The organism is Homoserinimonas sedimenticola (genome assembly GCF_026094475.1).
Taxonomy (GTDB): domain Bacteria; phylum Actinomycetota; class Actinomycetes; order Actinomycetales; family Microbacteriaceae; genus Homoserinimonas; species Homoserinimonas sedimenticola.
Genome location: NZ_JAPELL010000001.1, coordinates 343,202 through 400,457 on the forward strand (window position 1 = coordinate 343,202; position 57,256 = coordinate 400,457).

General features: G+C 65.2%; 51 protein-coding genes and 1 tRNA gene (2 of these 52 cut by a window edge). 27 read left to right on the forward strand and 25 right to left on the reverse strand.

The window, feature by feature from the left end; translation table 11 throughout:
• Window positions 1-865 carry the start of an alpha/beta hydrolase family protein gene (locus OH146_RS01570; RefSeq protein ID WP_265156708.1) on the reverse strand. Its footprint begins 944 nt before the window's first position, so only the first 865 of its 1,809 coding nucleotides appear in the window; its start codon is at window positions 863-865; its stop codon lies off the left edge, out of view.
• A gap of 290 nt (window positions 866-1,155) precedes the next feature.
• On the opposite strand from OH146_RS01570, the gene OH146_RS01575 reads away from it, so the two are divergent.
• Entirely contained in the window at window positions 1,156-2,040 is an 885-nt protein-coding gene (locus OH146_RS01575) for a restriction endonuclease (RefSeq protein ID WP_265156710.1), read from the forward strand.
• Window positions 2,041-2,327: 287 nt separating this feature from the next.
• Window positions 2,328-2,786: a transposase gene (locus OH146_RS01580; protein WP_265156712.1), complete on the forward strand. Its 459-nt coding sequence runs from the start codon at window positions 2,328-2,330 to the stop codon at window positions 2,784-2,786.
• 47 nt (window positions 2,787-2,833) lie between these two features.
• Here OH146_RS01580 and OH146_RS01585 read toward each other — a convergent pair whose 3' ends face one another.
• The 8 genes from OH146_RS01585 to OH146_RS01620 form a co-directional block, all read right to left on the reverse strand.
• On the reverse strand, window positions 2,834-3,619 hold the full coding sequence (locus OH146_RS01585) for a hypothetical protein (protein WP_265156714.1): 786 nt from the start codon (window positions 3,617-3,619) through the stop codon (window positions 2,834-2,836).
• A gap of 174 nt (window positions 3,620-3,793) precedes the next feature.
• The gene (locus tag OH146_RS01590; protein ID WP_265156715.1) at window positions 3,794-6,868 is read right to left on the reverse strand and encodes a type I restriction endonuclease subunit R; all 3,075 of its coding nucleotides are present in this window, start codon (window positions 6,866-6,868) and stop codon (window positions 3,794-3,796) included.
• Between the two features lie 16 nt (window positions 6,869-6,884).
• Entirely contained in the window at window positions 6,885-7,262 is a 378-nt protein-coding gene (locus OH146_RS01595; RefSeq protein WP_265156717.1) for a hypothetical protein, read from the reverse strand.
• Between the two features lie 29 nt (window positions 7,263-7,291).
• Window positions 7,292-7,927: a nucleotidyltransferase domain-containing protein gene (locus tag OH146_RS01600; RefSeq protein WP_265156719.1), complete on the reverse strand. Its 636-nt coding sequence runs from the start codon at window positions 7,925-7,927 to the stop codon at window positions 7,292-7,294.
• A 47-nt stretch (window positions 7,928-7,974) separates the two neighbouring features.
• Window positions 7,975-8,838, reverse strand: a complete 864-nt coding sequence (locus OH146_RS01605; RefSeq protein WP_265156721.1) for a GIY-YIG nuclease family protein — start codon at window positions 8,836-8,838, stop codon at window positions 7,975-7,977.
• Window positions 8,835-10,091, reverse strand: a complete 1,257-nt coding sequence (locus OH146_RS01610; protein WP_265156723.1) for a restriction endonuclease subunit S — start codon at window positions 10,089-10,091, stop codon at window positions 8,835-8,837. The genes OH146_RS01605 and OH146_RS01610 overlap by 4 nt, the downstream gene beginning before the upstream one ends.
• Window positions 10,088-12,040: a type I restriction-modification system subunit M gene (locus OH146_RS01615; protein ID WP_265156725.1), complete on the reverse strand. Its 1,953-nt coding sequence runs from the start codon at window positions 12,038-12,040 to the stop codon at window positions 10,088-10,090. The genes OH146_RS01610 and OH146_RS01615 overlap by 4 nt, the downstream gene beginning before the upstream one ends.
• A gap of 157 nt (window positions 12,041-12,197) precedes the next feature.
• Window positions 12,198-12,282 (reverse strand) — tRNA-Leu (locus tag OH146_RS01620).
• A gap of 102 nt (window positions 12,283-12,384) precedes the next feature.
• On the opposite strand from OH146_RS01620, the gene OH146_RS01625 reads away from it, so the two are divergent.
• Genes OH146_RS01625 through mshC form a run of 3 tightly spaced genes read left to right on the forward strand, consistent with a single transcriptional unit; the run spans window position 12,385 to window position 15,835 of the window.
• Complete coding sequence (locus OH146_RS01625; protein ID WP_265156727.1) at window positions 12,385-13,689, forward strand: M20/M25/M40 family metallo-hydrolase; 1,305 nt, start codon at window positions 12,385-12,387, stop codon at window positions 13,687-13,689.
• A gap of 43 nt (window positions 13,690-13,732) precedes the next feature.
• Window positions 13,733-14,587: an undecaprenyl-diphosphate phosphatase gene (locus OH146_RS01630; protein ID WP_265156729.1), complete on the forward strand. Its 855-nt coding sequence runs from the start codon at window positions 13,733-13,735 to the stop codon at window positions 14,585-14,587.
• Window positions 14,588-14,596: 9 nt separating this feature from the next.
• Entirely contained in the window at window positions 14,597-15,835 is a 1,239-nt protein-coding gene (gene mshC, locus OH146_RS01635) for a cysteine--1-D-myo-inosityl 2-amino-2-deoxy-alpha-D-glucopyranoside ligase (RefSeq protein ID WP_265156730.1), read from the forward strand.
• Window positions 15,836-15,863: 28 nt separating this feature from the next.
• Here mshC and OH146_RS01640 read toward each other — a convergent pair whose 3' ends face one another.
• Complete coding sequence (locus OH146_RS01640; protein ID WP_265156732.1) at window positions 15,864-16,721, reverse strand: PAC2 family protein; 858 nt, start codon at window positions 16,719-16,721, stop codon at window positions 15,864-15,866.
• A gap of 119 nt (window positions 16,722-16,840) precedes the next feature.
• On the opposite strand from OH146_RS01640, the gene OH146_RS01645 reads away from it, so the two are divergent.
• Genes OH146_RS01645 through OH146_RS01690 form a run of 10 tightly spaced genes read left to right on the forward strand, consistent with a single transcriptional unit; the run spans window position 16,841 to window position 27,383 of the window.
• Window positions 16,841-17,521, forward strand: coding sequence for an HAD family hydrolase (locus OH146_RS01645; RefSeq protein ID WP_265156734.1), 681 nt, complete (start codon window positions 16,841-16,843; stop codon window positions 17,519-17,521).
• Complete coding sequence (locus OH146_RS01650; RefSeq protein WP_265156735.1) at window positions 17,518-18,534, forward strand: tRNA (adenine-N1)-methyltransferase; 1,017 nt, start codon at window positions 17,518-17,520, stop codon at window positions 18,532-18,534. Before OH146_RS01645 ends, OH146_RS01650 begins: the two co-directional genes overlap by 4 nt.
• A 31-nt stretch (window positions 18,535-18,565) precedes the next feature.
• Window positions 18,566-19,495 carry an FKBP-type peptidyl-prolyl cis-trans isomerase gene (locus OH146_RS01655; protein WP_265156736.1) on the forward strand — a complete coding sequence of 310 codons (930 nt, stop codon included), beginning with the start codon at window positions 18,566-18,568 and terminating at the stop codon, window positions 19,493-19,495.
• Window positions 19,496-19,500: 5 nt separating this feature from the next.
• Entirely contained in the window at window positions 19,501-20,517 is a 1,017-nt protein-coding gene (locus OH146_RS01660) for a helix-turn-helix transcriptional regulator (RefSeq protein WP_265156737.1), read from the forward strand.
• Window positions 20,510-21,499 (forward strand): helix-turn-helix transcriptional regulator, encoded by a 990-nt coding sequence (locus OH146_RS01665; protein ID WP_265156738.1) that lies wholly within the window; start codon window positions 20,510-20,512, stop codon window positions 21,497-21,499. The genes OH146_RS01660 and OH146_RS01665 overlap by 8 nt, the downstream gene beginning before the upstream one ends.
• Before the next feature lie 53 nt (window positions 21,500-21,552).
• Window positions 21,553-21,756: a twin-arginine translocase TatA/TatE family subunit gene (locus OH146_RS01670; RefSeq protein WP_265156739.1), complete on the forward strand. Its 204-nt coding sequence runs from the start codon at window positions 21,553-21,555 to the stop codon at window positions 21,754-21,756.
• A gap of 47 nt (window positions 21,757-21,803) precedes the next feature.
• Window positions 21,804-22,559 carry a twin-arginine translocase subunit TatC gene (gene tatC, locus OH146_RS01675; protein WP_265156741.1) on the forward strand — a complete coding sequence of 252 codons (756 nt, stop codon included), beginning with the start codon at window positions 21,804-21,806 and terminating at the stop codon, window positions 22,557-22,559.
• Window positions 22,556-25,012, forward strand: coding sequence for a DEAD/DEAH box helicase (locus OH146_RS01680; protein WP_265156745.1), 2,457 nt, complete (start codon window positions 22,556-22,558; stop codon window positions 25,010-25,012). The genes tatC and OH146_RS01680 overlap by 4 nt, the downstream gene beginning before the upstream one ends.
• A 3-nt stretch (window positions 25,013-25,015) precedes the next feature.
• On the forward strand, window positions 25,016-26,626 hold the full coding sequence (gene lnt, locus OH146_RS01685; protein WP_265156748.1) for an apolipoprotein N-acyltransferase: 1,611 nt from the start codon (window positions 25,016-25,018) through the stop codon (window positions 26,624-26,626).
• On the forward strand, window positions 26,619-27,383 hold the full coding sequence (locus tag OH146_RS01690; protein ID WP_265156750.1) for a polyprenol monophosphomannose synthase: 765 nt from the start codon (window positions 26,619-26,621) through the stop codon (window positions 27,381-27,383). Before lnt ends, OH146_RS01690 begins: the two co-directional genes overlap by 8 nt.
• A 10-nt stretch (window positions 27,384-27,393) precedes the next feature.
• On the opposite strand, the gene OH146_RS01695 is transcribed toward OH146_RS01690, so the two are convergent.
• From OH146_RS01695 to OH146_RS01710, 4 genes are all read right to left on the reverse strand, one after another.
• On the reverse strand, window positions 27,394-27,759 hold the full coding sequence (locus OH146_RS01695; RefSeq protein ID WP_265156752.1) for an RNA polymerase-binding protein RbpA: 366 nt from the start codon (window positions 27,757-27,759) through the stop codon (window positions 27,394-27,396).
• Between the two features lie 110 nt (window positions 27,760-27,869).
• A complete protein-coding gene (locus tag OH146_RS01700) occupies window positions 27,870-28,634 on the reverse strand; it encodes a glycerophosphodiester phosphodiesterase family protein (RefSeq protein ID WP_265156754.1) in 765 nt (254 codons plus the stop codon).
• Window positions 28,627-29,556, reverse strand: a complete 930-nt coding sequence (locus tag OH146_RS01705) for an SPFH domain-containing protein (RefSeq protein ID WP_265156756.1) — start codon at window positions 29,554-29,556, stop codon at window positions 28,627-28,629. Before OH146_RS01705 ends, OH146_RS01700 begins: the two co-directional genes overlap by 8 nt.
• Window positions 29,549-30,037, reverse strand: a complete 489-nt coding sequence (locus tag OH146_RS01710) for an NfeD family protein (protein WP_265156758.1) — start codon at window positions 30,035-30,037, stop codon at window positions 29,549-29,551. The genes OH146_RS01705 and OH146_RS01710 overlap by 8 nt, the downstream gene beginning before the upstream one ends.
• Before the next feature lie 133 nt (window positions 30,038-30,170).
• Here OH146_RS01710 and OH146_RS01715 point away from each other — a divergent pair, with 133 nt between their 5' ends.
• The 4 genes from OH146_RS01715 to OH146_RS01730 are packed head-to-tail and all read left to right on the forward strand — an operon-like array spanning window position 30,171 to window position 34,236.
• Window positions 30,171-30,932, forward strand: coding sequence for an SDR family oxidoreductase (locus tag OH146_RS01715; RefSeq protein WP_265156760.1), 762 nt, complete (start codon window positions 30,171-30,173; stop codon window positions 30,930-30,932).
• A 56-nt stretch (window positions 30,933-30,988) separates the two neighbouring features.
• A complete protein-coding gene (locus tag OH146_RS01720) occupies window positions 30,989-31,435 on the forward strand; it encodes a helix-turn-helix transcriptional regulator (protein ID WP_265156763.1) in 447 nt (148 codons plus the stop codon).
• Between the two features lie 5 nt (window positions 31,436-31,440).
• A complete protein-coding gene (locus tag OH146_RS01725) occupies window positions 31,441-31,851 on the forward strand; it encodes a VOC family protein (RefSeq protein WP_265156765.1) in 411 nt (136 codons plus the stop codon).
• Window positions 31,852-34,236, forward strand: a complete 2,385-nt coding sequence (locus OH146_RS01730) for an excinuclease ABC subunit UvrA (protein WP_265156767.1) — start codon at window positions 31,852-31,854, stop codon at window positions 34,234-34,236.
• Window positions 34,237-34,831: 595 nt separating this feature from the next.
• On the opposite strand, the gene trpD is transcribed toward OH146_RS01730, so the two are convergent.
• A complete protein-coding gene (gene trpD / locus OH146_RS01735; protein WP_265156769.1) occupies window positions 34,832-35,884 on the reverse strand; it encodes an anthranilate phosphoribosyltransferase in 1,053 nt (350 codons plus the stop codon).
• A gap of 71 nt (window positions 35,885-35,955) precedes the next feature.
• Here trpD and ctaE point away from each other — a divergent pair, with 71 nt between their 5' ends.
• The 4 genes from ctaE (at window position 35,956) to qcrB (ending at window position 40,248) form a co-directional block, all read left to right on the forward strand.
• Entirely contained in the window at window positions 35,956-36,600 is a 645-nt protein-coding gene (gene ctaE, locus OH146_RS01740) for an aa3-type cytochrome oxidase subunit III (RefSeq protein WP_265156771.1), read from the forward strand.
• 77 nt (window positions 36,601-36,677) lie between these two features.
• Entirely contained in the window at window positions 36,678-37,496 is an 819-nt protein-coding gene (gene qcrC / locus OH146_RS01745; protein WP_265156773.1) for a cytochrome bc1 complex diheme cytochrome c subunit, read from the forward strand.
• A gap of 62 nt (window positions 37,497-37,558) precedes the next feature.
• Complete coding sequence (gene qcrA / locus OH146_RS01750; RefSeq protein WP_265156774.1) at window positions 37,559-38,632, forward strand: cytochrome bc1 complex Rieske iron-sulfur subunit; 1,074 nt, start codon at window positions 37,559-37,561, stop codon at window positions 38,630-38,632.
• Window positions 38,629-40,248, forward strand: coding sequence for a cytochrome bc1 complex cytochrome b subunit (gene qcrB / locus OH146_RS01755; RefSeq protein WP_265156776.1), 1,620 nt, complete (start codon window positions 38,629-38,631; stop codon window positions 40,246-40,248). The genes qcrA and qcrB overlap by 4 nt, the downstream gene beginning before the upstream one ends.
• Before the next feature lie 192 nt (window positions 40,249-40,440).
• Here qcrB and dxs read toward each other — a convergent pair whose 3' ends face one another.
• From dxs to dut, 5 genes are all read right to left on the reverse strand, one after another.
• On the reverse strand, window positions 40,441-42,369 hold the full coding sequence (gene dxs, locus OH146_RS01760) for a 1-deoxy-D-xylulose-5-phosphate synthase (RefSeq protein ID WP_265156778.1): 1,929 nt from the start codon (window positions 42,367-42,369) through the stop codon (window positions 40,441-40,443).
• Window positions 42,370-42,378: 9 nt separating this feature from the next.
• On the reverse strand, window positions 42,379-45,222 hold the full coding sequence (locus tag OH146_RS01765) for an aconitate hydratase (RefSeq protein ID WP_265160599.1): 2,844 nt from the start codon (window positions 45,220-45,222) through the stop codon (window positions 42,379-42,381).
• A 218-nt stretch (window positions 45,223-45,440) separates the two neighbouring features.
• Window positions 45,441-46,235: a DUF3159 domain-containing protein gene (locus OH146_RS01770; protein WP_265156780.1), complete on the reverse strand. Its 795-nt coding sequence runs from the start codon at window positions 46,233-46,235 to the stop codon at window positions 45,441-45,443.
• Window positions 46,235-46,864 carry a DUF3710 domain-containing protein gene (locus OH146_RS01775; RefSeq protein WP_265156782.1) on the reverse strand — a complete coding sequence of 210 codons (630 nt, stop codon included), beginning with the start codon at window positions 46,862-46,864 and terminating at the stop codon, window positions 46,235-46,237. Before OH146_RS01775 ends, OH146_RS01770 begins: the two co-directional genes overlap by 1 nt.
• Window positions 46,861-47,319, reverse strand: coding sequence for a dUTP diphosphatase (gene dut, locus OH146_RS01780; protein WP_265156784.1), 459 nt, complete (start codon window positions 47,317-47,319; stop codon window positions 46,861-46,863). The genes OH146_RS01775 and dut overlap by 4 nt, the downstream gene beginning before the upstream one ends.
• Before the next feature lie 55 nt (window positions 47,320-47,374).
• Here dut and OH146_RS01785 point away from each other — a divergent pair, with 55 nt between their 5' ends.
• On the forward strand, window positions 47,375-47,830 hold the full coding sequence (locus OH146_RS01785; RefSeq protein WP_265156786.1) for a DUF3093 domain-containing protein: 456 nt from the start codon (window positions 47,375-47,377) through the stop codon (window positions 47,828-47,830).
• Here OH146_RS01785 and OH146_RS01790 read toward each other — a convergent pair.
• Entirely contained in the window at window positions 47,805-48,098 is a 294-nt protein-coding gene (locus OH146_RS01790; RefSeq protein ID WP_265156788.1) for a DUF4193 domain-containing protein, read from the reverse strand. The genes OH146_RS01785 and OH146_RS01790 overlap by 26 nt on opposite strands.
• 201 nt (window positions 48,099-48,299) lie before the next feature.
• Between OH146_RS01790 and sepH the strand changes: the two genes are divergently transcribed.
• The gene (gene sepH / locus OH146_RS01795) at window positions 48,300-49,427 is read left to right on the forward strand and encodes a septation protein SepH (RefSeq protein ID WP_265156790.1); all 1,128 of its coding nucleotides are present in this window, start codon (window positions 48,300-48,302) and stop codon (window positions 49,425-49,427) included.
• A gap of 13 nt (window positions 49,428-49,440) precedes the next feature.
• On the opposite strand, the gene OH146_RS01800 is transcribed toward sepH, so the two are convergent.
• Window positions 49,441-50,469, reverse strand: a complete 1,029-nt coding sequence (locus tag OH146_RS01800) for an alkaline phosphatase family protein (protein WP_308214932.1) — start codon at window positions 50,467-50,469, stop codon at window positions 49,441-49,443.
• A 114-nt stretch (window positions 50,470-50,583) separates the two neighbouring features.
• Between OH146_RS01800 and OH146_RS01805 the strand changes: the two genes are divergently transcribed.
• Window positions 50,584-53,046, forward strand: coding sequence for a DNA gyrase/topoisomerase IV subunit A (locus OH146_RS01805; RefSeq protein WP_265156794.1), 2,463 nt, complete (start codon window positions 50,584-50,586; stop codon window positions 53,044-53,046).
• 34 nt (window positions 53,047-53,080) lie between these two features.
• Here the strand turns inward: OH146_RS01805 and OH146_RS01810 are convergent, their stop codons facing one another.
• Window positions 53,081-55,162 (reverse strand): DNA gyrase/topoisomerase IV subunit B, encoded by a 2,082-nt coding sequence (locus OH146_RS01810; protein WP_265156796.1) that lies wholly within the window; start codon window positions 55,160-55,162, stop codon window positions 53,081-53,083.
• Between the two features lie 217 nt (window positions 55,163-55,379).
• On the opposite strand from OH146_RS01810, the gene OH146_RS01815 reads away from it, so the two are divergent.
• Entirely contained in the window at window positions 55,380-55,604 is a 225-nt protein-coding gene (locus OH146_RS01815) for a DUF7455 domain-containing protein (protein ID WP_265156798.1), read from the forward strand.
• On the opposite strand, the gene OH146_RS01820 is transcribed toward OH146_RS01815, so the two are convergent.
• Together OH146_RS01820 and OH146_RS01825 are read right to left on the reverse strand one after the other, a co-directional pair.
• Window positions 55,601-56,662, reverse strand: a complete 1,062-nt coding sequence (locus OH146_RS01820) for an alanine racemase (RefSeq protein WP_265156800.1) — start codon at window positions 56,660-56,662, stop codon at window positions 55,601-55,603. The two genes, OH146_RS01815 and OH146_RS01820, sit on opposite strands and share 4 nt — an antisense overlap.
• Window positions 56,659-57,256: the 3' portion of an alanine racemase C-terminal domain-containing protein gene (locus tag OH146_RS01825; protein WP_265156802.1), read on the reverse strand. It continues 95 nt past the right edge of the window; 598 of the gene's 693 nt are visible here — the last part of the coding sequence; its start codon lies off the right edge, out of view; it ends in the stop codon at window positions 56,659-56,661. The genes OH146_RS01820 and OH146_RS01825 overlap by 4 nt, the downstream gene beginning before the upstream one ends.

Consider the following 57,256-nt stretch of genomic DNA (forward strand, 5'->3'; position numbering starts at 1 on the left):
CATCCAAGGGGATGTCGAGACCCTGCTCGACGCGGGCGACCTCCTTGGATTTCGACCCGAACAGCGCGAAGCCGATAGCTTCGGCAACGGCGTCGTCTGCCAGATACTCCGCCGCGTCATGGGCGTGGTGGAGCTGCTTCGTAGAGTTGATCCGAAAGTCAACGAGCCATGGAAAGACTGACGAAAGACCCCGGTGAGCGGCCACGGGGTCGAGCGCGTTCCAGAAATTCACCCACCATGCCAAATTTGCAGGCGGTTCTTCTAGTGAATTCCGCAGCTTGTCGACATCGAAGTTCCCGTTCGCTAGCGGGCTGCCCATCGTTATCATGCCGACGACTTCGAGACCGATCGGGAGACGCCGGAGCAGGTCGGCAGCGATCACTGATCCGAGGCTGTGGGCTACGACTACGAGTCGTCCGGTCTCAGGCAAAAGTCCAAGGATGCGCGTCAACACCTGGGCCCGAACCTCGGGCTCTTTAATATACTTCTGCGCCTGAACGAACTGAGGCAGGAACATCGCCCCGTCGATCAAAGCGTCGCCAGCAGCGTGGCCGCTGCCATGATCGTGCCGACCAAGCCTGAACTCGACGGCGCCCATTCGCCGCTCGAACTCCCGGCGGTTCCTCCTTGCTTCCTCACGTGAAGGCCGCTTGATCGTCACCTCTGGCAGCGGGACCTTGTCATCCCAGCCCTTTAGAGCATGCGCGTACTTTGGGGCCACGACCGACACCGAATCCAGACTCGCGTAGCCCAGACGGTTCAGAGCATCGGCAAGATGGCGCTTCCATGTGTCGTTCTGATCGCCGTCCCCAACCCCGTGTAGGAACAGAAGGACCGTCGGTTCATTCAACAATTGAAGCTCCATATTCCGCGATCCCCTCGAATCGGCGCACTTCTAAGACTCCGCGGTCAGAATACAGATTCAGCGAGTGCGGAGCCCCTGTCGATGCCTCGGTAGACGTTTGTGACCTGCACCGGCTTGAGGACCGTGGTACTGCCAAAACTGAACGGTGTGAGTCAGAGAAGCCCGGATGCGCGTTTATCCATAGCTGGCCGAAGGCTGAGGCCATCCCCTTGTCACCGCCGACACCACTTGCACGACCAAGGTGAGCCTCGGCACCGATTAATCGAAGACGCCCCCGCTAGCATTGCCCCGTGGCCAATCGACTTTCGGTTCTCTCGAAGCAAATCCGCGATGCGGATCCCACGCTCACCACAGACGAGCTGCACTCTTTCGTAGCGGGAGTTGCTAAGCTTGCCGGCTCGATAGGGGAGGAAGCTGGGGACGCATTCGAGACCCTGCATGAGAATCTCGTCGCCGCGATCTTGCTTCTTCTTGACCTTGCAGATGACGAGCTACTCGGCATCCAGCTGCGAATAACGTGGGCGAGTGAGTACTCGAAGTCGCTCATCAAGGTGATGTCGGCACAGAATGACCGTCTTCCGGCCGAGCTCGACGAACGAAAAGCAGAGATCGCGCGACGCGATGCGGCCCGCGAGACATTAGCTGTAAAGTCTGCGCCGAAAATCAGCTCGCTGCTTGAACCGATACTCAATGCCGCTCGCGACCTCGCGGAGAACAGTCCTTCGGTAAGCACGTCGCTCATTGCCTCCGAACATCCAGCGCCGAAACCCCAGCTGTATGGCGTCTCAGCGCGAGGAGCAGAGCTGTGGGTGGCCGACGCGCTCCGCTGGCTAGGTGTGCACGGAGTTGAAGTCACTCAGCAGACTTCAGATGGCGGCGTCGACGTTCTCACGAAAGACTTTGCGGTCAGCGTGAAGCACTATTCCGGCGCTGTTCCCGTGGAGGAAGTGCGCGAGATCTTCGGTGTTGCCACCGTCCTCAAGAAGGTCCCCATGCTGTGGACCAGTGGCACCTTGACGGGTTCGGGATCCGAGTTTGCTGAGATAGCTCCGGTTGCTGTTTTCCAGTATGAGGTCGAAACCGCGACGATCTTTCCTGCGAATCTGCCCGCCCAGGAGCTCTTCGATGGCGGCTTTGTGCCCCACGGAGATGCAGTAGAAGCTCTCGAAGCCTGACCGATCCACGTTCCGCTCGTCGGGATCTGAAACCTTTGCGGAGTTTCCGACCGGTGCAATAGTCCCTCCCGGTTGCTCTGCTTTGCTGAACTTGGGCGCACCACTGGTCTCCACTTCACGCGCAATCAACTACGACCGCCAGCGAAGGACAATGCCTAGGCGCGAGCACGCGTAATGAGGCCGGTTTAGGAAAATGACCAACCCCGGAAGAGGAGCCTGACCGGAGCCTGATCCGCTTTTCCGTACACCTGACTTGAGGTGGTGATTGCCTCAGAGAGGAGTCCGTGATGCCTGCTGCTCACCCGCCGGAGTTCCGGCGTCGGGCCCTGGATTTTGTTGCGCAGGGCAACCCGGTCGTGCAGACCGTTCGTGACCTTGGGATCAGCAAGTCGTGCTTACGGAACTGGATGAACCGCGACGCGGTCGACTCCGGCCGCAAAGCCGGGATCACGACCGACGAGCACAAGGAACTCGTCGAATTGCGCCGCCGCAATCGCGCGCTGGAAATGGCGAAACCGTCCGGGAAACCGGGTCAGGTTCCCATTGTCGAGTGGCGAGTTCCTTCCGGGAGCATTGCGTCCACAAACGATGAATCGTCGCCGATTCCTCCTTCATCCTCGATCGGCATCTATGGGCGGCACGATGCGAGGCACAGTCGCGTTTTGAAGCGTCTGCGTCCAAGCGTTGCGATAGACGCGAGGATGCGCAGCGGTGAGGACGTAAGTGCTGTTGTCAGGGCGCCGTAGACGCGATTGCTGAGTACCTGACCGGGAACATTGGTAGCTTCGTGGCTTCAGAAATCGAACGGCCCCAGCTCGCTGCGCCAGAAAGCTTCCTCGGCTCTTGACCGCGCGGATTCGAGCTCCTCATGGCTCACGGGAAGCTTGGACAGGTCGAGGGAGAAAAGGGGGAAAGGCCAGTGCTCGGCAACTTCTTGAAAGTCTTCCTGGGCCGCGTTCTTCCCATATAGTCCTCTATCGATGATCTGACCGGTGACCCTGCTATTGATCTCAAACAGTTCAGCGAACGTCATCTCATTGGTGACCACGACACCATTCCACTCGGCGCTGGCGATAGAAAGCCCAGCTTCTGTCAGCAGGCCAATGCGAGAAATCGCGCACACTAGGTCAGCAGTAATTGTTGCAGGCCAATGCAGTGAGGAGTAGGTGTCGCGTGGTGTAACCCAGGCGTAGTGGTTCTCCTCTTTCACGTAGTCGACGTACACGGCTAGCTCCCGTGAAGTCTCTATCTCATTGCGAAAGATCCAGTCAGCATCGTTCGGTCCGTCGAGGTACATCTCAGGTCGCAGCAGCTGCACGTAATTGTTTGTCTCGCCGAAGGTCCCTGGGTTTGTCGCGGTAACGCGCTGATAGATACCCCGCGCGAAGTGACTACTGAAGTAATTCAAGCGGCGTCTCACTTCAGCTTGCTCCGTCCAGCCTCCTCTAACAACATCTAGGATGATGAGCACCTTCGCCGCTTCTTCCCCCATTACAGATTCGAGAATGGGACGGCCGCGATGGCCAGCCTCGTCTAGCCCATCTATCGAGGTCTGCAGTGCTTCGACATGCTCGACCAAGAGATGTAGGCCCTCAGCCAGAACGTGAATCCGTTCCTGCAGCGGTCGCGCTAGGAGGTCGGCAATGGCGCGAGGCCGAACGGGTTTTGACCGTGCCATAAGGTGCTAGTCCAATCGTTCGTAGCCCATCTCCACTGGGGGAGCGTCATCGACGCAGCGCATGAATTGTCGTCACTATGCACCAGCGGCTCGCTCCGCCTCATCCCGTGACTTCTCGTACAGCCCCATCGCGACCAGCACCTTCACGAGCGGCCCGAGATTCTCCATCTGCAGCAGCGCCTTGATGCCGTCGTTATGGCCGACGGCGGAGGCGTAGATGACGTCTTCGAGTTCGCTCTCGATGGTGGGGGAGGTTTCGAAGTCGACCGGGGTATTGGCCATCGCCTCGGCCTGGATCTTCTCGTTCTCCACCACGTGGCGCATGATCGTCTCGGTGACGGCGATGCCGTCGACTTCGCTGACGCCGGTGCCGGAGAAGAGGTCGTTGATCTTGTCGATCACGTCCTGCAGCAGCCCGTACTTCACCTCGCGCGGCTGACCCGACCCGGCTTCGGTGATGCCGGTCAGCTCACCGGACTTGCCCGGGGTGAGGCCGAGGTTGCGTGCGTCGAGCTTGCGCAGCCGGTAGTGGGTGAGCACCACCTCGTCCGTGTTGATCACCCGCGGGTCAGCATCCTGACGCTCGATCACGCGGCGGTAGACGCGCAGGAAGATCGCCCACTTCTCGATGTCTGTGTCGCCGTAGTCGAGGATCTGCGACAGGAAGTCATACGCCCTCACGAACGCATTAACGGTGCCGCGGAACTCCTCCAGGCGACCGATCTCCAGGTCGTCGGATGCCTCGACGGCGTCGTTCCACCGCGTCCAGAACACGTCGCGAGAGGCCTTGATGTGGGAGTAGAGGGCGTTGTGGCTGGTCTTATTCAGCCACGCGTCCACGACCCCGTCGACGTCGTGGCTGTCGATGATGTTCATGCTGCGCAGCTTCGACCGCATGGTGTGGATGATGTTCGGGTCTGACGGCTTCGTCAGGTCCGCATCCTCGTAGTAGGTCTGGAACGCGGTGAGGATCTCGTCGGGGTCGTTGACGAAGTCGAGGATGTAGGTGTTCTCCTTGCCGGGGATGACTCGGTTCAGGCGGGAGAGGGTCTGCACGGCGGTGATGCCGGAGAGCTTCTTGTCCACATACATGCCCACCAGCAGCGGCTGGTCGAAGCCCGTCTGAAATTTGCTGGCGACGATCAGCACCTGGAACTCATCCCCGCCGAACGCCGCCTCCAGCGAGCGTCCCTTCAGTCCCGGGTTCATGCTCATCTCGGTGTGCTCCTCCGCACCGGATTCCGGGTCGGTGACGGTGCCAGAGAACGCGACGAGAGCGCCCAGCTGTCCGTCGAGCTTGTTGTCCTTCAGGTACTTGTCGATAGCGACCTTGTACCGCACGGCCTCCTTACGAGACCCGGTGACCACCATGGCTTTGGCGCGGCCGCCGAGCTCGGTGCGCACGTTCGCGCGGAAGTGCTCCACGATCACCGCAACCTTCTGCGCGATGTTGGTCGGGTGCAGCCGCACCCACCGCATCAACTCAGTGTTCGCCTTCGTGGTGTCAACTTCGACGTCTGCGCCGCCAGCGGTGTGGGCGATGGTGAAGGCGAGGTCGTAGGTGATGTAGTTCTTCAGCACGTCCAGGATGAAGCCCTCCTCAATGGCTTGCTTCATCGAGTACAGGTCGAACTCCTTCTTCACCCCCTGCTCGTCCTCCCGCCCGAACAGCTCCACCGTCTTGCCCTTCGGGGTGGCGGTGAAGGCGAAGAACGACACCGTGCCGACCCCAACCTTGCGGGCCATCATGTCGGCCAGCACATCCTCGGCATCCACCGTCTCGTCGCCCTCGCCAGCACCTGCAGTGAGCACCTGCTTGAGGGATGCCGCAGCCTCACCCGTCTGGGACGAGTGCGCTTCGTCGGCGATGACGGCATACTTGCGCCCCGCCAGACCGGCGTTGTTCTCGATCTCGGTGAGCGCGTGCGGGAAGGTCTGCAGGGTCACGCCGATGATCTGCCGCCCGGCCAGGAGAGCGGATGCGAGCTGCTTCGACTTTGACGCATCCCCACCCCGCGTGATCGGCTCAAACACGCCGGAGGTGGTTTCCAGCTGCTCGACGGCGCGCTGCAGTTGCCCGTCGAGGACCTGCCGGTCGGAGACGACGATGACACCGTCGAACATCTTGGTGCCATCGGGTTTGTGGAGCTGCGCCATCCGGTGCGCAGTCCACGCGATCGAGTCGGTCTTCCCTGATCCAGCGGAGTGCTGGATCAGGTAGTTGTGCCCGGGGCCTTCGTCGAGGACGGCACTTTCGAGCTTTGTGACGGCCCGCCACTGGTGGTAGCGAGGGAACCGCAGCGACCGCGTGTAGGTCTTCTTCCCGTCGATCGGGTCGGTCTTCTCCTCGAACCGGTAGTGCAAGAACCGGCCGACGATGTCCAACCAGGTCTCCCGCTCCAGGATCTCCTGCCAGAAGTACGCCGTCGGGCTCGTGCCGGGGATCGGGTCGTTGCCAGCACCGTTGCCCTTGCCCCGGTTGAACGGCAGGAAGCGGGTGTTCGCACCGTCGAGCTTCGTGGTCATATGCACTTCTTCGTTGGTGACAACGAAGTGCACCAGCGCCCCACGCCCAAGCGAGAGCAGGGGTTCACCCTCGGGGCGACGGTCCGTCGCGTACTGCTTAAGCCCGGCCTGCAGGTTCTGGGTGAGGTCGGTCTTCAGCTCGATGGTGGCGACGGGGATGCCGTTGACGAACAGGGCCAGGTCGAGCCGGTTGCCGTTCTTGGTCGAGTACTCGACCTGCCGCATCACCCGCACACGGTTCATCCGGAACCGCTCCACCGTCATTGCATTCAACGTCGTCGCCGGGCGCGCCTGGAACAGCGAGAACTTCGCATTCAGCACGCCGATGGGAGCTTTGAGGGCGGCGAGGGTGCCGCCGCCGTTCATGGTGTCGGTGGCGAGCACCTGCACGATCCGGTCGAGGACCTGCTTACGGCCTTGAGCTTGGGAGACTTCGGATGCCTCGGGCTTGACGATCTTCGCCAGCTGCTCCGGCTGCGTGTCTTGGAGCCAGCCGATGATGTCGTCCTCGAACAGGCCCCGCTCGCGGTCGTAGCCGAGGTCGTCGGGGGAGTACTCCCACCCGTGCGCCGCCAGATGCTCACACAGCTCAACCTCGAACGCGTCCTCATGATGAATCGCCATTGATTGTTCCCCCTGGTTAGCTTGCTACGACGGTGACCGCGGCGTCGACAAGTCGGCGCGCGTGAAGGACGAGTCGGGATGCCTCCGCGTGAGTCGGGAGGCGATCGCCGTATGACTGTGCTGATTTCTCCGCCAGCAGCGCATCAAGATGCTTGGCAGTCGACGCGTTACTGGCGGATCGCAGCGCGTCGAGCGCATCGCGGTGTGCGTCGGATGAGACTTTGTAGCCGAGCACGTGGCCGCAGATTGCGTCGCTCGCGGCGATGCCAGCGCTGACCGCGATCTCGCCAGCGTGCTTCCATTCGTGTGGACTTGAGCCACCGAGTTGGAGCTCTGCGGAATCCAGACGAGTCTGCGCGTCTCGCAGACGGATGCGGACCGAAGCAGCTTCCATCGGCTGTCGCCGCGGGCTGATCCGCGGGTTCATGCGGCGCTCGCCCGCATCCCGGGGAGCGCGGGGCCACAGATATGGATGCCGTCGGTGAGCACGTTCGCTACGAACGGATCGCGTTCGGTGACCCTCTGCTCGAACTCTGATCGCTCCAGCGAATAGATCTGTGCTTCGTTCCCGGTCAGGCGTTCTACATGCTCGCCGAGCCTGTAGCTGAAGTCTGCACGAGCTTCCGGGTCGAAGTAGTTCGGGAAGACGAGGAGCAGGTCGATGTCGGATTCCGCGTCCGACTCGCGGCGAGCGACCGAGCCGTAGAGGAGAAGCGTCATCCGCGCTTCCTCTGGTACTTCGCTTGGCACTTCTTCGAGACAGAACTCGCGGATGCCGTCGAGGGCGCGTGAGCGCGACTCAAGCCCCAGTTCCACGACGGGCCAGAGTACGTGCTGGCGATTCGGGCGGTAGATGATGGCGGGCGGTCTGGATTCGGCCGTAACGAGTCCGACCCTGGCGAGATTGTTGACGGCACGGTGCACGCTGGACGTCGAGCCGATGCCAGCGAGGGCGTGGATCTGTCTCCCCGAGAAGCCAGCGTCGGCCCGAGAGAGCACTCGCAGCACGGCGGCCTCGACTGGGCTCGTCAGCCCGTCCAGCGGTTCACTCAGGTTCATGTGACGATTCTGGCACGAATGTCTCGAAAATGGAACGCACCACAGGCTTAGGGAACTGCACCGACGACGGGTGGTCGTTCTATGGCGTCGAGGGTGACGCCGTTGACGTCTTTCCACTCTGTCCAGCCGTTCGCGGACCGGCCTAGGACTGCCCCTGCTGCGCCAGATGGGGACCGGAAGACGTGGTCTCGTGTGAACGCGTAGCCGTCTCCTTGTGGCGCGAGCACGCCCTGGGTGAGGAGCTGGTTTCGTCGTTCAGTGATCTTGGGCAGCCCGCTCACGACGGGGCGTGCTGCGGAGCCGGAGAACACGGTGAAGCCGGCGGAAGAGTAGTTTCCTGTCGCACGGCCGCCTTCGTGGTCGATGAGAAGAAGGCTGGTGGTGGGGGTTTCTTCGGATGAGGCGGGGACTTCAAGGAATGAGGCTCCGAGGGTTGCGAGCAGGATTTCGATGGTCTCGAAGAACTCGCGGCAATCCGCCATCACAGGGGCGGGAAGCGACCGTGCGAAGCCTACGGTGCCGTTCGTCAGTCGGTGACTGGCAGCCAGCTTGGCCTTCTCGAGCGCATCCAGTTCGAACTGCCTGGTGTGGGCTTTCGTCCAACTGTTCGTGAGAGACACAGCGACGTATGCGCGGTCCCAGAACGACTTATTCACGTCGTGCTGCGTGAGACGCTTCGCCACCTCGTCAGACTCGCCGACATAGAGCGCCGGACGTTCATCATCGCTTTCGGCGTCTTCTCCGACCAGGAAATACACACCGGGCTGCCCCGCGAAAGGGTCGGCCACGAACTCCTTCAGGTCTGACCGGGGGACCTCGTACACTCTCACCGTTCGAGTGGTGATCTCGGCGTGCCGGAGACCCTTCGGGTTGCCGGTCGGAAGAAAGATCTGAATCGTTTGCGCTCTCATGCTTGTCCGTCTCTGACGTCGATCTTCCCGGTCACCGCCGCCGAGATCAGGGCAGCCCGCCGCTCCCGCGACAACGCGATCGCCTCGCGCCCATCTGCGACCGCCGCGTCGAGCTCTCCCACCTCTTCCTCGAGCTCGTCCGAGATGCGCTTGCGCTCAGCCGTGTCGGGCCAAGGGATCTCCATGTTGTCGAGAGTGGATCTCGTTAACTGATTAACCGTCGACGTGGAAAAAAGGCCCATTTGGGAAGAGAAGAGCGAAGAGTTGAGAACCCAACTCATGAATCGATAGTCGCGGGTGCGAAGCACGCTCATAAATGCGCCGAAGGTCTCTCCTACAGTGACATCGGTGATGATTGCGTTTTTCCCAACCAGTGCTCGGCTTCCATTTCGAGCGCAAATCAGAATGTCACCTTCTCTGGTTCGAAGCTCTGCAGGGATCAGCGAACTCACCCGAACCACATCCGTGCTGATGTCGATCAAACCGCGCTTGATGTTGCCAGAACGAAGCACGATCGTTCCGTCGTCGCTTTCCGTGAGGTCATCGGGCGAGTAGGTGAGCCCAATGAGCGACCTCCCGACTTGCTTTATCCGCCGCACTTCCCAGTGTCGAGGGATCGATCCGAGCCACTCAATACCGCTGTCTCTCGTCGGGGCGGTCGGGTCGAGGCCCTTGGTGACGGCGTGGCTGATCGTCGCGGCACGCCGCTCGGTGAGCAGCCTGATGAGTTCTTCCTGGTTCGCGATGAACGCGTCGATCTCCGCGGTCTCCCGATCCAGGAACTTCACTATCGCCGCCTGATCTGCAAGCGACATGTACGGGATCTTCGCCGTTGCCAGGTCCGACTGAGTCATGCTGGGAAGGGCGGTGCTGGTCACCCAGTAGGCGTAGGGCAACTGAGCCGCCCAGTAGTAAACGAAACGAGGCAGCAAGTGGTTCGTCGAAATATCGGTGTAGTACATCGTGTCGACAGTCCAGAAGCGCCCGTTGACATGCAACGGCTTGTCTACAGTGCCCTTCCGTCCGAAGAGCACGGATTCACCCTCGAACAAATAGGACGAGGCCCGGCGAAACTCACCCCCAGATCCGTAGACAGGGTAGCCACCCTCCTCAACCTCTACAGATGCGTAGTCAGCACCGTTCCTAAAGTGAACGAATCGACCGACGGCGCAAATGTCCCAGTCGACGGGCAGTCTGCCGAGCCATTCGACACCGCTGTCCTTGTACTCCGGGTATGGCTTGAGCTCCGTCACGCTTTCACCGCTTCGAGTCGTGCGCGGATTCGGCCGAGGACGGCGTCGAGGTCGGCGTCGATCTCTTCGAGTGAGCGCGGGGGGACGTACTTGTAGAAGTGGCGGGTGAAGGGGATTTCGCACCCTTCCTTCGTCTTCGACTCGTCGATCCAGGCATCCGGTGCGAAGGGCTTCACCTCGCGCTCGAAGTACTCGTGGATGTCCTCACTCCACGGGACGTTCTCGGTATCGCGCAGGCTCGGGTCCGGCTCCGGCTTGCCCTTCGCACCCGTCACGATCGGGGCATTCTCGTCGCGCGCCGACAGGCCCGCGATGAACGCCTTCAGCTGGGAAGCGTTGAGGGTCACACCCGTCTCTGCCAACACATGAGTGACTGCCTTGCGGAAGGCTGCGGCATCCGTCGTCGGCTCGACCGGGTTGGTTTCGACAAGCTCGACCAGCCGAGTCCAGTCGGCCGCAACCCTGGCGAGAGCCTTCGCTTCCCGCGCGACAGCGAGCCGCTCCGCGGTGAGCGCCCAGTTCAGGCGCAGCGGCCGCTCGACCGTGATCGTGCGGTAGAAAAAGTCCTCGACCGCGAACACCTTCGACTGTTCCGCCTCACCGAACTGCTCGTAGAGCTTCACAATGCCGGCGATGTTCTCGTCGCTGAGCTCGTTGCGCTTCGAGCCGAGGCCCTTGCGCATCTTGCGGAAGAACTTCGACCCGTCGATGAGCTGCACCTTGCCCTTGCGCTCCGGGCTCTTTTTCGTCGAGAGCACCCAGATGTAGGTGGCGATGCCGGTGTTGTAGAACATGTCCGTCGGCAGGGCGATGATCGCCTCCAGCAGGTCACGCTCCAACACCCACTTGCGGATGTTCGACTCACCCGACCCCGCACCACCCGTGAATAGCGGACTGCCATTCAGCACGATCGCCGCCCGGCCGCCACCGTCCTCGGCGGGGCGCATCTTCGAGATCAGGTGCAGGAGGAACAGCATCGACCCATCGGAGACGCGGGGGAGACCCGGGCCGAAGCGGCCGGCGTAGCCGCGGAGGGTGTGCTCCTCGGTGACGGCCTTCTGCTGCTTCTTCCAGTCCACGCCGAACGGCGGATTCGACAGGCAATACGAGAACGTCTGGCCGGCGTGGCCGTCGTTGAGGAGGGTGTCGCCGAACACGATCGCGTCAACCGACTGGCCCTTCACCGTCATGTCCGCCTTGCAGATGGCGTAGGACTGCGGGTTGATCTCCTGCCCCGCCAGTGTGAGCGTTGCCGACGGGTTGGCGCTGCGGATGTGGTCCTCCGCCACTGACAGCATCCCGCCTGTGCCGGCGGTGGGGTCGTAGACGGAGCGCACCACGTTCGCCTTCGCGAGGGTGTCGGATTCGGGGGCCAAGAGGATGTCGACCATCAGTTCGATGACGTCCCTCGGGGTGAAGTGCTCACCGGCGGTCTCATTGGAAGCTTCCGCGAACTTGCGGATCAGCTCCTCGAAGATGTGGCCCATCTCCTCGTTCGGCACCTTCGTCGGCGACAGGTCCACCTCGGCAAAGCGCTGAGTGACGAGGAAGAGAAGGTTGTGCTCGTCGAGTTCTGCGATGCGGTCGGAGATCTTGTACTTGTCGAAGATGTCCTTCACGTTCTCCGAGAAGCCGTTGACGTAGTCGAGCAGGTTCGCCGCAAGGTTCTCCGAGTCGCCGAGCGCGGTCTTCAGGTCGAAGCGTGACTCGTTCCAGAACGAGTATTGGTGACCTGCCTTGTTGCGCAGCAGCGACGCCCGCACCGGCAGCCCGTCACCCTTCGCCTGCTCGACCGCCTCGAATACGGCCTTCTGTGTTGGCGCGAGGACCGCATCCAGACGGCGCAGCACCGTGAACGGCAGGATGATGTCGCCGTACTGGTGGGCTTTGAAGCTGCCGCGCAGCAGATCGGCGATCGACCAGATGAAGGTGGCGTGGTTGTTACTCAAGACGTGACTCTCCCCAGTGCCGCGGGTACGCAAGAGCGCGGCATGACGAGTCTGCCGGTTTCCGCCGACATCCGCAGCCAGACGCTCCGCAGCGAGAAGCTCTGAGAGCACGAAAAAACCGGCTATCAGAGAGATCTGATCGCCGGTTCGATTTCCGTGTCCGAGGGGGGACTTGAACCCCCACGCCCTATACGGGCACTAGCACCTCAAGCTAGCGCGTCTACCTATTCCGCCACCCGGACTGGGTGTGTTGCTCACCGCAACGAGGTATGACTTTAGCATGCTCTGAGGCACCCAAATGCACACGCCCGACGCTGCCGCCGCGCGCCCGGTACCGTGGAGGCATGACGACGCACGCCGAGCTCGACGAGACCGCCATCATCGCGCGCGACCTCATCCGCTTCGACACCACCAACTACGGGGAGGGCCGGTCGAACGGCGAGGCGGATGCTGCGGAGTACGTCGCCCAGAAGCTCATCGAGCTCGGCCTCGAGCCCCAGATGTTCGAGGGCGCACCCGGCCGGGTGAGCGTGGTCGCGCACGTGAAGGGCCGCGACAGCAGCAAGGGCAAACTCGTCGTGCACGGGCACCTCGACGTTGTCCCCGCAATCGCCGACAACTGGACGGTGGACCCCTTCGAGGGCGTCATCAAAGACGGCATGTTGTGGGGGCGCGGCGCCGTCGACATGAAGAACATGGACGCCATGATCCTCACCGCCCTCGGCGACATCCTGAAGTCGGGGGAGCGCCCCGCGCGCGACCTCGTCGTCGCCTTCTTTGCGGACGAGGAGGCGGGCGGAGTTTTCGGCTCCGGATACCTCGTGCGCGAGCATCCGGAGCTCTTCGCGGGTGCGACCGAGGCGATCAGCGAGGTCGGCGGGTACTCCATCACGGTGGGCGACACCCGCGCCTATCTGCTTCAGACGGGGGAGAAGGCACTCATCTGGGCCAAGCTGGTCGCCCGCGGCCGCGCCGGCCACGGCTCCCGCATTCACCCCGACAACGCGATCACGCGCCTCGCGGAAGCCGTCGCCAAAGCCGGAAAGCTCGAGTGGCCCGTGCGACTCACCGACACGACGGAGGAGTTGCTCGGCGAGATCGCCCGCATCCTCGGCGTGGACCCACAGCAGGTAGGCCCCGACGAGCTAGCCCTCGCGACGGGCACCGCCTCCACCTGGATCCAGGCATCCCTCCGCAACACCGTCAACCCGACCATGCTCGCCTCCGGCTACAAGCACAACGTCATCCCCGACATTGCCGAGGCAGCCCTCGACATCCGCGCCTTCCCAGGCGAGGAGGATGCCGTGATCGCCGCGATCCAGGATGCTGTCGGTCCCGACATCGAGGTCGTCACCTCCTTCCGCGACGTGGGCACCGAGACGAGCTTCGACGGCTCGCTCGTCGACGCCGTCAAGGCCACGCTCGAACGGCACGACCCCGGGGCCCCCGTGCTGCCCTACCTGCTCGCCGCCGGCACCGACAACAAGGCGCTCACCAAGCTCGGCATTCGCGGCTACGGTTTCGCACCCCTCAAACTGCCGCCCGAGCTCGACTTCACGGGAATGTTCCACGGGGTCGACGAGCGCGTGCCGCTCGACGCGCTCGTGTTCGGCAGGCGCGTTCTCAGGGACCTGCTGCTGGAATACTGAATCAGCGAGCCCCGCGCGTGGGCGCCGACACGACGGGAGTTCCATGGGATTCATCGAGGCGATCATCCTCGGCCTTGTGCAGGGCCTCACAGAGTTTCTGCCGATCTCGTCCAGCGCCCACCTGCGCATCGTGGGCGAGTTCCTCCCCTCCGCGACCGACCCCGGCGCAACCTTCACCGCCATCACGCAGCTCGGCACCGAGGCGGCGGTCGTCATCTACTTCTGGAAGGACATCACCCGCATCATCGGGAGGTGGTTCCGTCACTGGCGGCCCAGTGAGGGCATCCCCAAGAATGACCCCGACGTGCGACTCGGATGGCTCGTCATCATCGGCACCATTCCGATCGTGCTCGTGGGCTTCTTCGCGCAGGAATACATTCGCTCCGTCTTCCGCAACCTCTGGTTGGTCGCGATCGTGCTCATCTTCTTCGGTGTGCTCCTATGGCTCGCCGACTGGCTCGGCAAGCGCACACGCGACATGCGGGAGATGAGCTACCGCGACGGCATCCTCGTCGGTCTGGCCCAGGTGCTCGCCCTCATCCCCGGCGTCTCCCGCTCCGGCGCGACCACCAGCATGGGTCTCGCCCTCGGCTACACCCGGCCCGCCGCCGCCCGCTTTGCCTTCCTCCTCGCCATCCCCGCTGTCTTCGGCAGCGGGCTCTACGAGCTCTATCACGGCATCACCTGCGACCCTGCGACGGATGTCTGTGTCGAGGTCTACGGCCCCTTGGAGACTCTCATCGCGACCATCGTCGCCTTCGGCGTCGGCCTCGGGGTCATCGCATTCCTGATGGCGTACATCTCGAAGCGCTCGTTCCTGCCCTTCGTGATCTACCGACTGGCGCTCGGCGGCGCCCTCATCGTCCTGCTGTCCGTGGGGGCGATCTCGGCGCTCTAGGCTTGACGGGTGAAGTCCTGGAGCCACCCCGCAGTACCGTCCATCCCCGGCACGGGACCGATCCCGCAACTATTCGACACCGCGACGGGCGGCCTCAAGCGCGCCTGCTCCAACAGCCACGCGTCCCTCTACGTCTGCGGCATCACCCCCTACGACGCCACACACCTCGGCCATGCCGCCACCTACCTCGCCTACGACACCCTCGTGCGAGTGTGGCTCGATGCGGGGATGGATGTCCGCTACGTGCAGAACATCACCGACATCGACGACCCTTTGCTCGAGCGCGCCAACGCCACCGGCGTGGACTGGCGTGAGCTCGCGGAATCCCAGGTGCAGCTCTTTCGCTCCGACATGGAGCGCCTCCGCATCATCCCGCCGCAGCACTATGTGGGCGTGACGGAGGTCATCGACGATGTCGCGGATGCCGTGGCGCAGCTCCTGCAGAGCGGCATCGGCTACCGGGTCCCCAGCGACGACGCCGACGACGACATCTACTTCGACAGCGCCGCCGCGGCAGGCGTCGCCTGGTCGCTCGGGAGCGAGAGCGGACTCGACCGCGACACCATGCTCACCCTCTCCGCCGAGCGTGGGGGAGACCCTGAGCGCCCCGGCAAGCGCGACCCGCTCGACCCGCTCCTCTGGCGCGCCGAACGCGCGGGCGAACCCGCGTGGGATTCCGTGCTGGGGCGCGGCCGTCCCGGCTGGCACATCGAATGTGCGGTGATTGCCCTTGACCGCCACGAGGAGACCATCACCGTCAACGGCGGCGGCTCCGACCTCGTCTTCCCACACCACGAGTACAGCGCCGGTCACGTCGCGGCTCTCACGGGCGAACCCCTCGCCGAGATCTACTCCCACGCGGGAATGGTCGCCTACCAGGGCGAGAAGATGAGCAAATCCCTCGGCAACCTCGTGCTCGTCTCGCGCCTGGCGCAGGAGGGCGCAGACCCCCGCGCCATCCGTCTCGCCCTGCTTTCGGAGCACTACCGCAGCGACTGGGAATGGACGGATGCCCATCTCTCGCGCGCACAGGCCCGGCTCGAGGCGTGGTCGCGGTGGGCCGCCGCGGTCGAAGCCTCCGATGCGGCCGTGGATCCGCTCGTGACGGTGCTTCGGGAGACGCTCAGTCACGACCTCGAGACGCCGCGGGCGCTCGAGCGCGTCGACGCCCACATCGCCGCGGGCGCTCCCGCGTCTGCCGAGGCCGTCACGGCGATCGACGCGCTTCTCGGCGTGCGCCTGGTCTAAGCGGGCTCGAGCTCGTCGACCACGACGGTTAGGGGCCGTTGCCGCCGCGGCCGTCCGCCCGGCCACCGTCGCCGCGGTGCCGCAGGTACTTCTCAAACTCCTCGGCAATCGCATCGCCGCTCGCCTCGGGGGAGTCGACCGTGTCGCGCGCCTGCTCGAGCTGGTGGATGTACGACGCCATCTCATCGTCCTCGCCCGCCAGCGTGTCGATGTTGTCCTCCCATGCGGCCGCCTCGGCCTCGAGGTCGCTGCGGGGAACGTTCACCCCGATGAGCTCCTCCAGCTTGTCGAGCAGGGCAAGCGTGGCCTTGGGTGAGGGGACGCTGTGCACGTAATGGGGAACGGATGCCCACACCGAGAGGGTGCGCACATCCGCTCTCTCGCACGCATCGGCGAGGATGCTGAGGATGCCGACGGGCCCCTCATAGGCGCTGCGTTCGAGTTCGAGGGCACCGCGGACATCCGAGTTCTCGCTCGTCACGAAGACCGAGATCGGGCGGGTGTGGGGTACGTCGGCGAGCATCGCGCCGAGGAACACGACCGTGTCGATCTCCCGATCCTCGATCGTCTCGAGCACCTCGGAGGCGAAGGTCTTCCAGTTGCGGGAGGGCTCGGTGCCGAGGAGCAGGTACACGTCACCTTCCGTGCGGGGGCCGAAGATCGTGACCCCCGGCCACTCGATCAGCCGGGACCCGTCCTCGTTGCTGCGCACGGTCGGCCGGTTGAACTGGTAGTCGAAATAGTCCTCGGGGTCGACCGCGGCGATGGGGTCGACGTCGAGCAGGTCGCGCAGGGCGACGACAGCACTGCTCGCGGCGTCTCCCGCATCGTTCCAGCCGGAGAACGCGACGATGAGCAGTCGCTGGCCGAGTATCCCGTCCCGCACGCGTATCCCTTCCCCCGCCGCCTTACTGAAGGCCGTCGAGTGCTTGTTAAAGGATAGGCCGCTTGCTGGGAGAGCGCGCATCGCGCAGGTCGGCGATGTGTGGCGTCTAGACTCTTCCGGTGCATTCTTCTCTTCCCTCCGGCGTCTTCTGGGACATGGACGGCACCATCGTCGATACCGAGCCGTACTGGATGAAGGCCGAGGAGGACCTCGTCGCCGAGTTCGGGGTGCCCTGGACTCACGAGGATTCCCTCGAGATCGTGGGGGCAGCGCTCGAGCACTCTGCCCGCGTCTTTCAGAACCGCGGGGTGGACCTTCCGAGCGACGTCATCATCCAGCGGCTCAGCGGCAGCGTCATCGAGCAGATCCGCGTCGCGGTGCCGTGGCGTCCCGGTGCGCGCGACCTGCTGCTCGCTCTGCGTGAGCGCGGCATCCCGACCGCCCTCGTGACGATGTCCTACGGCGAGATGGCGCATCTCGTGGCGGACTCGATCGGCTTCGACGCCTTCGACGCCGTCATCTCGGGCGACGTCGTCTCCCACGGCAAGCCGCATCCGGAACCGTACCTCCACGCGGCGCGCACCCTCAGCCTCGACCCCGCGGACTGCGTCGCGATCGAGGACTCGCCCGCCGGCGTGGCCTCCGCCGTCGCCTCGGGTATGGCCACGATCGGCGTGCCCGCCCACGTGAGCCTGCCCGAGAGCGAGGAGTACACGCTCTGGACCACCCTCGACGGGCGCACCGTCGACGACCTCGGTGCCGTCCTCGCGGCATCCCGCCGCAAGGAGAACCACCGATGAGCTTCAGCGGCCCCTTCCGCCTCGGCGACAAGGTGCAGCTCACGGGTCCCAAGGCCCGGCTGCACACGATCATCCTCGAGTCGGGCAAGGTGTTCCACTCGCACCGCGGCACGATCGATCACGACGCGCTCGTCGGCCTACCCGACGGTTCCGTCGTCACCAATTCCACGGGTGACGAATACCTCGCGCTGCGGCCCCTGCTGAACGACTTCGTCATGTCGATGCCGCGCGGTGCCGCCATCATCTATCCCAAGGATGCTGCGCAGATCCTTGCGGTCGGCGATATTTTCCCCGGCGCGACCGTCGTGGAGGCGGGTGTCGGATCGGGCGCGCTCAGCCTCTGGCTCCTGCGCGCGCTGGGCGACACGGGCGAGCTCAAGTCCTTTGAGCGCCGCGAGGAGTTCGCCGAGATCGCGCAGGCGAACGTGACGAACTTCTTCGGGCGTCGGCCCGAGAACTGGTCGGTCACGGTGGGCGACCTCGTGGAGGCTCTGCCGCAGACGACGGAGGCGGCATCCGTCGACCGGATCATCCTCGACATGCTCGCGCCGTGGGAGTGCCTCGACGAGTGCGCTGACGCGCTCAAGTCTGGGGGCGTGCTCGTCTGCTACATCGCAACCGTGACTCAACTCTCGCGGGTTGCCGAGGCAATCCGGGCCACCGGCCGCTTCACCGACCCGCAGTCCGCAGAGACCATGGTGCGCGGATGGCACGTGGAAGGGCTCGCGGTGCGCCCCGACCACCGCATGGTCGCGCACACGGGGTTCCTGCTGACCGCGCGCAAGCTCGCCGACGGCACGGTCCTTCCGCAGCTCAAGCGGCGCGTCTCCAAGACCGAATTCAGCGACGCCGACGTCGAATTGTGGACGCCCGGCGCCCTCGGTGACCGCACGGGCAGCGACAAGAAGCTCCGCAAGACGGCGCGCGCCGCCCGGGCGGCCGCCGCGCACTCGGTCGCCGCGAATGCCGAGGCCGAGGCACCCGACCCCGAGTCGGATGCTCCGGCCAACTAGAATTGCCAGACCCGCAACGAAAAGAGGATCCGTGCGCACACTTCCCGCGCTGCTGACCGTCGCCGTCGTCCTTCCGGCGCTCGCCGCGTGCTCGGCACAGCCCGACGCCTGCGAGCTCCCGTCCGGCGACGCATCCTCTGTCGTCACCGCCGAGGGCGCGTTCGGTTCCGCCCCCGAGATCGACATGCCCACGCCCGTCATCACGCAGGAGTCGCAGGCGAGCGTGCTCGTGGAGGGGGAGGGCGACCTACTGGCGCCCGGCCAGCCGGCCCTCGTTCAGCTTTCGCTGCTCAACGGCGGCACGGGCGAGTTGCTGCAGGACACCTACCAGGACGCCCCCATCCTGCAGGTTGCGGGCACCGAGACCCTTCCGCCCGTGGGCGCCGCGCTCGAGTGCGCCCGTGAGGGCTCGCGCATCGTCGCCGTCGGCTCCCCGCAAGCAACGCACGGGGGAGAGGCGATCCCCGAGCTGGGTGTCGCCGCCGACGACTCCTTCGTCTTCGTGATCGACGTGCTCCAGACCTTCCTCCCTAAGGCCGACGGCGTGACTCGCGCGGGCAACAACGGCGACCCTGCGGTCGCTCTCGCTCCCAACGGTCGTCCCGGCATCACGGTGCCCAACACGGAGGCGCCCGAGGATGCCGTCATCTCCGTCCTCAAGGAGGGCGACGGAGCAGAATTGGAGGAGGGCGACCAGGCCGTTCTCCACTACACGGGCATCACGTGGGCTGAGGAGGAGGTCTTCGACAGCTCCTGGGAGGCGGGAGCCCCCCGCATCTTCGACCTCAGCGAGGGCAGCCTGATCGAGGGCTTCTACGACGGCATCGTCGGCCAGAAGGTCGGCTCGCAGGTGCTGCTCGTGATCCCGCCGGAGCTCGGCTACGGCGACCAGGCGAGCGCGAGCATCCCCGCCGGCTCGACCCTGATCTTCGTCGTCGACATCCTGGGCATCGTCGAATAGCCGCGATGGCAGCAGCCCGCATCCCCGTCGAGGAGAGGCTCTTCAGCCTGGTCCTCGCGCTGCTCGCGACCGACGCGGGTCTGACGAAGCAGGAGATCCTGTCAACCGTCCAGGGATACCGGCAGCGCTACGTCGCGGGCGGTGACAACGGCAACCTCGAGCGACAGTTCGAGCGCGACAAGGACGACATCCGGGAGCTCGGCGTTCCGCTGGAGACCGTCGAGCCTCTCGGCGAAGCGGGCAACAACCAGAACCTTCGCTACCGCATCCCCAAGGGGGCCTACGACCTGCCCGCGGACGTGCGCTTCACGCCTGAGGAGGAGACTCTCCTGCACCTCGCCTCCATGGTGTGGCGCGAGGGGAGCCTCTCGGCCGAGTCGGGCCGGGCCCTCCTCAAGCTGCGCTCGCTAGGGCTAGACGCGGCCGAGCCCGTACTCGGTTACACGCCCCGGCTGAGGGCCCGCGATGAAGCATTCGAGCCTCTCTCGGGCGCCCTGCAGAAGAGCGCCGTCGTGACCTTCTCCTACCTGAAGCCCGGCATGTTGTCGCCCGCGAGCCGCACGGTCGAGCCGCTCGCACTCTTCCAGCACGAGGGCCGCTGGCACCTGTACTCGCGTATCCCCGGCAGCGACGAGACGCGCACCTATCTGCTACGCCGCATCATCGGTCCCGTCGCCGTCACCTCTCGCCGCTTCACGCCGCCCGCGGGCGACCAGGCGTCGATAGGCCTGGCAGAGCTCGCAGCGGTATGGAACGCGAACACCGCCGTCGTGCGTGTCGTGCCCGGTTCGGATGCCGCGACGAGGCTCCTGCGCAGGCGCGGCACCGAGGCATCCGGCGACGACGAACTCACGCTTCACTACGCCGACGCCGCGATCCTCGCAGACGAGCTCGCCGAGCTGGGACCCGAGGTGCTCGTGGTCTCGCCCGAGCACCTACGCGACGCGGTACGGGAGCGTCTCGCCGCCGTCATCGCCGCCCACGGAGGGCCTTCCCACGGGGGAGGAAGCACGAATGGCTGAGGTGAAGGGCAGGCAGAAGGCCCCGCAGGCTGGCGACAAGCTAGCCTTCCTGCTGGTGCTCGTGCCCTACCTCATGGAGCGCGGGCGCACGAGCGTGACGGATGTCGCGGCCCACTTCGGCGTCTCGGAGGAGCAGGTGCGCGACGCGGTGCGCCTCATCGCCATCTCGGGCATCCCCGGCGACACCGGCACGTACCAGCACGGTGATCTCTTCGACCTGGCCTGGGACGACTTCGATGAGAGCGACGAGATCCTGCTCACCAACCTCGTGGCGATCGACGATGCCCCGCGATTCTCCGCGCGCGAGGCTGCCGCGCTGATCGCCGGGCTGCAGTACCTCTCCGGGCTGCCCGAGAATGCCGATCGCACGGCCATCTCGACCCTCATGGCGAAGCTCTCGCGCGGGGCATCCGCGACCCCGAGCCCCGTCGCGGTAGAGGACAGTGAGTCGAACAGCGTGCTCGCTGTCATCCGCGAGGCAGTCGCGAAGGGCACGCAGCTCGAGTTCGACTACATCGGCTGGGAGGGCACGCGGGGGCGTCGCGTCGTCGATCCGCTGCGGGTCGAGTCGCTCGACAACGACTGGTACCTGCGCGCGTGGTGTCACCTCCGCGAATCGGTCCGCACCTTCCGCATGGATCGCATGATCGACCCCGTTGCGACGGATGCCCCCGTCTCCGACCGCTCCCGCGACATCTCGCTGGGAGACACCCTCTTCGAGGGCTCTCGCAGCGACACCGTCGTGACGCTTGAGGTGGCCCGCGCGGCGCTACCCCTCCTCGCCGACTTCTCGCCCTCCGAGCCGGTCGACGCGGGTGGCGACACCGTCGTGACGACGATCTCGGTTCCGCACTTCCACCGGCTCAAGCGGCTCGCCGCCGGAATGGCAGGGATGCTTCGCGTTGTGGACCCGCCTGAGGCCAGGGATGCCGTGGCCGAGTGGGCATCCGCCGCGCTTTCCCGATACACGCAGCATCAGTGACGTAGACTTTCAGCACTCAACGACGTCGCCACACCCACTGAAAGAAGAGACCCATGCCAAACCTCGGTGGCTGGACCGGACTCATCCTCGTCCTCATCGTGCTCGTCGTCTTCGCTGCGCCGAAGCTCCCGCAGATGGCCAAGAGCGTCGCCCAGTCGATGAACATCTTCAAGAACGAGATGAAGTCGAACCGTGCGGATGAGAGCTCGGCCGACGACGTTCCTGCGACGGCGGACGAGAAGAACACGAAGAACTGATCGGCGTGGCTGCGCCGACACGCACGCCGCGCAACCGAGAGGGTCGCATGCCCCTCGCCCAGCACCTCCTCGAGTTCCGCCGCCGCCTGTTCATCTCGGCCATCGCGATTGTCGTCGGCGCTGGTGCCGGATTCTTCACGGCGGAGTGGGTCTGGGGGCAACTGCGCGAGCCCCTTCGCCGCGTCGCGGAAGAGCAGGGTCGTACGGCGGACGTCTCCTACACCTACGTCACCGAGGCTTTTGACACGCGGCTGCAGATCGCCTTCATCGTCGCGCTGATCATCGCAAGCCCCGTCTGGCTCTACCAGATTTGGGCATTCTTCATGCCCGCCCTGCACCGTCATGAGAAGCGCTTGGCACTGGGCTTCCTCGGTACCGCCGTTCCTCTGTTCCTTGCGGGTTGCTATGTCGGCTGGCTCGTGCTCCCGAACATGGTGACTCTCCTGGTCGGCTTTGCGGCGGAGGATGCGCCATCGTTGCTCACGGCCAAGACCTACCTCGACTTCACCGCCAAACTTCTCATAGCCGTCGGCATCGCCTTCGTGCTCCCGGTCTTCCTCGTGATGCTCAACATCGCGGGAGTGATCACCGCGAAGCAGATCCTCGGCGGCTGGCGCGTCGCGATCGTCGTCATTGCAACCTTCGCCGCTCTCGCCACCCCGGCTGCCGATGTCGTCTCGATGTTCATCCTCATGGGGGCGATGGTCGTGCTCTACTTCGCCGCGGCAGGCGTAGCCTGGCTCAACGATCGGCGAGCCGCCCGACGGCTTGCAAAGCTGGAGGAGGAGGCGCGAGTGCCATGATCGACGAGGACATGTCGCCCGCGGAACGCTACGCCGCGTCGCGCCTGCGGCAGGGCTCGCCCCTGCTCGAGCAGTTCCGTGCCGGTCTCTCCTTCGACCTCGACACCTTCCAGCTGGAGGCCTGTGCCGCGCTCGAAGCCGGCAACGGGGTGCTTGTCGCTGCCCCTACGGGCGCGGGAAAGACCATTGTGGCCGAGTTCGCGCTTTTTCTCGCGATGCAGGGGGCCAACGACAAGGTCTTCTACACCGCACCCATGAAGGCCCTCAGCAACCAGAAGTTCCAGGAGTTCGTGTCCGTCTACGGGGCGAGCGAGGTGGGCCTCCTCACGGGCGACACGAACATCAACTCGGGGGCGCGCATCGTCGTCATGACGACCGAGGTGCTGCGCAACATGCTCTACGCCGACTCTGATCTGCTCCGTGACCTGTCCTACGTCGTCATGGATGAGGTGCACTACCTCGCCGACCGCTTCCGCGGCGCCGTCTGGGAGGAGGTCATCATCCACCTGCCGCAGTCGGTGCGGCTCGTCTCACTGAGCGCGACCGTCTCCAATGCGGAGGAGTTCGGCGACTGGCTCCAGGCGGTGAGGGGCGAGACGTCGGTCATCGTCTCCGAGCAGCGACCCGTGCCGCTCGACCAACACGTGCTGGTGCGAGGCAAGCTCCTCGACCTGTTCGACACCTCCGCCGCGACCGCTCGCCGCTCGGGCGACGAGACGGCGACGCCCCGTGTGAACCCCGAGCTCCTCCAGCTCGCCTCCTTCGGGGGCAGGGGTGGTCCTCCGGAGCGGGGACGGGGGAGGGGCCGTGGGCGTTACCCCGTGCGGCAGTTCGAGGAGGGGCGGCTCAGCCGAGCGCAGGTTGTGGAGTTGCTCGGATCCAAGCACCTCCTGCCCGCCATCTTCTTCATCTTCAGTCGGAATGGATGCGACCAGGCCGTCTCCCAGGTGCTGCGCACGGGCATCCGCCTCACCGATCGGATCGAACGCGACGAGATCCGCGAGATCGTCGAGGAACGTTGCCGGGCGATCCCGGATGAGGATCTGGCGGTGCTCGGGTATTGGCAGTGGCTCGACGGGCTCGAGCGGGGCGTTGCGGCGCACCACGCGGGCATGCTGCCCGCGTTCAAGGAGGTCGTCGAGGAGCTCTTCCAGAAGAAGCTCGTCAAAGCAGTCTTCGCGACCGAAACACTCGCCCTCGGCATCAACATGCCCGCACGCACGGTCGTGCTGGAGAAGCTCGAGAAGTTCAACGGCGAGGCCCGCGTGCCCATCACCCCGGGCGAGTACACGCAGCTCACCGGGCGAGCTGGCCGCCGCGGCATCGACGTTGAGGGTCACTCCGTCATCCAGTGGCAGGGCGGCCTCGACCCGCACGCCGTCGCCTCGCTCGCCTCGCGCCGTACCTACCCGCTCAACTCGAGCTTCTCGCCGACCTACAACATGGCCGTCAACCTCATCGAGCAATTCGGACGCGAGCGCACCCGTGACATCCTCGAGTCCTCCTTCGCCCAGTTCCAGGCCGACCGCTCCGTCGTCGACATGGCGCGAAAGGTGCGGTCGCAGGAGGAGTCCCTTGCCGGCTACGCGCAGGCGATGGAGTGTCACCTCGGCGACTTCGCCGAGTACTACGGCATCCGACGCGAACTCACCGACCTGGAGCGAAAGGTCGTCCGCAGCGACCATGGCATCCGTGGCGAGCGCGAGCGACGGCAGCGACAGCTCACTGCGCTGCGCAAGCGGATGAAGCAGCATCCCTGCCACAGCTGCAGCGACCGGGAGGCGCACGCCCGCTGGGCGGAGCGCTGGTGGAAGCTGAAGAAGAAGACGGATGATCTGCGGCGGCAGGTCAAAACCCGCACGGGTGCCGTCGCGAAGGTCTTCGACCGCGTGACCGAGGTGCTGCTGGAGCTCGGTTACCTGAGGCGCGACGAACACGGCGCCGTCGTCGTGGCGGAGGGCGGTCGCATCCTTCGACGGATCTACGGTGAGCGGGATCTGCTCGTCGCCGAATGCGTGCGCCGGGGTCTCTGGGACTCCCTCGACACGCCGGGAATGGCGGCGATGGCAGCGGCACTCGTCTATGAGCCTCGCCGCGAGGAGCAGGGCGGAGAGCGATACCTGCCCAAGGGCCCGTTCCGCGCTGCGCTAGACAACACGACCACGCTGTGGGCCCAGCTCGACGATCTCGAGACCGAGCACCGGCTCCCCGGCACGGAGCCCGTCGCGACGGGGCTCTCCGCACCCATGTACCGCTGGGCGCAGGGTGCCCCGCTCGACACAGTGTTGCGCGATGCCGAACTCGCCGCCGGCGACTTCGTGCGTATGACGAAGCAAACGATCGACCTCCTCGACCAGATCTCGATCGTCGCCGATGCGCCCGTGGGCCCCACCGCGCGCAAAGCTCTCGACGCGATCCGCCGCGGCATCGTCGCCTACTCGAGCGTCGGCTGATCCATGGTGAGCACGATCGACCGGCCGAGCCCTGCCCCGACGAATGCTGCGGCCCCGCGCCCTCGCCGCTGGAGCTGGACGCGGCTCGCGGCTGCCGTCGTCGGCGGGCTCGTGCTCTCCGCAGCGTTCCCGCCCATCGGCTGGTGGCCCCTCGCGATCCTCGGGACCGCCCTGCTCCTGTGGTCGCTTCGCGGAGCGGGGACCGCGGCGGCAGTCCTTCTGGGGCTGGGCGGCGGTTTCGCCTTCTACGGTACCCACATCTTCTGGCTCACGACCTATCTGGGGCCCGTGCCGTGGCTTGCCCTCGCGGGCGTGGAGACGCTCTTCTTCGCGGTCGCCGCCGTCATCATCTCCTATGCCTGGCGCTGGGGTCTGGCTGCGACGGCCCACCCGCTCTGGCGCTTCAGTGGCCTGCCTGTCGTGTTGGCTGGCCTGTGGACGGCCCGCGAGGGCATTGTGAGCGTCTGGCCCTATGGCGGCTTCTCCTGGGGTCGGCTCGCGTTCTCACAGTCAGAGGGAGCCTTCCGGGAGGCAGTTGCTTGGCTGGGCGCCGCGGGGCTCGGCTTCGTCCTCGCCCTCATCGCTGCCCTTCTCGTGCAGGGCGCCTGCGACCGTCAGGCGCGGGGCAGTTTCGCCGTCCGCGCGGCACCCCTTGCCGTGATCACCCTCGTGGCGCTCCTTGTCCCGACGTGGCCAGCCGAGGACACGGGGGACGTCACGGTCGCGGCGGTCCAGGGCAACTCCGAGGCCGGCCTCTGGGCGCAGCGTCAGCGCGGAGACATCCTCGACGAGCACCTGCAGGCGACCGTACCGGTCCTCGATGCGGAGGTCGACGTCGTGGTGTGGCCCGAGAACGCCGCCGACCTCAACCCCCTGCGCTATCCGCAGGCGGCGGGCGTGCTCGACTACGTCACGGAGGAGATGGATGCCCCGCTCATCGCCGGCACCATCACGGATGGCGACGAGGGGCAGACCTTCAACAGCATCCTCCTCTGGGAGGCAGGGGAGGGGGCCGTCGCCCAGTACGACAAGATCCACCCCGTTCCCTTCGCCGAGTACCTGCCCGATCGTGAGTTCTGGTATCCGCTCGCGCCCGCGCTCTTCGATCTGATCCCGCGCGACTACTCCTTTGGGCAGCGCCCCAACGTGCTCGATATCGCCCTGCCCGATGGTGGAACGCTCGCCGCCGGCATCGCGATCTGCTTCGACATTGTGGACGACGAGCTGCTGCATCAGATGATCGACGGGGGAGCGGAGGTCATCTTCGCTCCCACCAACAACGCGGACTTCGGGCAGAGCGCGGAGAGCGTCCAGCAACTCGCGATCGCACGGCTGCGCGCGATTGAGTACGGGCGGTCGCTCGTGAACATCTCCACGGTCGGCGCGAGCGCAATCATCGCGCCTGACGGCAGCACGATCGCCGACCTGCCGACCTTCGAGCCAGGCGCGATGGTCGAGACGATTCCGCTGCGGGACAGCGTGACCCCGGCCGCCGCGATCGGCCGACAGGTCGAGTGGTTCACGGCAGGCATCGGGATGCTCGGCCTGCTGGCCGTGGGAGGCCTTGCCGTCCGGCGGTCCCGAGGCGGCACGCGCGAGGCAGCCCATGGGTGATGCCCTCGTGCTCGTGCCCACCTACAACGAGGCCCCGAACATCCGAGACATCGTGGCGCGCATTCGGGCGGCTGTGCCCCACGCTGACATCCTCGTGCTCGACGATGCCTCCCCGGATGGCACCGGCAGCATCGCCGACGCAATCACCCAGACGGATGCTCGTGTCGCTGTGATCCATCGGGCGGAGAAGGCGGGACTGGGCGCGGCATACCGTGAGGGGTTCCGGTACGCGATCGAGAAGCGTTACGCCATCGTCGTCGAGATCGACGCCGACGGCTCGCACGACCCCGCCGAGTTGCCCACGATGCTGAGGCTCGCCGAGACCGCGGATCTCGTCATCGGCTCACGCTGGGTGCGGGGCGGATCTGTCGTCGACTGGCCCCGACACCGGCTCGCGATCTCACGTCTCGGCAACCGCTACGCGCGCGCCGCCCTGCGCTCCCGTATTCGTGACCTCACGGCGGGCTTTCGCGCCTACCGCACCGAAGCCCTCCATGAGATGGACCTCGACGCGGTCTCCTCACAGGGGTACTGCTTCCAGGTCGAGATGGCGTGGCGTCTCGAGCGCAGCGGATGCCGCGTGGTCGAGCATCCCATCACCTTCGTGGAACGCACCGAGGGTGACTCGAAGATGCACCTCGGGATTGTCACCGAGGCCCTGTGGCGCGTGACGGCCTGGGGGATCGCCCTGCGCCTCCCGAGCGGCAGCCCGCACACACGACGAGGGCCCGCGGAACACTCCGCGGACCCTCGGTAGCTCGTGTCGCCTAGGCGCCGATCTTCTGCTCGCCCTTGCGGGCACGCAGATAGTTGAGCCGCTCCTGCAGCAACTCCTCCAACTCGGCACGACTGCGGCGCTCGAGAAGCATGTCCCAGTGGGTCCTGGCCACCTTCTCCTCGCCCTGCTCCTGCTCGACCAGTTCGCCGTCCTCAGCGACGAGGCGCCCCTCGGCGCCCGTCTTGGGCGACTCCCAAACGGTGGGAATCTCGGCGTCGGCGGCGAACATCACGTCGAACGTGGAGCCGTCGGCTGAACGGTATGTGCTTTTCTTGCGCGCTGAGAACGTGACGCCCTCTTCACTCTGAAGGCTCTGGGATCCGAGCCTCATGCCGCGCAAACTGCGATCCGCCATTGTGTGGTACCTCCTCGCGTTGCTCAAGTTATAAACCGTGCTGCTGGGAGATCTATTCCTTGGCCCTGCGCCTCCGGCGAGTTCACAGGCGACTCTCGGGGTGGCGGGCGTCAGCGCGTGCCGGTCAGGACCTCGACCGCGACATCCGCGCGATCCGTGACGATTCCATCGACGCCCATCGCGACGAGCCTTTCCATGTCCGCCGGCTCATTCACCGTCCACACGTGCACCTCGACGCCGGCCGACCTCAGCAGGTTCACGCTTCGCGGAGTCACGATCCGTACGCCGCGGAAGCGCTCGGGAACCTGAACAGCATCGACCGGTTCAAGGATGCGCCGGAGCATCCGCGCGTTTCGGATCCGCAGCGCCCCGATTGCCTTCGCCACGAGCGCCGACGATGCGGATGTCGCGACACCCTCGAGCTGGCTGACGGCCGAGCGGCGGCGGCGCTCGTCGAAGGACGTTACGAGCACCCGCTGCACGGCACCGGCCTCGCGCACCGCCCGCACGAGCGGATCCACCGCGTTGTTCGCCTTGATGTCGATGTTGAAGCGTGCCGTGGGGAAGGCGTCGAGGGCCTCCGCGAGGCTGCAGAAGCCCTGACCCTCACCCAGGTCCACCCGGCGAAGCTCCGACATCGTCAATTGTTCGACGCGGACGTCGCGCCCCGCGAGGCGCTTCAAATCGGCATCATGACTGATGCAGGCGATCCCGTCTGCAGTCGCGTGAACGTCCGTCTCGAGATGCGTGGCGCCGGCGCTGAGCGCTTTGAGAAAGGCGAGGAGCGTGTTCTCCGGGGCCTCGACGGCCAGGCCCCGGTGCGCGATGATCCGCGGGGCGGGGGAGGAGAAGAACTCCGGTGTCCGTTCAGGCACCCTTGTCGTTCACTCCCGGGGCTGCCGTGCCTCCCGCGAAGCCCGCCGCAATCCCCTTGAGCGACTCGGTGAGCTCCGAGGGGATGATCCACAGCTTGCTCGCTTCACCTTCCGCGATCTTCGGGAGGGTCTGCAGGTACTGGTACGCGAGGAGCGGCCCATCTGGGTTGCCCTCGTGGATCGCACTGAACACCGTCGTGATGGCCTCCGACTCGCCCTGGGCGCGGAGCACGGCCGCCTTGGCCTCACCCTCGGCCTCGAGGATCGCGGCCTGTCGCTTGCCCTCTGCCTCAAGGATCGCGGACTGCTTGGTGCCCTCCGCCGTGAGGATAGCCGCCCGCCGATCACGCTCGGCCCGCATCTGCTTCTCCATGGAGTCCTGGATGGAGGCGGGCGGGTCGATCGCCTTGAGCTCGACACGGCCGACGCGGATGCCCCACTTGCCCGTCGCCTCGTCGAGCACGATGCGGAGCTGCCCGTTGATGTTGTCGCGGCTCGTGAGCGCCTCCTCGAGGTTCAGTCCGCCGACGACATTGCGGAGCGTCGTCGTTGTCAGCTGCTCGACCGCGCCGAGGTAGTTGGCGATCTCGTAGGTGGCGGCGCGAGCATCCGTCACCTGAAAGTAGACGACCGTGTCGATCGAGACGACGAGGTTGTCCTCCGTGATGACCGGCTGGGGCGGGAACGACACCACCTGTTCGCGCATGTCGATGAGCGGACGCATCCGGTCGATGAAGGGCACGAGGATGTTGAGACCCGGCTGCAGCGTCTTGTGATAACGCCCGAGGCGTTCCACGATGCCCGCATTGGCCTGCGGCACGATGCGGATGGCGCGGAACAGCACGACGATGACGAACACCGCCAGGACGACGAGCAGGGCAGCAATGAAGAACTGCCCGATCGTGCTCGAGAAATCATTCATGGGGGGTGGTCCTCTCCACGGGAACGACGACGGCGGTGGAGCCGTCGATGGCGGTGACGACGACGTACTCACCGTCGAGTACGTCGCGCTGTTCGGTAAGGGGCGAGAGACGGCAAGTCCAGGTCTCACCATTGGCGAGCTTGACCTGACCGGGCGAGTCGCCGATAGCGACGACGACACGGCCGTTCATGCCCATGAGCGCGTCGATATTGCTCGGCGTCGTATCCTCGCCGTGTCTCAGCTTGCGCAGCAGCACGGGTCTGATCAGAAGAATCAGGAGCACCGAGAGGATGGCGGCTGCGCCGATCTGCACCCACCACGGCGCACCGGCCAGATTCATGCCGAGGCCGCCGAGACTCCCCGCGGCGATCATGAGGAAGGTGAACTCGAGCGTCAGCAGCTCGATGATGACCGCGACAAGGATGAAGACGAGCCACACGATCCAGAGGTACTGCGTCAGATCAACGGCGAACGCATCCATGTTCTCGGCTCCTTGCGGGGTCGGCGTCTCCTGAAACTACCACTCACCACCGGCAGGGGAGAGGCGTTGGCACCACTTGGTATTGTCGTGGGCGGCGCAGCAGCGCGTCACCGTCGATTTGAGGAGTTCACCCGTGCCCAGTCCCCTCACCCCCGGCTCCCTCGCGGGAAAGCGCGCACTCGTCACGGGGTCCTCCCGTGGCATCGGCGCTGACACGGTGTCGATGCTCGCGGAGGCGGGCGCCCGAGTCGTCGTGAACTACCGCAACAAGGAGAAGCGGGCACTGCAACTCGTCGACAAGATCCGGCAAGCTGGGGGAGAGGCGATCGCGATCGGCGCTGACCTCACCGACCGGGACTCCCTCTCGGCGATGTTCGCTCGAATCCGCGAGGAATTCGGCGGTCTCGATGTCCTTGTCATGAACGCCTCCGGCGGCATGGAGTCCGGCATGGCTGAGGACTACGCCATGCAGCTCAACCGTGACGCACAGGTGGCGTTGCTCGAGCAGGCGCTCGAGGTGCTCCAGGATGGCTCGCGCGTCGTCTTCGTGACGAGTCACCAGGCGCACTTCATCAAGACTGTGCCCACCATGCCGGAGTACGAGCAGGTGGCACTGAGCAAGCGGGCGGGGGAGGACGCTCTCCGCGCCATGATCCCCCAGCTCGAGGCCCGGGGGATCGGCTTCGTCGTCGTGTCGGGCGACATGATCGAGGGCACCATCACGGCCACGCTGCTCGAGCGTGCGAACCCGGGCGCGATCGACGCTCGCAAACAGTCCGCAGGGCGTCTCTACAACGTCAGCGAGTTCGCGGCGGAGGTCACAGCAGCAGCCGTTGAGCCGGTTCCCGCGGACAACACGCGCTACGTCGGCGACGTCAGCGACTTCACGGGCTGAAGGTCGCTGGAGGCCGCTCTGGCCTGAGAGTGCCCCGGCGTGGCAGCATCGGTGCTGTGAACAGCACCGATGAGCAGGAGCGGCTGCGCGGCCTCGTACGACTCAGACGCGTTCGCGATCGCATCGACCGTGAGTATGCGCGACCCCTCGACGTGGATGCTCTGGCCAGAGGAGCGAACATGTCGGCGGGTCACCTCAGCCGCCAGTTCCGTGCCGTCTACGGCGAGTCCCCGTATTCGTACCTGATGACCCGCCGCATCGAGCGCGCCATGACCCTGCTGCGCCGCGGCGACCTCTCGGTGACGGAGGTGTGTTTCGCAGTCGGATGCTCGTCCCTCGGCAGCTTCAGCACGCGCTTCGCGGAGTTGGTCGGCGTGCCCCCGAGTGTCTACCGCCTGCAGTCGGCGGATACCACCGCGGGCATCCCGGCATGCCTGGCGCGCCAGGCTACGAGACCGGTCAGGAATCGAGAAGCGTCATCGCCGACGCCGAAGATAGCGTGACCGCTATGGACATCACGATTCACTACACCTTCCTTCCGCACACGGGCGCGGATGCCGCACTCGCCTTCTACCGAGATGCCCTCGGCTTCGAGGTGCGCAACGACGTGGGCTACGACGACATGCGCTGGATCACCGTCGGGCCGCCTGCGCACCCTGAGATGTCGATCGTGCTGACGCCGCCGGCGGTCGACCCAGGCATCTCCAACGACGAGCGCCGCGTCATCCTGAGTCTTATCGCGAAGGGCAGCTTCGCTGCTGTCACCCTCGCCACCGACGATCTCGACGGTCTCTTCGAACGTCTGCAGTCGAACGGCGCCGAGGTGCTCCAAGAACCGATGGAGCAGGATTACGGCGTGCGCGACTGCGCCTTCCGCGACCCGTCCGGCAACCTGATTCGCATCAATGAGGTCTCCTGAATGAACTCGGCTCCCACCAACTCTGCTGCTGCGGTCGCCCGTCACGCCGCCGACGGCCATGATGTCATCCGCGTTGAGGGAGCCCGTGAGAACAACCTGAAGAACGTGAGCGTTGAGATCCCCAAACGACGCCTCACGGTCTTCACTGGCGTCTCCGGATCGGGCAAGAGCTCCCTCGTGTTCGACACGATCGCCGCAGAGTCGCGGCGGTTGATTGATGAGACCTACAGTGCCTTCGTCCAGGGGTTCATGCCCTCGGTGCCTCGACCAGACGTCGACGTGCTCGAGGGTCTGACAACCGCCATCATTGTCGACCAGGAGCGGCTCGGCGCGAACCCTCGTTCGACCGTGGGCACGGTGACCGACGCGAACGCGATGCTGCGCATCCTGTTCAGCCGGCTGGGGGAGCCCTACATTGGGGGGCCGACCGCGTTCTCCTTCAACATCCCGACTCAGAAGGCCAGTGGCGTCATGACGGGCCCCAAGGGGGAGAAGAAGATCGTCAAAGACGTGATCTACCTCGGCGGCATGTGCCCGCGCTGCGAGGGCCGGGGTTCTGTCTCGGATGTCGACCTCTCGCAGGTGGTCGACGAGTCGAAGTCCCTCAACGACGGAGCAATCCTCGTGCCCGGCTACACAGCAGACGGATGGATGGTGAAGGCATTCTCGGAGTCGGGTTTCTATCCCGCCGACAAGCCGATCTCGCAGTTCACCGAGAAGCAGCGCCATACTTTCCTCTACGGCGAGGTCACCAAGGTCAAGGTCGCGGGCATCAATATGACCTACGAGGGTCTGATCCCGAAGATCACCAAGTCCATGCTGTCGAAGGATCTGGATGCGCTCCAGCCGCACATCCGCGCCTTCGTCGAGCGGGTCGCGACGTTCACGACGTGCCCCGAGTGCGACGGCACGCGCCTGACGGAGGGGGCCCGCTCGTCGACGATCGACGGCGTCAGCATTGCGGATGCCTGCCGCATGCAGGTCACGGACCTCGCTGAATGGATCAGGGGGCTCGATAAGCCGGGTGCCGGCCCTCTTCTCGACGCGCTCCGATCTAACCTAGACGCCTTCGTCACGCTGGGCCTCGGCTACCTGAGCCTCGACCGGCCATCGGGCACCCTGAGCGGGGGAGAGGCGCAGCGCATCAAGATGCTGCGGCACCTGGGCTCGTCGCTCACCGACGTCACCTACGTCTTCGACGAGCCGACCATCGGCCTGCACCCGCACGATATCCAGCGGATGAACTCGCTTCTCCTGCAGCTCCGTGACAAGGGCAACACCGTGCTCGTCGTCGAACACAAGCCGGAGACGATCGCGATCGCCGACCACGTAGTGGACCTGGGTCCTGGCGCCGGCGATGCGGGCGGCACGATCTGCTTCGAGGGAACCGTCGAGGGACTGAAGTCGAGCAATACCCTCTCTGGGGCGCACCTCGACTACCGCTCTCGGATAAAGCCGGAGGTGCGCCGGGCGACGGGAGCGCTGGAGGTCCGCGGCGCCGACGACAACAACCTCAAGGACGTTGACGTCGACGTGCCCCTCGGTGTCCTCACGGTTGTCACGGGAGTGGCAGGATCCGGCAAGAGCTCACTCATCCATGGCTCCGTCGCGAAACGTGACGGCGTCGTTGCGATAGATCAGGGATCAATCAAGGGTTCTCGCCGCAGTAACCCGGCGACCTACACGGGACTCCTTGAGCCGATTCGCAAAGCATTTGCGAAGGTGAACGGCGTGAAGCCGGCGCTCTTCAGCGCGAACTCGGAGGGCGCGTGCCCCAGTTGCAAGGGCGCTGCGGTGATTATCACGGAGCTCGGCTTCATGGACACGGTCGAGACGCCCTGCGAGGATTGCGGCGGCCGCCGGTTTCAGAGCGGCGTTCTCGACTACAAGCTCGGTGGCCTCGATATCACGGAGGTCTATGACCTTTCCGTCGCTGACGCTCGTGGCTTCTTCGCAGAGGGCGAGGCCGCAATCCCTGCCGCCGTCGCTATTCTCGACCGGCTGCACGACGTGGGCCTTGGCTACCTCACGCTGGGCCAGCCGCTCTCGACCCTCTCAGGCGGCGAACGGCAGCGCATCAAGCTCGCCATCCGCATGGGCGAGAAGGCCGAGATCTACGTCCTTGATGAACCGACGACGGGTCTGCACCTCGCTGATGTCGAGAATTTGTTGCGATTGCTCGATCGCATTGTCGACTCCGGCAAGTCAGTCATCGTGATCGAACATCATCAGGCCGTCATGGCCCACGCCGACTGGATCATCGACCTGGGTCCCGGCGCAGGCCACGATGGCGGTCGCATCGTCTTCGAGGGAACACCCGCCGAACTCGTCGCCCAGCGCGCAAGTCTCACAGGCGAGCATCTTGCCGCCTATGTGGGAGCGTGACGAGCCCAAAGGCGCCACCACCTAGCGGATTGCCCGCTCCATACCGCGCGGGGTGCGATCTACAACTGGCTGCTCGAGCAGTGGTCTGGACGACCGCCCAGGCACCGTGTTCACCTCGCGCCGATAATGCACATTATGTCAAGACAGCGAAAAGCGCCTGCGTGCACGGCAAGGCAGGCTCCTAGATTGCGCGGATGCTCGAACCGCTCCCCGGCGCTCGCCGCGGCGTCAGTTCTTCGTCTGCCCGGTCTCGCCGAGCGGCCCTTCGGGAGCCGGATCCGAGTCGTCAACGCTCACTGGGCATTCGAACTGAGTATGTGCCCCTGTCTGATCAACCCAATGCTCGCCGAGCACGCGCCCGCAGACAGAGCACCGCCACTCAGCGAAGCGCCGATCGGTAGGTGTTCGCGCATCATCCGAGCGCTCATCGCCAGGGCCGGCTTCGTGGTGGCCTAGCCATTCCGCGAAAGTGGTCCGTCCGCTCGATCCATTGTCGTCCGTCATGGTGCCACGCTATGCCCCCGGCCCGCATCCGAACAGGCCTCATCGCGCCTCTCTGCAGTGCCCATGTCGGGATCTACTACCCGCGAAGCGGTCAGCTCCGCGTTGCTCGCGCCCACTCCTCAAGCTTGCCTGTCGCGGCACCAGAGTCGATTGCCGATGCAGCAACATCGAGCTTCTCTCGGAACCGCTCGAGGATTGGGATCTGCGCCTGGCTTGCATCCCGCGCGAGGTCCCAGGCTACGAGCCCCGCTGCCGCATTGAGAAGGACGATGTCGCGGACAGGGCCCCTCTCCCCCGCCAAAGTCGCGCGAGCGATCTCTGCATTGCGCACCCCGTCGCCTCCCAGCAGATCCTCGATCGAAGCCGTCGGGATCCCGAGGTCACGCGGATCGAGGTCGTGCTCGTGGACATCGCCTCGCGACACCTCCCAGATGTGGCTGTGTCCCGTTGTCGTCAGCTCGTCGAGCCCGTCGTCGCCGCGGAACACGAGCGCTGTCGCCCCTCGAGTGCGGAACACTCCGACGAAGAGTGGGACAACGTCGAGATTCGCGACGCCCACCGCGGAAGCTTCGGGACGCGCCGGATTGCAGAGGGGACCGAGGAAGTTGAAGACCGTCGGCACCCCCAGCTCTGCACGGACAGGGCCCGCATGGCGAAAGCCGGGGTGAAACAGCGACGCGAAGGCAAAGGAGATCCCCGTCTTCTCGAGCACAGATGCGACACCCTCGGGTGACAGCGCGAGGTCGACACCGAGCTGACTGAGGACGTCCGACGCCCCCGACTTCGAGCTGACTGCACGGTTGCCGTGCTTGAGGACGCGCGCTCCGGATGCTGCGCACACAACACTCGCCATGGTCGATACGTTGACCGTGCCGTAGCGGTCGCCTCCCGTTCCCACGATGTCGAGCACCATGGGATCGACATCGAGCGGAAGGGCATTTTCAAGGACTGCGTCGCGGAATCCTACGATCTCGTCGACCGTCTCCCCCTTCCGGCGGAGTGCGACTAGGAAGCCAGCGAGCTGTGCGGGGGTGGCATCCCCGCTCATCACCTGACGCATCGCCCACGAGGCCTCGCTGATGCTGAGGTCACCCCCGTCGAGGAGCGTCGTGAGCAGATCAGGCCAGGAAACGTTCGCAGACATGCCGAAATCCTAGCCAGCGTCAGGCGGCGCGCCCCCGCGGATGGCAACCCCGCCTCCGAATATCGGCCATAATGGGACTTGTGACCAGCACCTCTCTCTCCCACGCCCCTGGAGCGCCTGTCGTGAACAGGCCGAACGTCGTCGCGGTCGGCACGATCGTCTGGCTCGGCAGCGAGGTCATGTTCTTCGCAGGCCTCTTCGCCATCTACTTCACTCTGCGCGGTACCTCACCTGAGCTGTGGGCTTCGGAGACGGCGATTCTCAATGTGCCCTTTGCTCTCACCATCACGATCATCCTGGTTGCGTCCTCGTTCACAGCCCAGTTCGGCGTCTTCGCGGCAGAGCGCCTGCAGCCGAGACGCACCGGCTCGCTGCTCCAGTTCACAAAGTGGGGAATGGTCGAGTGGTTCTGGGCGACCTTCGTCATGGGCGCGCTCTTCGTGATCGGCCAGGTCTTCGAGTATGCGACGCTCGTGAGCGAGTACATCGGCCTCACCTCGCATTCCTATGGGTCCGCCTTCTACATCACGACTGGTTTCCACGGACTCCACGTTCTCGGCGGCCTCATCGCGTTCCTCCTCATCATCGGTCGCGCGTACGCCGTGACGCGCTTCGGTCACAAGGAGGCGACCTCCGCGATCGTCGTCTCCTACTACTGGCACTTCGTGGACGTGGTCTGGATCGGGCTCTTCCTGGTCATCTACGTCCTCAAATAGGCATCACGGTGTCGGCGCAGCGCGGCGGCATCCACCACAACCGCAGCTCGCTGAAAGAACGGGAAGACCACAGCACCATGGGAATTGACTCGACCACCAAGGATCGCCGTCGCACGCGAGCAGGGCGCCGTCATCCTCTCGCGAGCGTCGCACTGATTCTCGCGGGCCTCGTCACGACCGGTGGCGCGTATGCACTCTTCACGTCGACGGCGACGGCTGGGACTGCAAACACGGCGATCGTGCAGCAGCAACTCGTCGAGGAGGGCGAAGCGCTTTTCGCGGCGAACTGTGCAAGCTGCCATGGCGCCAACGCCGAGGGTACCGGCGAGGGAGTGAGCCTCCACGGCGTCGGTGCCGCCGCTGTCGACTTCCAGGTTGGCACGGGTCGTATGCCGATGGCCGCACAGGGTCCGCAGGCCGAGCAAAAGCCGGTCCAGTTCACAGAGGAGCAGATCGACGCTCTCGCCGCCTACGTCGCGTCTCTCGCTCCCGGGCCGGAGGTGCCCGATGAGTCCCTCTTCGAGGGCGAGGCCGACCTCGCGAACGGTGGCGAGCTGTTCCGTATCAACTGCGCGATGTGCCACAACGTCGCCGGCGCCGGTGGTGCCCTCACGGAGGGCAAGTGGGCACCGGCTCTTATGGGCGTCGAGCCGAAGCACATCTACGAGGCGATGATCACCGGTCCGCAGAACATGCCCGTGTTCAACGACCTCAACCTCTCCCCCGAAGACAAGGCCGACATCATCGCCTACCTCAAGTACATGGAGGAGACTCCGAATGTCGGCGGCTTCGGCCTCGGCAGCCTCGGCCCTGTCTCGGAGGGCCTCTTCATGTGGATCTTCGGTCTCGGTGCCGTTGTCGGCGTGACGGTGTGGATCGCCGCGCGCGCCAACTAGGCACTGACACCCCCGCACTCAGTCACACCGCACCACACAGCGTGCCAATCGAAGGGAAGAGAATGGCAAAGCAGGACAACGGCGAGTCTTCCGCCGCTGCCGGCTCGGCTGTCGAGAATCACGGGGCTCCCAAAGCCTCGTCAGGCACGGCCGTCGTCGCCTCGGACGCGTTCACCAATCCGGGGCTCCCCCCGCACCAGCCGCGTGTCACGGACGTCGACCCAGCCAAGGAGCGGCAAGCCACGCGTCGTGTCGGCGGCCTCTTCCTGGTCTCCATCCTCGGCAGCATCTTCGCGATCGTTGCCTACATCGTGTTCCCCATCGTTCCGGGCGACATGCTTTCGGTGCGACTCAACACGCTGTTCCTCGGTCTTGGCATCACCCTCGCCCTGATTCCGCTGGGAATCGGTGCGATCTATTGGGCTAAGAACCTGATGAGCAACCACGAGCACGTCGAGATGCGGCACAGCACGCGGGGTACCGAGGAGACACGTGCCGCCGCTGCTCGCGTCTTCACACTCGGCAATGAGGAGTCGGGCTTCACGCGACGCAAGCTCATTCGCAATAGCCTCATCGGCGCCCTCGCGGTCTTTCCGCTCCCCGCGATCGTGATGTTCCGCGATCTCGCTCCCGCTGAAAACCCGGCGACGCTGTTCAAGCACACGATGTGGGACGAGGGCACACGACTCACTCTGGACCCTTCAGGCGCCCCCATTAGGGCTGCGGATGTCACGATCGGCTCGGTTTTCCATGTAATCCCCGAGGGACTCGAAGAAGCGGAGCACCCGCTCGACGAGAAGGCCAAGGCTGCTGTCCTCCTCATGCGCCTCGATCCCGAGGAACTCAATGAGGCCGAGGACCGCAAGGACTGGTCCTACGACGGCATCGTCGCCTACTCGAAGATCTGCACGCACGTCGGTTGTCCCGTGGCGCTCTACGAGCAGCACACTCACCACCTCCTGTGCCCGTGCCACCAGTCGGAGTTCGACGTAGCGAACCACTGCGAGGTCATCTTCGGCCCGGCCAAGCGCCCCCTGCCCCAACTGCCCATTGCTGTCGACTCCGAGGGTTACCTTGTGGCCCAGAGCGACTTCCACGAGCCCGTCGGACCTAGCTTCTGGGAGCGTTCCGCATGACCACCACCACTTCCGCTACGACGACAGCAGCGAAGCCTGTAGGCCGAGGCATGCGCTTCACGAATGCGGCCGCGAGCTACATCGACGAGCGCACGAGCATCTCCGGCGCCGTCAGGGAGCTCGGACGCAAGATCTTCCCCGACCATTGGTCCTTCATGCTGGGCGAGGTCGCGCTCTATAGCTTCGTCGTCATCCTCATCTCGGGCACCTTCCTCACGTTCTTCTTCGACCCTTCGATGTCGCACGTGCACTATGAGGGTTCCTACGCCCCACTCAGGGGAATCGAGATGTCGGCCGCCATGGCGTCGACCCTCGACATCTCGTTCGACATCCGCGGCGGCCTTCTCATGCGGCAGGTGCATCACTGGGCCGCCCTTCTGTTCGTGGCCTCCATCGGACTGCACATGCTCCGCGTGTTCTTCACGGGTGCATTCCGCAAGCCGCGCGAGATCAACTGGGTCATCGGATTTGTGCTCTTCATCCTTGCGATGGCGGAGGGCTTCACTGGGTACTCGCTCCCCGATGACCTTCTGTCCGGCAACGGTCTCCGCATCATCGACGGCATGCTCAAGGGCTTTCCGATCGTCGGCACCTGGATCTCCTATCTTCTCTTCGGCGGTGAGTTCCCCGGTCTCGTAGTGATCCCGCGGCTCTTTGTGCTGCACATCATGTTGCTTCCCGCCATCCTCATCGCGGCTCTCGGCTTGCACCTCCTCTTGATGGTGATCAACAAGCACACGCAGTTCGCGGGCCCCGGCCGAACGAACGAAAACGTCGTCGGCGTCCCGGTCATGCCGGTGTTCGCCGCGAAGGCCGGCGGGTTCTTCTTCGTCGTCTTCGGCGTCCTCGTGCTCATCGCCTCGTTCTTCCAGATCAACCCGATTTGGAACTACGGCCCCTACGACCCCTCCCCCGTCTCTGCAGGCACCCAGCCTGACTGGTACATCGGCTTCGCGGACGGCGCACTGCGCCTCGTGCCGCCAGGGTGGGAGTTCGTCCTCTGGGGTTGGACCTTCTCGTTCAACATCCTCGTTCCGGTCGCGATCCTCGGGCTCTTCATCGTCATCGTCGCGATCTACCCCTTCATCGAGGCGTGGGTCACGGGTGACAAGCGTGAGCACCACATTGCCGAGCGTCCCCGCAACGCCCCGACCCGCACCGCCATTGGCGCCGCCGGCGTTACCTTCTACGCCGTGCTGTGGGCAGCAGCGAGCTCCGACCTCATGGCGACTCACTTCCGCCTCTCGATCGAGGGTGTCATCCACACGCTTCAGGCGCTGCTGTTCCTTGGCCCGCTCATCGCGTTCCTCGTCACGAAGCGCGTGTGCCTTGCACTCCAGAAGAAGGATCGCGAGATCGCTCTCCACGGCTACGAGTCCGGGCGTATCGTCCGCCTCCCCGGCGGCGAGTACGTCGAGGTCCATCAGCCCGTCTCGGAGTACGAGCGCTGGCGTCTGGTGAGCTACGAGGACTACGCCCCGCTCATGATTCGCCCCAACGACCAGGGCCGCATCACATTGGGAATGCGCATGCGTGCAGCTCTCTCGCGCTGGTTCTTCGAGGACCGCATCTCCCCCGCCACCAAGGGCGAGCTTGAGCAGGGCGGGCACCACTAGCCCGCAGAGGAGTGAATGAGGGCCCCGCAGCTGCAGCTGCGGGGCCCTCATCCTTTTATGTGGCTCTCACCCATTTAGAGTCGGCTAGTTCGAGTCGGCGTTGTGCGCGAGCCACGTCCCCCGTTGCGTGTGTGGCGCAGGCATGGCGTTGCTTGCGGGCCCGTGGGATTTGTCGCAGGCGTGGCTGAGGCACTAGTTCTTGTGTGCGGCCTCGTGCGGCTGCTGCTGTCGCGCGACAGGAATCTTGCTTCCGAGCACCTGAGCGACGACATCGCGCGCGATCTGCTGTGGGGTGAGCCCCACCTCTTCGAGGATCTGTGCCCTCGAGGCATGGTCAAGGAACTCGTCGGGAAGGCCCAGTTCGGTCACCGCCGTGTCGACGCCGGCCGCGCGAAGGTCCTGCCGCAGGCGAGTACCCACGCCGCCGACGCGTACGCCATCCTCGATCGAGATCACGATCCGGTGCTTCGCCGACAACTCGATAATGCTCGCGGGAATGGGGACGACCCACCGCGGGTCAACGACCGTGGCTCCGATCCCTTGCTGTTCGAGGCGTGCGGCCACATCCAGTCCGATCTCGGCCATCGGGCCCACAGTCATGATGAGGACATCCGGATGCTCGGCCTCGACGAGCACATCGACGCCGTCGTCTGTGCGGCGAAGCGCTTCTACCTCAGTGCCCACACTGCCCTTCGAGAAGCGGACGACGGTCGGCGCATCCTCGATCGCGACGGCCTCACGCAGCTGCTCGCGGAGACGAGTCGCATCGCGCGGCGCGCTCAATCGAATGCCGGGCACCACTTGAAGAATCGCAAGATCCCACATTCCGTGGTGGCTCGGCCCGTCAGGACCGGTCACGCCGGCGCGGTCGAGCACGAAGGTGACGCCCGCCTTGTGCAGGGCGACATCCATCAGCACCTGGTCGAAGGCACGGTTCATGAACGTGGCATAGACCGCCACCACGGGATGAAGCCCGCCGAACGCGAGGCCCGCAGCGGACGTCACCGCGTGCTGCTCCGCAATGCCGACGTCGAGCACGCGATCCGGATGTTTCGCAGCCATCTTGTGCAGCCCCACTGGCCGCAGCATGGCGGCGGTGATTCCCACAACGCGAGGATTTTCATCCGCGATGGCGACGACCTCGTCCGCAAACACCGAGGTCCACGAGGGAGCTGCTGCGCTTTCCACCGGCTCCCCGGTCTCAGGATCGATCTGGCCTACCGCGTGGAACTGGTCAGCCTCGTCCGCGAGGGCGGGCTCGTAGCCTCTCCCCTTCTGCGTGATCACGTGCACTATGACGGGCGCCGCATACTGTTTGGCCTGACGCAGGGCTTGTTCGAGCGCTCCCACATCATGGCCGTCAATCGGGCCCAAGTACTTAATGTCGAGGTTCGAATAAAGCGCCTCGTTGTTGGTGAACCGGCTCAGAAAGCCGTGCAGGCCGCCTCGCACGCCGCGGTAGACAGCGCGAGCTGGCGGTCCAAGGCGGTCGAAGAGCTGGCGACTGCCGAGGTGAAGTGTGCGATACGTGCGACGCGTACGGACATCGTTGAGGAAGCGGGCCATCCCCCCGATGGTCGGGGCATACGACCGGCCATTGTCGTTGACGATGATCACGAGATTGCGCGCGTTGTCGTCGCTGATGTTGTTGAGGGCCTCCCACGTCATACCGCCCGTCAACGCGCCGTCGCCGACGACGACAGCCACATGCCGGTCGTCCTGCCCCGACATTTCAAAGGCTCGTGACACACCGTCGGCCCACGACAGGGAGCTCGAGGCGTGCGAACTCTCCACAACGTCGTGCACGGACTCCGAACGCTGCGGGTAGCCGGCTAGCCCGCCACGCTGACGGAGACGACTGAAATCCTGGCGCCCCGTGAGGAGCTTATGCACGTATGACTGATGCCCGGTATCGAAGATGATGGGGTCCTGGGGCGAGTGGAAAACCCGGTGCAGGGCGATCGTCAGTTCGACAACGCCCAGATTGGGTCCAAGGTGACCGCCGGTTTTCGAGACCTCCGTGACGAGGAAGCGACGGACCTCCCCCGCCAGCTCCGAAAGCTGGTCGAGGGAGAGTCCGTCGAGATCACGAGGACCGCGAATGGTCTCGAGAAGGCTCATGACAGAAGCCTAGACGAGGCTCCTGAGCACGTACTGCAGGATGCCGCCATTACGGTAGTAGTCGGCCTCGCCCGGAGTGTCGATTCGCACGACCGCATCGAACTCGACCGTCTCCTTGCCCTCAGGCGAGTGGTCACTGGGCGCCGCGGTGACCTTGACGGTGCGCGGGGTGCGGCCCTCGTTGAGCTCCGTGAGGCCGGCGATACTGATGATCTCTGTGCCGTCAAGCCCCAGCGATTCGGCGTTCTCACCGGCAGGGAACTGCAGCGGAACGACGCCCATACCGATGAGGTTGGAGCGGTGGATGCGCTCGAAGCTCTCCGTGATGACCGCCTTGACCCCGAGAAGACTCGTGCCCTTCGCCGCCCAGTCGCGCGAGGACCCAGAACCGTACTCCTTACCGCCGAGGATCACGAGCGGAGTGCCCTGAGCCTGGTAGTTCTGCGAAGCGTCGTAGATGAACGTCTGCGGAGCATCCGCCTGAGTGAAGTCACGCGTGTAGCCGCCCTCAACACCGTCGAGGAGCTGGTTCTTGAGTCGGATGTTCGCGAACGTGCCGCGGATCATGACCTCGTGGTTGCCTCGGCGCGATCCGTAGGAGTTGAAGTCCTTGCGGTCGACGCCGTGCTCCAGCAGGTAACGACCGGCGGGGCTGTCCGCCTTGATGGAACCCGCAGGGCTGATGTGGTCCGTCGTGACGGAGTCGCCCAGCTTGGCGAGCACCCGCGCTCCCTCGATGTCGCTCACCGGCGAGGTCTCGAGCGTCATGCCTTCGAAGTACGGGGGCTTACGCACATACGTCGACTCGGAATCCCACTCGAAGGTCGATCCGGCGGGAGTCGGAAGCGAACGCCAGCGCTCGTCACCCTCGAACACGGAGGCGTACTGCGTGTTGAACATGTCGGTGTCGATCGAACTGTCGATCGTCGCCTGGACCTCTGCAGCGTCGGGCCAGATGTCCTTCAGGAAGACCTCATTGCCGTCGCTGTCGCGGCCGAGGGAGTCCTTCTCGAAGTCGAAGTTCATCGAGCCGGCCAGAGCGTAGGCGATGACGAGCGGCGGGCTCGCGAGGTAGTTCATCTTGACGTCGGGGTTGATGCGACCCTCGAAGTTGCGGTTGCCCGAGAGGACGGCGGTCACGGCGAGATCATTATTGTTGATCGCCTCCGAGATCTCCTCGGCGAGTGGACCGGAGTTGCCGATACAGGTCGTGCAGCCATACCCGACCGTGTAGAAACCGAGGGCCTCCAAGTCCTCCGTGAGCCCTGCTTTCTCGTAGTAGTCCGTGACCACCTTCGAGCCGGGCGCGAGGGTTGTCTTGACCCACGGCTTTGCCTTCAGTCCGCGCTTCGCCGCGTTGCGAGCGAGCAGGCCCGCGGCCAGCATGACGGAGGGGTTGGAGGTGTTGGTGCACGACGTGATCGCCGCGATGCTGACCGCACCGTGGTCGATCGTGAAGGTCGAACCGTCGGCCATCGTCACCGGGGTCGGGTGCGAGACGGCGGGCGCATGGCTTGTGAGGGTCTCTCGGTCGTGCTGGTGGCTCACCTCCGAGTTGTCATGCTGGTGGGTGAAACCCTCGTCCTGCGGCGTGAAGCCGATCGGGTCCGACGCCGGGAACGTGCCTTCGACGGCCTGGTCGACACGCGTGTGCCCCGCCGAGGCGTAGTTGTTCAGGTCGATCTCGAACTGGTCCTTCGCGGAGCTGAGCTCGATACGGTCCTGAGGGCGCTTCGGGCCCGCGATCGAGGGGACGACGGTCGCGAGGTCGAGTTCCAGGTACTCGCTGAAGACGGGCTCCACGGAGGGGTCGTGCCAGAGCTTCTGCAGCTTCGAGTACGCCTCCACGAGAGCGACCTGCTCTTCGCTGCGGCCCGTGAGGCGGAGGTAGTCGAGGGTGACCTCGTCGATGGGGAACATGGCGGCCGTCGAGCCGAACTCGGGGCTCATGTTGCCGATGGTCGCGCGGTTTGCGAGCGGCACCTCCGCGACGCCCTCGCCGTAGAACTCGACGAACTTGCCGACGACGCCGTGCTTGCGCAGCATGTCGGTGATGGTGAGCACGACATCCGTGGCCGTGACGCCCGTCGGGATCGCGCCACTGAGCTTGAAGCCGACAACCCGCGGGATGAGCATCGAGACGGGCTGTCCGAGCATGGCCGCCTCGGCCTCGATGCCGCCGACTCCCCAGCCGAGAACGCCGAGCCCGTTGACCATGGTGGTGTGCGAGTCAGTGCCAACGCAGGTGTCGGGGTAGGCGCGGAGCGTGCCATCGACCGTGCGGCTGTAGGTCACCTTCGCGAGGTGCTCAATGTTCACCTGGTGCACGATGCCCGTGCCCGGGGGCACGACCTTGAAGTCCTCAAACGCGGTCTGGCCCCAGCGGAGGAACTGATAGCGCTCACCGTTGCGCTCGTACTCGATCTCGACATTGCGCTCGAGCGCGTTGGGCGTGCCGAAGAGGTCGGCGATGACGGAGTGGTCAATCACCAGCTCGGCGGGCGAGAGAGGGTTGATGCGCTCGGGGTCACCGCCAAGATCGGCGACCGCTTCGCGCATGGTCGCGAGGTCGACGATGCAGGGAACACCGGTGAAGTCCTGCATGACAACACGGGCCGGCGTGAACTGGATCTCGGTGTCAGGCTCCGCAGAGGGGTCCCAGGAGCCGAGTGCCTCGATCTGCTCCTTCGTGACATTCGCACCGTCCTCGGTGCGAAGGAGGTTCTCGAGCAGCACCTTGAGGCTGAATGGAAGCTTCTCGTGTCCGGCGACCGTGTCGAGCCGGAAGACCTCGTAGTCGGTCGAGCCGACCGAGAGGGTGTCCCGTGATCCGAAGCTGTTTACTGACGACATGGCGTCGACTCCCTTGCTGAGCTCTGTCCGGCGTGCCCTCATCGGCGCACGTTCACAGCCAATCCTTGTAGCGATCGCCGATCGCCACCAGCAAGGCAAGCCTAAGTCTGAAGCTGGTCAGCGGCATGTCCGGAGGCAGAGAAATTTATCTCGATGTCGAGATAAATATACCACGATGGTGTGGTCACCCCCGTGAGCGCCACGCTCGTTCTTGGCAGCTAGGGCGTGCCGGATGCGCGTCGCTCCGCAGCATCCGAGTCGCCCTTATAAACCGTACGAACGAGAAGCCACGTGACCCACAGCATGCCCGCGTAGAGCGGCACGCCCATCACGAGCTTGGTCGCGGCAAGTGCTTCGGTCTGCTCGGCGAAGTAGAGAGGGGCTTGCACGAGAAGACGTGCCGAGAACAGCCCTACCCAAAGCCAGGTCGCGACTGTGAACACCCGGCGCTTCGCCCGATTGCCACGCCATTCACTCGGCTCGTTCGCGAGCAGACCGACGATGACTCCGATAGCTGGCCAGCGGAATGCGATTGACGCAAGCAGGACTGTGACCGAGACCGCATTGACGATAAGCCCGGGCACGAAGTTGTCCTCTGCCCTTCCCGTCAGCAGGGCGAGGGCTGCCGAGACGCCGATCCCGACGAGGCCAGCAATGGCAGGGGTCACCATGGACCTGGTCATCGCTCGCGCAGCGACGAAGATCAGGGCAACCGCAAGTGGGGCAAGCACCGAGGGCACAACCTCGCCCGTGGCTGTGTAGACGATAAGGAATCCCAGGCCGGGGAGTATCGACTCGACGAGACCTCGCACTCCCCCGACAGCCGCGAGCAGTGCTGAGGCCGACGGCACCTCGCCGGGTGCGACCGCTCCGATGCCAGCGTTGCGCGCCGCCTGGCCGAGGCCGTCTCGGAACTGCTCCCGTGCCGACGGCTCTGCGGTGCTCTCCGTCGAAGGCGCTGCGTCTCCGTCGTCGTGTGGCTGCCCTCTGCGGAAAGGCGTCTCTTCCACCATCAGCCAGCGGAGGCGGATCCGGCCGGGCCGCCCCCAGTGCCGGTGCGAGGCATCTGCAGTGGGATGAGATCGCGCGGCGGCATGGGAGTCGACCCGCGGACGACGACGATGCTCCTGAACAGATCCTCGATCTTTGCGGACGCCTCCTGATCGACGACAGCGTCGCCCGCGATGACGCCGCGGAGGAACCAGCGGGGACCGTCGACGCCAATGAAGCGAGCGAGACGCTTCGACCCGGCCTGTCCCCCACCAGTTGCGGGAATCTCGGCCAGCAGCTCGGGGCCGAAGGTCCCCGCGGTCAGCTTGGTTGTACCGCCCTGCTTGGCGATCTGTTCGGCGATCTGCTGCCGGATCTCGTGCCACAGCCCGGTCGATCGAGGCGCAGCGAATGGCTGAACCTGGAGGCTCGAGCCGGCATAGTCGAGACCCACTGCGACAACGCGCTTGCTTCCCTCCTCCACTTCGAGCCGCAACTGCAGGCCCTCACGCGGCAGGAGCTTGATGCCTCCAAGATCAACGTAGGGGCGCACCGCGTTCGCTTCGCTGTCATCGAGAGGGCCTGTGGTCGCGCGGTCAGCAGGCGCTGACTTGGCCTGCGCCACGTTGTCGCCGTTCGTCGTGTCCGTCACTCGCTCACTCCTTGTTCGCTCGACCGATATCCCGTGGACCCGAAACCAGACGTCCCGCGGTCCGTCTCGTCGTGATGAGCGACCGGGACGAACGTCGCCTGCGCCACCGGCATGATCACGAGCTGGGCTATGCGGTCACCCACCTCGACGTGGAATGGATGCTGCGCATCCGTATTGAGGAGGGTCACGCGCAGTTCACCACGATAACCGGCATCGACCGTGCCCGGGCTGTTGACGATCGTGATGCCGTGTCTCGACGCGAGCCCGCTCCGGGGCACCACGAAGGCCGCGTACCCCAGAGGAAGCGCAATCGAAACGCCCGTCCCGATCGTCGCACGGTTCCCCGGGTCAAGCACAACCGACTCCGCTGCTCTCAAGTCGGCGCCGGCATCGCCGGGATGGGCATAGCTCGGCGCGTACTCGCCAACGAGCGGTATCTCGAGGGATTCGACCACGTGATGAGGGTAGTGCAGTGTGCGGGCGGTCTGGAAAGTCTGGTCGAATGGGGTCATGATCCACTTTCAGGAGCGACTATGGCCGTCCCCCGGATTGCTCGTGGCGCTCGTTCTACTCATACCCGCCACGCTCATCGTGTTTCTGCCCATCGACCCCGCGGTCGGTGTCGTGATGGCGATCGCCTTCTACCTCGCGGCGACCGGTGTGCTGCTGGCGCGCTCCCCCCGGATCCGTGTCGACGACGAAGGCCTCAGCGTCGGCGTCGCCCGACTGCCCGCCGACGCCATTGGAGAGGTTCTCTTCTTCGAGGGAGTGGAGGCGACGGCGGAGCGCAGTGTTCGACTCGACGCGCGCGCCTGGCTCGCCATCCGCGGCGGTATCTCGCCCGTCGTACGCGTCGAGGTCACGGACCAGGTCGACCCGGCGCCCTATTGGCTCGTGTCGACTCGGCGACCGCGACAGTTGAAAGAGGCTGTGGAGGCGATCAGGCCGCGCACTCGAGGCAGATAGGCCCGAGCTTCTCCTGGTGATCGATCTGTGAACGGTGCTTGACGAGGAAGCAGCTCACACAGGTGAACTCGTCGGCCTGGGGCGGGAGCACGACGACATCGAGGTCCATGTCGGACAGGTCAGCACCCGGCAGCTCGAAGCCACCCGGGTTGTCCGCGTCATCGGAGTCCACGACGCCCGACATCTTGTCCGGCACACGCTCCTTCAGAGCCTCGATGCTCTCCGAGTCATCGTCGGTCTTACGCGGTGCGTCGTAGTCGGTTGCCATGCCCATCCAGTCTTGGTGTATGCCGATGCGTCTCAATCGGCGGCGACAGTTTGCCTCATTCGATTCTGAATAGCAAACGAGCCCGCGCGCCGCGCGATCACGGCATGAGACAACTCGCGGCACGCCCTCTCTATTCCCCCAATTCGGGCACGCCCGTGAGAATCTAGAGGCGAAATCGCGACGGCCTGAGAGGCGATCAGCATGCATGACCTGAGAGTCACTGGAGTAGAGGATGACGCTCTCCTCGCAACCGCGGAGGATGGCAGCCGCTATCGGATCCCGCTCGACGCGGAGACCTACGCCCTGCTGCGTCGGCGAAGCGCGACCCCGCAGGGTGAGCGCAAGGTGGCGCCCCGGGACATTCAGTCGCACATCCGCTCAGGGATGTCGGCACACGATGTCGCCGAGCTCACGGGCGCGCCGATCGAGTACATCCAGAAGTTCGAGGGCCCCGTGCTCGCAGAGCGGCAGTTCGTGGTGAACGCTGCCCTAGCGGTGCCGGTCAACACCGCGAGCGACTCAGACCCACTCAACGGCTCCACCTTCGGCGCCGTTATGGAGGAGCGGCTTGAGGAACTCGGCGCGCGCGACGTCGCCTGGGCGAGCTGGAAGGACCCCGAGACGGGGTGGACCGTCAAGCTCGGCTTCACCGCCAACGAGGTCGAACACGATGCCCGCTGGCAATTCGACCCCAAGAAGTCCACGCTCGCGCCCATCAACAACGATGCGACGCGGATAAGCCAGCAGGGGGACGTCTCGGCGTCACTCATCCCGCGCCTCCGCGCGGTACCCGCTGAGCGAACGCCCGACGCGACGCGGTTCGACAGCGGAGCATTCACTGACGACGAGCTTTCGCCACGCGACACCGCCCCATACGCTGACGCCATCCCCTTCGCACGCGGTTCCCAGAGCGTTTCCCCTGCCGCGATCAATCGCGAGCCCCGGTCCGAGTCAGACGCGGGGAACACGGCAGACCTGTTGGAGGCGCTCCGCCGCCGCCGTGGAGAGCGGGAGGCACCGCCGCATTCAGACGCCGAGGACTCGCGATCGGCGCATCCGTCGACAGGCAGCATCCGTGTAATCGATATTCCGCTCGACGACTTCGACAGCGAGGCGGATGCTTCGAGCTCAAGCTTCAACTCGAAGAACGACGACCACACGAATCCGCAGCCGTCGGCACCCACCACGCACGCCCCGGATCACTCATCAGCAAAAGGCTCGCAGTCTCAGAGCACGTCGGCGACCGGTAGCAAAGGACAGCGTCGCGGACGGGTGTCCATGCCGAGCTGGGACGACATCGTCTTCGGCGCTAAGGCCGACGACGACTGACCCGAGACGGGGCTCAGGCGAAGGCGCCGAGTCGGATCAGCGGCACAATGGTCTCCTCTGCCGTGAGGGAGCCGTGTTGCCCCACCATGGCAAGCGCGGAATCTGAGGCGGTGCGGGAGTCATAGTAGGCGACCCTCTTGCGGGCCGCCACCAAGAGGTCGCCGATGCGGGGCACCACAGCCTCGTCGACGCTCGTTCCAAACCAGTTCGCCTTCAACGCCTCGTCTCGCGTCACGACCCAGGACCGCGCGTGTTCCGACTGGCGCCAGCGCGCGACGAGCGCCTCGCGATCGGGCCCTCCTAAGTCCTCAGCGAAGTGAAGCTGCAAGCACCGGGGTTCTCCCGCAACCCTGTCCACCCCGTCGAGCAGGCCGGGTTCTCTGTCCACCAGGACGTGCCGGTGCGACGGGATGTCCACCATGCCGTGATCTGCCGTCACAAGAAGGCCCTCACCTGGCCGGACACGAGCGATGAACGAACGGACGACGCCGTCGAGGTCTTCCAGCGCGGCGAGCCAGCGCTCGGATTCCCACCCGCGCTTGTGAGCGATCTGGTCGAGCTCGGGCACGTAGACGTAGGCAAGACCTCCCCCAACCTCGTCGAGGCGCACCTGGGCGAGCTCCAGGCGGTCAGAGATTCTGTCGGCGATCACATACTCAGCGCCGCGGAGCACTGCCTCAGTGAAGCCGGAGTCCTCGTAGCGGGCGGCTCCCACTGCGATCGACGGGATTCCCTCGGCGGCAGCCTGCTCGAAAACGGTGCGCGAACGCTGCCACTCAGAGGGCACGAGGGTCTCGCCCCAGCCGTTGAGCTGGTTGAGGATGCGCCGGCTGCGAGGTTCGAGGGCCGTGTAACCGACGATTCCGTGTAGGCCCGGTGGGCTTCCCGTCGTCAGCGTTGCGAGGGCACACGCGGTCGTCGTCGGGAATCCGGAAGTGAGGCGCGTGTCTCGGGCGCCAGACAGCGTCCTTGCATGGCCCGCACGAGCGGCCAGCATGTGCGAACCCAGGCCGTCGACGAGCAGCACGATTGCGCTGCGCACCCTGGATAGCCCGAGGCGGTTCGCCTCTCCCCTCAGCGATGCCCGCAGACTTGGGAACACATCGGCGAGGCTCGTCCGGTCGGAGAACGGCGCCGGTAGCATGGCTGCAATCCTATGACTACTGCCGCCAATCGCACCGCTGACGAGCCCCAAGAGCGCATCGACGACGTCGATCTCGCCACCGAGATGGAGGGCTCGTTCCTCGAGTACGCGTACTCCGTCATCTATTCCCGCGCCCTGCCCGACGCGCGTGACGGTCTCAAGCCCGTCCAACGCCGCATCCTCTTCCAGATGACGGAGATGGGGCTCAGACCCGACCGCGGGCATGTGAAGTCAGCACGCGTCGTGGGCGACGTGATGGGAAAGCTGCACCCCCACGGCGATGCGTCGATCTACGATGCGATGGTCCGTCTGAATCAGCCGTTCATCATGCGGGTTCCTCTCATCGACGGGCACGGCAACTTCGGCTCTCTCGACGATGGGCCGGCGGCGCCCCGCTACACGGAGGCTCGTCTGACTGCGGCAGCTCTCGCCCTCACGGCGGATCTCGACGAGGACGTCGTCAACTTCGTTCCGAACTATGACAACCAGACCATGCAGCCTGAAGTGCTGCCGTCTGCCTTCCCCAACCTTCTCGTGAATGGTGCGACGGGCATCGCGGTGGGTATGGCAACCAATATGGCGCCCCACAATTTGGTTGAGGTGGTCGCGGCAGCCCGGCACCTGCTGGAGCATCCCGATGCCTCGCTCGAAGACCTCATGGCCTTCGTTCCTGGCCCTGACCTCCCGAGCGGCGGCACGATCGTCGGCCTGAGCGGCATCCGTGACGCTTATGCGACGGGTCGGGGCAGCTTCAAGACGAGAGCGCGCGTATCGATCGAGCCGGTCACCGCGCGCAAGACGGGCCTCGTGGTCACCGAACTCCCCTACATGGTGGGCACTGAGAAGGTCATCGAGAAGATCAAGGACGGTGTGAGCTCGAAGAAGCTCAGCGGCATCACGGATGTCGCGGACCTGACGGATCGCAAGCGGGGCCTGCAGCTCGTCATCGGCATCAAGACGGGGTTCAACCCCGAGGCTGTGCTCGAGCAGCTCTACAAGCACACTCCCCTGGAGGAGCAGTTCAACATCAACAACGTCGCGCTCGTCGACGGCGGCCCGCGCACCCTGGGCCTGCGCGAACTGCTCCAGGTGTATCTCGAGCATCGGATCAGCGTTACAACGAGGCGTAGCCGTTTCCGACTTGACCGGCGACGCGAGCGTCTTCACCTCGTCGAGGGGCTTCTCATCGCGATCCTCGACATCGACGAGGTCATCCAGGTCATCCGCAGTTCGGATGACTCGGAACAGGCGCGCGCGCGGCTGCGCGAGGTGTTCGATCTGAGCGAGGTTCAAGCCGAGTACATCCTGGAGCTGCGTCTGCGCCGGCTCACAAAGTTCTCGCGGATCGAGCTCGAAGCGGAGCGCGACCAGCTCCTCCGCGAGATTGAGGAGCTCGACCAGCTGCTCGCCGACCCCGGCCTCTTGCGTGCCCTCGTGGGACGAGAGCTCGACGAGGTGGCAGAGAAGTTCGGCACGCCCCGCCGCACCCTGTTGACAGAGGCAGGGGCGCAAGCGCCCGTATCGGGGCGGGGAAGACCTGCTCCCTCCCTCGAGATCGCGGATGTCCCGTGCCGGGTGCTGCTGTCAACCACGGGTCGCCTCGTCCGCATCGACTACCCGGAGGGCGCTGTCCAGCCCCTGCCCGCGAAGCCTCGTCGCAGCAAGCACGATGCTCTGCTCTCCCAACTCGTCACGACGAGTCGAAGCGAGATCGGCGCTCTCACGAATCTCGGCCGCGTCGTCCGCCTCTCTCCCGTCGACCTCCCGGTCGTGCCCGAGAGTTCCGTCCAGTTGGGAGCGGGCCGCAAGGCCTCGGAGTACATCGCGCTCGATAACAAGCAGGAGCGGGTGCTCGCTCTCGTGGCTCTCGACTCCGATGTCGCCGTCGCTCTTGGGACTCGGTCGGGAGTGGTCAAGCGCGTGATGCTCACGGATCTACCGAAGCGGCCGGAGTTCGAGGTGATCTCGCTCAAGGAGCGTGATGAGGTCGTTGCAGCCGCCATTGCGCCGGATGACTCCGAGCTCGTGTTCATTACCTCGGATGCGCAGCTACTCCGCTTCCCCGCCGCGGCCGTTCGCCCCCAGGGCAGGTCGGCAGCAGGCATGGCGGGCATAAGGCTTGCGGCCGGGGCATCCGTTATCGCCTTCGCCGCGATCGAGGATGCCGAGGGCGCCGTCGTGGCGACGATCTCGGGTTCCGCGACAACGATCGCGGGGACGGATCCAGGACGCGCCAAGGTCTCCGATTTCTCCGAGTTTCCGAGCAAGGGGCGCGCCACTGGCGGCGTTCGTGCACATGCACTCCTCAGGGGCGAGGACTCACTGACCCTGGCCTGGGCAGGACCGGGACCAGCGCTCGCAGTCGCCAGTGACGGAGCATCGCGCACGCTTCCTGAGGCGGGAGCGCGCCGCGACGCGTCAGGCACACCACTCGACGCGGTCGTGTCTTCGATCGGGCGCAGCATCGGCGACTGAGCGGCAGTGCGCCGCTCTTGACACCGCCGAGGGGTCAGACGTCGATGCGTTCCCTGCTGAGTGCAGCGGATCCCTCAACGATGAACTCCTTGCGCGGACCCACCTCATTTCCCATGAGGAGCTCGAAGACCTTCTCGGCCGCCGCGGCATCCGAGATATTGACGCGCCTGAGCGTGCGGTGCGAGCGGTCCATCGTCGTCGTCGCCAGCTGATCCGCGTCCATCTCGCCAAGACCCTTGTATCGCTGGATCGGGTCCTGATAGCGCTTGTTCGCTTTCTTCAGCTGGGCCAATACGCCGTTCAACTCCGCTTCCGAGTAAGTGTAAATGGTCTCGTTGGGCTTCGAGCCCGGGTTGATGACGACGACCCGGTGCAGGGGCGGGACTGCTGCGTACACTCGGCCATCCCTGATCATGTCCGGCATGTAGCGGAAGAAGAGCGTCAGTAACAGGGTGCGAATGTGCGCGCCGTCGACATCCGCGTCGCTCATGATGATGACCTTGCCGTAGCGCGCGGCGGCGAGGTCGAAGCTCCTGCCGGAACCCGCACCGATCACCTGGATGATGGAGGCGCACTCCGCGTTCGAGAGCATGTCCGAGATTGACGCCTTCTGCACGTTGAGGATCTTGCCCCGGATCGGCAGCAGCGCCTGGTATTCGCTGTCGCGCGCGAGCTTGGCTGTACCGAGGGCCGAGTCGCCCTCGACGATGAAGAGCTCGCTGTTGGAGACATCGTTGCTTCGGCAGTCGACGAGCTTGGCGGGAAGGGTCGAGTTCTCCAGCGCATTCTTGCGGCGCTGCGTCTCCTTGTGGGCGCGCGCGGAGATCCGCGACTTCATCTCGGCGACGACCTTCTCGAGCACGAGGGAGCACTGTGCCTTGTCGTCCCGCTTGGGCGAGGCGAAACGCTCCTTCATCTCCTTTGCGATGACATTCGCTACGATCGAACGCACCGCCGGGGTCCCGAGAATCTCCTTCGTCTGACCTTCGAACTGCGGTTCGGGCAGTCGCACCGTCAGCACTGCGGTGAGACCGGCCAGGATGTCGTCCTTCTCCAGCTTGTCGTTGCCGACTTTCAGCCGTCGAGCATTTTGCTCGACCTGGGCTCGCAGAAACTTCATCATGCCCTGCTCGAAGCCGCCCTGGTGCGTACCACCCTTGGGCGTCGCAATGATGTTCACGAAGCTGCGGAAAACGGTGTCGTAGCCGGTGCCCCATCGAAGTGCCACGTCGACCTCGCACTGCCGTTCGAGCTCGGTCGCGACCATGTGTCCCCGCTCATCGAGCACCGGCACGGTCTCCGTGAAGCTGCCAGAGCCCGTCATCCGCCAGGTTCCCGTGATGGGGGTGTCGGGGGCGAGGAAGTCTACGAACTCCGAAATGCCGCCGTCGAAGCGGAAGGATTCGGATGTCTCCTCCTCCCCGCGTCGGTCGATCACCGAAAGCGTGAGACCGTCCACCAGAAACGCCGTCTGGCGCGCCCTCGATGTGAGCTCCTCTGCCTGGAAGCTTGCGCCGCGAGTGAAGATCTGGGGGTCGGCCCAGTAACGCACCCGCGTGCCTGTAACCCCCTTCGGCACCTTGCCCAGCACGCGAAGCTCGCTACCGTTCTCGAAAGGAGTGAACGGGGCATCCGGACGCGGGTCACCCTTGTCGGCGAAGATGCCTGGCTCGCCCCGGTGAAAGGACATCGCCCAGGTCTTGCCGTCGCGGTCCACCTCGACGTCGAGTCGCTCGGAGAGCGCATTGACGACGGAGGCGCCGACACCGTGAAGACCTCCAGAGGATGCGTAGGAGCCGCTGCCGAACTTGCCACCCGCGTGGAGCTTCGTGAAGACGACCTCGACACCCGAAAGCCCGGTCTTCGGCTCCGCGTCGACCGGGATGCCACGCGCATGGTCCTTCACCTCGACGCTTCCGTCGGCATGCAGCACGACCTCAATCGAGTCGCCGTGCCCCGCAAGCGCCTCATCCACCGAATTGTCGATGATCTCCCACAGGCAATGCATGAGCCCGCGGGAGTCCGTCGAGCCGATGTACATCCCCGGCCGCTTACGCACCGCTTCGAGCCCCTCGAGCACGGAGAGATGACGGGCGGAATAGTCGGAACTCGACACGAAGTGGGACTCCTTCGAAGAGGACAGGAATTGGGAGGCGGGTGCGGTATTCAGCCTAGCTAGGCGACACGGGTGCCAACGGCACCGACACCCCTCCGGCGCCTGGCTACGCGGTGAGCGAAATGCATCGATCCAATGCCCCCGATTCAGGCAGGACGTGCTTGTATTGACGTACGGCGATCACAGATCGACCAACAGACAAACGGAGGAGGAACCAATGTCTCAGATCTCTGCCGAGACGACGGAGCACGACTCCTACCAGCTGACGGCCGCCGACCGGTGCGACAGCTGCGGCGCCCAGGCCTACATCCGCGTCGCAATCGGCGACAGCGAACTCCTGTTCTGCGCGCACCATGGCCGCCGCCACCAGGAGAAGCTCGAGGCAGTGGCGACCGACTGGCTCGACGAGTCACGCCGCCTTCTCGAGGACAGCCCCGCCTAGTCAGCGGTCTCCATCGCACCGAGGTAACGACGCGGGACGCGCGGCGAAACGCGCACCGCGATCTCCTCTCCGATCGTGCCCAGGGCATCCGCCCACTCCTGAAGTGTGGCCTCGCCATGAGTGCCATCACCGAAGAGGGTGACGACGTCGCCGACGGCCACATCGGGACACCCGGTGAGCACGAGCTCGTCGACATCGATCTTCGAGATGACGCGACGACGAGAACCTACCGAGACGGTGACGCGCCCGGCCATCGAGCGAAAGAGCCCATCACCGTAGCCGATGCCGACGATGGCGCGATCCCCCTTCACCTCTCGGACCACCGACCGCAAGGTCATTACGGGGACAAGGCCGAGGGACCCGGGCGTGACGCCGTCTCCGGGCGCGATGCCGTAGGCGAACGCGCCGACCCGCACAAGGTCGAAGCGACTGTCGGCTCGCTCGAATGCCGCAGCACTTGCCGCAAGGTGACGCACAGGGAATGTCGCCCCGAGCTCCTCCCCCGCCGCTACCGCGGCTTCGAAGCGTGAGATCGCGAGGGAATCGGCGTCGAACGACGCTTCCGCGAGATGGGTCCATGCGCCTGCAATCTCTACACGGCCCTCGCACTGCAAGCGCAGGGCTTCCCTCACAAGCGTCGGCCAGTCCTCTGGGGTGGCTCCAGCACGGTGCAGCCCCGTGTCGATCTTGAGGTGCACCCGAGCGGTCTGCGTTGAAGCCGCGGATGCTGCGTGCCTCAGCTGGCGGACGTTCGAGAGCCCTACTTCCACTCCCGCACCAATCGCGTCCCCGAGATCACCGTCCGGATCGGTGAGCCACGCGAAGACCCGGGCCTCAGGAGACCGCCTGCGTACGCGCAGCGCGGTTTCGGCGTCCAGAGCGCCGAACCACGTTATGCCGTCAGCGGCAGCGGTGTCGACGATGCGCTCGAGCCCGTGACAGTAGGCGTCGTCTTTGACGACGAACATGAGTTCCGCCGGAGAAACCCGGGCCCGCAGCATCCTGAGATTGGCACGGAGCGCTCCCATATCGATCACCGCCTCGGCCCGGTCGATCATGCGTACGTCCTTGCCACTCGCGGGCCGATTCCTGTCGTCAGTTCGACCCCTGAGACGTCGAAAGACGAAGCGAAGTCCTCGGCCGTCACGCCCAGATCCCCGAAGAGCACCGCTTCATCGCCAACCTCGGCGCCGTCCGTGCCGAGGTCGAGCATGTGGACATCCATGGCGACTCGGCCCGCAATTGGTCGCGGTTGCCCACCCAGCATCACCTGCCCACGATTCCCCGCGCTACGAGGTAAACCATCTGAGTAACCGACCGGTACGAGTGCAAGCGCACTGCGCCGCTGCAGTCTGTAAGTGTGACCATATGAAACGCCTTCGCCGGCCTCGACGGTCTTCACCGAGACAACCCGAGCCGAGACGCGCATGCAGCTGGCGAGTCCCAGGCTCGCGGCATCCGATTCAAGCCCGTAGAGAGCAGGGCCGGTGTGGGACAGGACGCCTGCCTCATCGGAGAATCGCAGTACGGCGTCGGCGCCCATGAGCGGCGCGAGACGCTCGGCATCAGCCGCGGCGCTGAGCAGCAGGTGGCGCCACCCGGCGGCGCTGAGCGCGCGCGCAACTTCCGGGGCACCGTGTCCATAGGCATCG

Coding starts and splice junctions, on each gene's coding strand:
- OH146_RS01690 (WP_265156750.1), top strand. CDS start 26,619: ATGGGTGATGCCCTCGTGCTCGTGCCCACCTACAACGAGGCCCCGAAC.
- OH146_RS01630 (WP_265156729.1), top strand. CDS start 13,733: ATGGGATTCATCGAGGCGATCATCCTCGGCCTTGTGCAGGGCCTCACA.
- dxs (WP_265156778.1), bottom strand. CDS start 42,369: ATGAGCCTTCTCGAGACCATTCGCGGTCCTCGTGATCTCGACGGACTC.
- qcrC (WP_265156773.1), top strand. CDS start 36,678: ATGGGAATTGACTCGACCACCAAGGATCGCCGTCGCACGCGAGCAGGG.
- OH146_RS01815 (WP_265156798.1), top strand. CDS start 55,380: ATGTCTCAGATCTCTGCCGAGACGACGGAGCACGACTCCTACCAGCTG.
- trpD (WP_265156769.1), bottom strand. CDS start 35,884: ATGTCTGCGAACGTTTCCTGGCCTGATCTGCTCACGACGCTCCTCGAC.
- OH146_RS01705 (WP_265156756.1), bottom strand. CDS start 29,556: ATGAATGATTTCTCGAGCACGATCGGGCAGTTCTTCATTGCTGCCCTG.
- OH146_RS01680 (WP_265156745.1), top strand. CDS start 22,556: ATGATCGACGAGGACATGTCGCCCGCGGAACGCTACGCCGCGTCGCGC.
- OH146_RS01670 (WP_265156739.1), top strand. CDS start 21,553: ATGCCAAACCTCGGTGGCTGGACCGGACTCATCCTCGTCCTCATCGTG.
- OH146_RS01695 (WP_265156752.1), bottom strand. CDS start 27,759: ATGGCGGATCGCAGTTTGCGCGGCATGAGGCTCGGATCCCAGAGCCTT.
- lnt (WP_265156748.1), top strand. CDS start 25,016: ATGGTGAGCACGATCGACCGGCCGAGCCCTGCCCCGACGAATGCTGCG.
- qcrB (WP_265156776.1), top strand. CDS start 38,629: ATGACCACCACCACTTCCGCTACGACGACAGCAGCGAAGCCTGTAGGC.
- OH146_RS01785 (WP_265156786.1), top strand. CDS start 47,375: ATGATCCACTTTCAGGAGCGACTATGGCCGTCCCCCGGATTGCTCGTG.
- OH146_RS01725 (WP_265156765.1), top strand. CDS start 31,441: ATGGACATCACGATTCACTACACCTTCCTTCCGCACACGGGCGCGGAT.
- ctaE (WP_265156771.1), top strand. CDS start 35,956: ATGGGACTTGTGACCAGCACCTCTCTCTCCCACGCCCCTGGAGCGCCT.
- OH146_RS01765 (WP_265160599.1), bottom strand. CDS start 45,222: ATGTCGTCAGTAAACAGCTTCGGATCACGGGACACCCTCTCGGTCGGC.
- OH146_RS01710 (WP_265156758.1), bottom strand. CDS start 30,037: ATGGATGCGTTCGCCGTTGATCTGACGCAGTACCTCTGGATCGTGTGG.
- OH146_RS01665 (WP_265156738.1), top strand. CDS start 20,510: ATGGCTGAGGTGAAGGGCAGGCAGAAGGCCCCGCAGGCTGGCGACAAG.
- OH146_RS01600 (WP_265156719.1), bottom strand. CDS start 7,927: ATGAACCTGAGTGAACCGCTGGACGGGCTGACGAGCCCAGTCGAGGCC.
- OH146_RS01805 (WP_265156794.1), top strand. CDS start 50,584: ATGACTACTGCCGCCAATCGCACCGCTGACGAGCCCCAAGAGCGCATC.
- qcrA (WP_265156774.1), top strand. CDS start 37,559: ATGGCAAAGCAGGACAACGGCGAGTCTTCCGCCGCTGCCGGCTCGGCT.
- sepH (WP_265156790.1), top strand. CDS start 48,300: ATGCATGACCTGAGAGTCACTGGAGTAGAGGATGACGCTCTCCTCGCA.
- OH146_RS01625 (WP_265156727.1), top strand. CDS start 12,385: ATGACGACGCACGCCGAGCTCGACGAGACCGCCATCATCGCGCGCGAC.
- OH146_RS01790 (WP_265156788.1), bottom strand. CDS start 48,098: ATGGCAACCGACTACGACGCACCGCGTAAGACCGACGATGACTCGGAG.
- OH146_RS01820 (WP_265156800.1), bottom strand. CDS start 56,662: ATGATCGACCGGGCCGAGGCGGTGATCGATATGGGAGCGCTCCGTGCC.
- OH146_RS01650 (WP_265156735.1), top strand. CDS start 17,518: ATGAGCTTCAGCGGCCCCTTCCGCCTCGGCGACAAGGTGCAGCTCACG.
- OH146_RS01580 (WP_265156712.1), top strand. CDS start 2,328: ATGCCTGCTGCTCACCCGCCGGAGTTCCGGCGTCGGGCCCTGGATTTT.
- OH146_RS01595 (WP_265156717.1), bottom strand. CDS start 7,262: ATGGAAGCTGCTTCGGTCCGCATCCGTCTGCGAGACGCGCAGACTCGT.
- OH146_RS01660 (WP_265156737.1), top strand. CDS start 19,501: ATGGCAGCAGCCCGCATCCCCGTCGAGGAGAGGCTCTTCAGCCTGGTC.
- OH146_RS01590 (WP_265156715.1), bottom strand. CDS start 6,868: ATGGCGATTCATCATGAGGACGCGTTCGAGGTTGAGCTGTGTGAGCAT.
- OH146_RS01605 (WP_265156721.1), bottom strand. CDS start 8,838: ATGAGAGCGCAAACGATTCAGATCTTTCTTCCGACCGGCAACCCGAAG.
- OH146_RS01730 (WP_265156767.1), top strand. CDS start 31,852: ATGAACTCGGCTCCCACCAACTCTGCTGCTGCGGTCGCCCGTCACGCC.
- OH146_RS01770 (WP_265156780.1), bottom strand. CDS start 46,235: ATGGTGGAAGAGACGCCTTTCCGCAGAGGGCAGCCACACGACGACGGA.
- tatC (WP_265156741.1), top strand. CDS start 21,804: ATGCCCCTCGCCCAGCACCTCCTCGAGTTCCGCCGCCGCCTGTTCATC.